Here is a 54,544-nt window from a genome sequence, read left to right as displayed (position 1 = left end):
GGGGGTCGGCGGACGAGATCCGCCAGTGGCGTGGCTCGCTGGCGAGCCTTCCACGCCCCGCCGACACCGCGGCGACCATCGACCGCATCACGGAGCTGGAGAAGCTCAAGAGCGCCGCGTGCGCGGAGCAGGCTCGGCTCTCCGCCGAGCTGGAAGCCATGACCCGGCAGGAGCGCGCCGAAGCCGGGGTCCGCAAGGAGAAGCAGACCGCCGGGGTCGCGGCGCAGGTGGCCCTGGCCAGGCGCGAGTCGCCGCACAAGGGCGGCCGTCTCCTCGGCCTCGCCAAGGCACTGACCAACGAGATGCCCCACACTCTCGCCGCCCTCCAGGCCGGCGTGCTCAACGAGTGGCGCGCCACCCTCGTCGTCCGCGAGACCGCCTGCCTCACCCTGGAGGACCGGCAGACCGTCGACCGCGAGATCGGCGGGGATCTGAAGCGGCTCGCGACGATGGGCGACCACCGGCTCGTCGCGGCCGTCAAGCAGCTGGCCTACCGCCTCGACGCCGAGTCCGTCGCGCGCCGCAGCCGCAAGGCCGAGAGCGAGCGCGCCGTCACCATCCGGCCCGCGCCCGACACGATGACCTACGTGACCGCCCTGCTGCCGGTCGCCCAGGGTGTGGGCGTCTACGCCGCCCTGAAGCGGGCCGCCGACTCCGCCCGCAACGAGGGCGACCCGCGCAACCGCGGCCAGGTCATGGCCGACACGCTGGTCGAGTGCGTCACCGGCTCACCGGCCCGCCAGCCGGTGCCGGTGGACCTCTCCCTGGTGATGACCGACCGGTCCCTGCTCTCCGGCGACGACGAGCCCGCCCTGCTCCTCGGCTACGGCACCATCCCCGCCGACACCGCTCGCCAGCTCGTCGCGGCGGCCGCCGACGCCGGCCTCGCCTGGCTGCGCCGGCTCTACACCTCCCCCCGGGCCGGCGACCTGATCGCCATGGACAGCCGAGCCCGACGCTTCCCCGCCGGCCTCGGCCGGCTGATCACGGTCCGCGACGGCGGCCGCTGCCGCACCCCGTGGTGCGACGCCCCTATCCGCCACCTCGACCATCCTGTGCGGCACGCCGACGGCGGTGACACCAGCGCGCTCAACGGCCAGGGGCTGTGCGAGGCCTGCAACCAGGCCAAGGAGGCCCTCGGGTGGCGGGCGCGACCGCGGCCCGGTCCGCGGCACACGGTCGAGACCACCACCCCCACCGGCCATCGCTACCGCTCCCAGGCGCCACCTCTGCCCGGCGCCTCCAGGCCCGGGCTGACGAGGCTCGAGCTCTACCTCACCGATCTCGTCCTGGCGGTCTGAGTGGCCGCCTTCCCACAACGGACGCCGATCGTCCGGAATGCGTCCTAACCTGAGCGCATGTCCGGCACCGTCATCGCCTCCGACGAGCTCACGATCCGGCCGCTCACGGCCGACACCTGGCCCGCCTTCGCCGACCTGGTCGAGCGGCACGGCGGTGTCTTCGGCGGGTGCTGGTGCACCTGGTTCCACACCCTCTCCCGCGACAAGGACCGCACCTACGAGAGCAACCGCGACCTGAAGCGCTGCCTGGTCGAGGAGGGACGGGCGCACGCCGCGCTGGTCTTCCACGGCGAGGAGGCGGTCGGTTGGGCGGAGTACGGGCCGCCGGCGGAGCTGCCCAACATCCACCACCGCCAGGAGTACGAGGCGGGGATGGTCCGACCGCCGGACTACCGGGTCACCTGCATCTTCGTGGACAAGCGCTACCGGCGGCGCGGGGTGGCGGCCCTGGCCCTGCGCGGCGCCCTCGACCTGATCGCCGAGGCGGGCGGCGGGGTCGTAGAGGGTTACCCCCACGACATGGCGAAGCAGCCGGAGGGCAAGAAGATGTCGTCGTCCTTCCTCTACAACGGCACGCGCCGGATGTACGAGGAGGCCGGCTTCACCTTCGAGCGGGCCAAGGGGCAGAAGAACTGCGTGATGACCCGGACGGTCGCCCCCACCTGACCGTTCTGACCACTCACCCGTCGGCGAGGTAGGGATCCGCCCAGGCGCTGATGATGCGGGCCGCTCGCTTGGCCTGGTTGCGGCCGGTGAGCAGGTGGTCCGCGCCCTCCAGCGACACGAAGCTGCGCGGGTGGCGCGCGGTCCGGAAGATCTCGCTGGCGTTCTCGATGCCCACCATGTTGTCGGTCGGGGAGTGCATCACGAGCAGCGCCCGGTGCAGGGTGCGGATCTGCTCGCGCAGGTCCGCCGCGTGCACGTCCTCGATGAAGTCCCGCCGGAGCGTGAGCGCCTTGCCGCCCATGAGGAACGGCGCCTCGCCGTCGGCGAAGATCCTTTCCATCAGCGCGTCGTAGTGGTGCTCGACGTGGCTGGGTTCGTACGGCGCGCCGATGCTCACCACCGCGCGCACCGAGTCGAGCTCGTGCGCGGCCGCGATGACCGCGGCCCCACCGAAGGAGTGCCCCACCAGCAGCCGCACCTCGCGCCCCGACTCGTTCATGGACCTGACCGCCTGTGCGGTGTCGGCGACCTTGTGGGAGAACGACCCGTCGCCCCAGTCGCCGCCGGAGTCGCCGAGCCCGAGGTTGTCGAAGCGCAGCATGCCGATGCCCTCGCGGGCCAGCTGCTTGCAGATGCGGCTGGCCGCGGGGCTGTCCTTGCCCAGCGTGAACCCGTGGGAGAACACCCCCAGCCGCGGGTCGGCCCCTCGGGAAGGTCGATCAGGCCACCGAGCCTGGGTCCGCTGCTGCTGGGGAACCAGGTTCGCTCGGTCACACGGCCCATCCTCTCACTGGGGGTGCCCCCCTTGGGGTCGACAGCGAGTTGGTCGGCCTATGAGCCTCAGGCTCGAAGTCTTCGGGTCAGGGGACCGACGGAGGCCAGCGATGCCTGCGCCAACCCTCCCAAGTCGCGAATCCTGCCGGCGGGCGATCGAGAGGTTCACTGCCGTCGAGCTCGCCTTGCGTCGGAATGCTGATGAGGGCAGCCCACTCGGCGAGCTCCTCGTCGGACATGTGCCACGTCGTGTGCGGTTCTTCGGCTTGGCGCCGGTCAAGTCGCCTCCGCTGCTCGGCCGGCGGGAGCTCGAAGTAGCGCATCTCCACCGCGGCGCCGAGATCGGCGGCCGCCTGCCGTAGCGCCGAGCGCTCGTCTCGACCCCAGAGGCCGAAGTCGATGACGACGTTGACGCCGAGTTCGAGAGCGCGCAGCCCGATCTCGACGAGCCGTCCTTCGATCACGTCCGAGACCGACGGCGGGTTCGCGAGCCCGTACAGGGCCTTGACCCACTCGTCCTTCGTGAGACGAAGAGCCTCCTCCTCGACCTCGATGCGCCTTGCTTCGGTGGTCTTCCCGGTGCCCGGCAGTCCTACGGTCAGGAACAGAGTCGGTCGCGTGGTCATCGCTTTCCCATCTGAGCGGTCGCGTCATCATTGCTGCTGTGTCCGTGACCCCGCTCCCCCGCGTCCGCATCGTCCGGCTGGATGCCGCCACCCTCGCGGCGTTGGCCGACGGCGATCTCGCGCGCGCCGAGCTCACGTCGCCCGTGCCGCTGGACGGTCTCGAGGTCGTCCTGGAGCTCGACGTGTCTCAGGACCGGTGAGGGAACGCCTCTCCCCCGCCCTTCGCGAGCTCGGTGGCAACGATCGAGGGATGGCGAGGCGGCGCCGTCACCGTCGCGCGGTGACGTAACACGCGACGGCCGTGGCCGCGGCCACGTTCAGCGAGTCGATCCCGGCCTGCATCGGGATGATCGCGCGACGGTCGGCCGCCTGCTGCCAGCGCGCCGAGAGGCCGTGTCCCTCCGAGCCGAGCACCAGCGCGACCCGGTCCAGTCCCGCGACCGCCTCGTCGATCGGGCGCGCGTCGTCGGCCAGGGTCAGCGCCACCGTCGTGAAGCCCGCGGCCGAGAGCTGCGGCAGCGCGTCGTACCAGTCCTCGAGGCGCGCGTAGGGCAGCGAGAACACCGCGCCCATCGCGACCTTGATCGCGCGGCGGTAGAGCGGGTCGGCGCACCGTGGCGCCAGCAGCACCGCGTCGAAGCCGAGCGCGGCGCCGGAGCGGAAGATCGCCCCCACGTTCGTGTGGTCGACGATGTCCTCCAGCACCAGCACCGACCGCGCCCCGGTGAGCACCGAGTCCACCGAGGGCAGCGGACGCCGCTCGAGGGAGGCCAGCGCGCCGCGGTGGACGTGGAAGCCGGTCACCTGCTCGGCCAGCGCCTCGGACACCACGTAGCAGGGCGCGTCGCTGCGGTCGAGCACGTCGCCGAGGCCCTCGAGCCAGCGCGGCGCCATCAGGAACGACCGCGCGGCGTGGCCGCCCTCGACCGCCCGGCGCACGACCTTCTCCCCCTCGGCGAGGAAGAGCCCGTGCTCGGCCTCGAGGTGCTTGCGCAGCTCGACGTCGCGAAGGTCGCGGTAGTCGGCGAGACGGGGGTCGGCGGGGTCGGAGATCTCGATCAGCTGGCTCATCAGGAGAAGTGTCGCGGATGGGCCACCCGCACCACCTCGCCGACCACGATGATCGCCGGGGCGCGCACCTCCTGGGCGACCATGTCCTCCTTCAGCGACCCCAGCGACGAGACGACGGTGCGCTCGGTCGGCATGGTGCCGTCACAGACGATCGCCACCGGCGTGGAGTCCGGCCGCCCGCCGTCGATCAGCGCGGCGGCGATCGCCGGGGCGTTGTGCACCGCCATCATCAGCACGACGGTCCCGCTCATGCCGGCGACCGCCGACCAGTTGACCAGGGACTCGGGATGCCCCGGGGGGAGGTGCCCGGAGACCACCGTGAACTCGTGCGCGACGCCGCGGTGCGTGATCGGGATCCCCGCGACCGCGGGGACCGCCACCGGACTCGTGAGCCCGGGGATCACCGTGACCGGCACCCCCGCCTCGCGGCAGGCGAGCACCTCCTCGTAGCCGCGGCCGAAGACGAAGTTGTCGCCGCCCTTGAAGCGCACCACGCACTTGCCCTCCAGGGCGCGCGCCACGATGATCCGGTTGATCTCCTCCTGCTGGGCCGAGCGGCCTCGCGGCAGCTTGGCCACGTCGACGAGCTCCACGTCGCTCGGCAGCTCGCTGAGCAGCTCGCGGGGTGCCAGCCGGTCGGCGACGACGACGTCGGCCTCCATCAGTGCCTTGCGCCCGGCCACCGACATCAGGTCGGGGTCGCCGGGGCCGCCGCCGACCAGCACCACGCCCGAGGGGCGGTCGCGCTGGTGGCGCGCCACGATGGTGCCCTCGCGCAGCCCCTCGAGGATCTCGTCGCGCACCGCGGCGGACCGGCGCGGCTCGCGGTTGGCCAGCACCGCCACGGTCACCCCGGCGTGCCGGCCCACCGCCGGGGTCCAGGCCGACGCCTGCGTGGCGTCGTCGGAGCGCACGCAGAAGATGCGCCGCTCCTCGGCCGCGGCGCCGACCAGCTCGTTGGCGGCGTGGTCGTCGGTGGCCGCGATCACGTACCACGCGCCGTCGAGGTCGCCGCTCTCGAAGCGCCGACGCACCCACCGCACCTCGCCGCCGCCGACCAGGCCCTCCAGCGCCGGGGTCACCACCGGCGAGACGACCGTGACCAGCGCCCCCACCGCCAGCAGCGCGGGCACCCGCCGCTGGGCCACGTGGCCGCCGCCGACCACGACGACCTCGCGGCCGGCGAGGCGGAGTCCGGCGGGGTACGGCGGGAAGTCGTCCATCCCGCCATGATCGCCACGGGAGGCCGACGGCCCGGTCCGGGTTCACCCACCGGACTAGGTTGGCTGCGGACCGACCCGTCGGCTACACGACGCGAGTGCCGACGTGGACACGACCATTGCCCGACCATTGCCAGATCAGTTCAAGGAGCGACATGAGTCTCGACCGCCCGGTCTCCCCCAACCCCTACGACCTGCTTCCCCAGGTGCCCTCGTTCACCGTCACCAGCGACGACGTCACCGACGGTCGGCCGCTCAAGGACGACCAGGTCGCCGCCAAGGGCGACACCTCCCCCCAGCTCTCCTGGTCCGGGGCGCCCCAGGGCACCAAGAGCTACACGGTGACCTGCTTCGACCCCGACGCCCCGACCCCCAGCGGCTTCTGGCACTGGGTGCTGGTCGACCTTCCGGCCGAGTGCACCTCGCTGCCGGCGGGCATCGGCTCGGAGGCGGCCGACCTGCCCGGCAACGCGTTCATGTGCCGCAACGACGTCGGGACCAAGGCGTTCACGGGCGCCGCGCCCCCGGAGGGGGACCAGGTGCACCGCTACTTCTTCGTGGTGCACGCGGTCACCGAGGACAGCCTCGGTGTCGACTCCGACGCGTCCCCGGCCGTGGTCTCGTTCAACCTCGCGTTCAAGACCGCGGGCCGGGCGATCCTCCAGGGCACCTACCAGCACTGACCCGGAAGCGGGGCCGGCTCAGCCCTGGGAGGCCCTGCGCAGCAGCTCCTCGAACGGCGTCGGATCATCGAGCTCGTCCTCGACGGTCCGGCGCCGTTGCCCGCCGTCCTGGCTGCGGACCTTGCCGACCAGGGCCGCGAGCTCGCCGGCGGCCCGGCTGACCCTTGTGTCCAGGTCGGTGCCCGCGAAGTCGTCGGTCGCGGCGAACACCCCGGTCGGCACCACGACCGCGCGCAGGTAGGCGAACAGCGGTCGCAGGGCGTGCTCGAGCACCAGCGAGTGCCGCGGGGTGCCGGCGGTCGCGGCGACCAGCACCGGCTTGCCGTCGAGCAGCCCGGGGTCCAGCACGTCGAAGAACATCTTGAACAGCCCGGAGTACGACGCGGCGAAGACAGGCGTGACCGCGATCAGACCGTCGGCCCGGCGTACCGCCTCGACGGCCCCGGACAGTGCCGGCCCCGGGAAGCCGGTGAGCAGCCGGTCGGTCAGCTCGTGGGCGAGGTCGCGCAGCTCGACGTGGGTCACCTCGGCCTCCTCCAGCGCCTCGACGGTCGCGGCGGTCAGCCGCCCGGCGAGCAGACGGGTGGAGGACGGGGTCGAGAGGCCGGCGGAGACCACGACGAGCGACGTCATGCGGTCACCGCTTCCTGCTCGCGCGCGGCGGCCACGAGCGAGGCGTGCGTGGGGGCGTCCGGGACGTGCGCCGGTCGGCCCTCGGCGAACCCGGCACGCAGCTCCGGCAGGATCTCGCCGAGCAGGTCGAGCTGCTCCAGCACGGTCTTCAGCGGCAGGCCCGCGTGGTCGACCAGGAAGAGCTGGCGCTGGTAGTCGCCGGCGTAGTCGCGGAACGAGAGCGTGCGCTCGAGCACCTGCTGCGGGGATCCGACGGTCAGCGGGGTCTGCTCGGTGAAGTCCTCCAGGGACGGCCCGTGGCCGTAGACCGGCGCGTTGTCGAAGTACGGGCGGAACTCCTCCCGGGCCTCCTGGCTGTTGCGGCGCATGAAGAACTGACCGCCCAGGCCGACGATCGCGGTGTCGGCGGGCCCGTGGCCGTAGTGCTCGAAGCGGCGCCGGTAGAGGTCGACCATCGCCCTCGTGTGCGACGCCGGCCAGAAGATGTGGTTGTGGAAGAACCCGTCGCCGTAGTAGGCGGCCTGCTCGGCGATCTCGGGGCTGCGGATCGAGCCGTGCCACACGAACGGGGGGACGCCGTCCAGCGGCCGCGGGGTGGAGGTGAAGCCCTGCAGCGGGGTGCGGAAGCGACCCTCCCAGTTCACGACGTCCTCGCGCCACAGCCGGTGCAGCAGCGCGTAGTTCTCGACCGCGAGGTCGAGCCCGTGGCGGATGTCCTTGCCGAACCACGGGTAGACGGGGCCGGTGTTGCCGCGCCCCATCATCAGGTCGACCCGGCCGTCGGTCAGGTGCTGGAGCTTCGCGTAGTCCTCGGCGATCAGCACCGGGTCGGTCGTGGTGATCAGCGTGGTGGCGGTGGACAGGATGATCCGCTCGGTCTGCGCACCGACGTAGGCAAGCGTGGTGGTCGGCGCCGAGGCGATGAACGGCGGGTTGTGGTGCTCACCGGTGGCGAAGACGTCGAGGCCGATCTCCTCGGCCTTCCTGGCGATCGCGACGGTCGCCTTGATCCGCTCGTGCTCGGTCGGCGTCCGGCCCGTCGTGGGGTCGGTGGTGACGTCCCCGACCGTGAAGACGCCGATCTGCATGACCACTCACTTCTTCCGGCTGCTCCGCGGAAACTGGTTGAATCCGCAACTGCCTGCGCAACGTCCGGAGCGTCGTCTCCTATTCCGCCACCGGCGTGGCCACCACCACCACGTTGCTCAGGTAGCGCTCACCGTTCCAGTCCTCGCAGGTGACCAGCACCAGCCGGCCCCGGACCCGCTGGCTGAACAGCCGTCGGGCGTGCTTCGCCACCGCGCCCTTGCTGTAGACCGCGACGCGCTTGACGACGTAGTGGATGCGGCCACGATCGGTGCGCACCAGCACCCGGTCGCCGCGGCGCAGCGTCTCCAGGTCGTCGAGAGCGCCGCCACCGGTGTGCACCGTGTGCCCGGTGACGAGGGCAGTGCCCCGAGCCGCCCCGGGCCGCGCTCCCCCGGCCCACCAGCCGAGCTCCTGCGGGTCGCTGGGCGGCACCAGGATGCCGCCGGGCGCCTTGATCGGGAGCACCGGTGCGTCCACGTGCAGCGCCGGGATCACCACGCGTCGCGGCGCCCCGGGCACCCACGCCGCCGGCGCCGCCTCGGGGGCGGCGCCGGAGGTCGCCGCCCCGGTCGCCCCGGTCGACGCGCTCGACTCCGCCGAACCCGGTCGCTGGGCGGTCGTCCCGGACCCGGGCGCCTGGAGGAACCAGGCGACCAGTCCGCAGATCATGAGGACGGAGCCGGCCGCGGCCAACGCAGCGGTACGGCGGCCGCGGCCGGTCACCTCACTCCTCGATGTCGGCGCGAGCGCCGGAGCGGCGCCGGGTCAGGGCGGCACCCAGCGTCAGCAGGGCACCGACCGCCACGATCGCCAACGGCCAGGGCGAGCGCACGAACTGGCCGATCGCGGAGTGGCCGTGCTCACCGGCGTCGACCGCGGTCGGCACCTGGTCGGACCCGTTGGCCTGGGCCGGGGCGCTCGCCTGCTCGCCGAGCACCTGCACGTCGCCCTGCCCACCGGACTGCTCCCCGAGCACCTCGGTGTCGTTGTCGCTCGTGCTCCCGGAGCCGGTGTGGGTGCCGCCGGAGTGGCCGCCCGAGTGGCTGCTCGTGTCCCCGCCAGTCGACCCGCCGTTGTCGCCGCCGTTGTCCCCGCCGTTGTCCCCGCCGTTGTCCCCGCCGTTGTCCCCGCCGGTGTCGCCGCCGGCGGAGTCACAGGGGGCGACCCAGAAGACCTTGGTCTTGGTGTCGTTGCCGAGCGAGTGCGGGGTGGCCACGGTCAGCCGCACGTGGTACCCCTGCTTGGCCTGCGGGGTGCCGGTGAAAGAGAGCGTGTAGGTCTCGCGACCGTCGAGGCCGGTGGCGGTCCCGGCGCCGGTGGCCGGGTCGCCGCCCACGAAGACGTGGCTCGGGCCGTCGACGGTGATGCCGGCGTCCCGGGTCGGGGCCATGGCGGCGAAGGTGACCGTCGAGACGATGTCCTTGCCCTGGTCGAAGCCGTACCACTCCACCTCGAACGAGCAGCCCGGGTGGGGGGAGTTGTTCGGGATCGAGTCCATCTCGCCGAGCGGCGCGATCTTGACGGTGCCGTTGTTGCCGGGCGTCACGCCGTTGCCGTGGCTGCCGCTGTGGCCGTGCGTGCCACCGCTGTTGCCGTGGCTGCCGCCCTGGCCGTGCGTGCCACCGCTGTTGCCGTGCGTGCTGCCGCTCTGGCCGTGCGTGCCACCGCTGTTGCCGTGGTTGTTGGCATGCGTGGCGCCGCCCTGGCCCTTGTGCTGGCCCTTGTGCTTGCCCTGGTGCTTGCCCTGGTCGTTGTTCGAGCCCGAGCCCGGGTGACTGTGGTGACCCGCGCTGCCGTGGTCGCCACCGTGCCCGTTGCCCGGGTCGGCCAGCGCCGGGGCGGCGCCTGCGCCCCACAGCGTCAGCACGGAGGCGGCGGCCAGCGCGGTCGTCCGTCGGAGGTTCGGTGTTCCAGTCATCGTCTGCAGCTCCAGATGTCGGGCCGGGCGTGCCCGGCGTTCCAGTCGTCTAGCTGCACGGCCCGAGATCCCCCGTGCTGCGGGAGACGTGTCCGGAAGAGTTCGTGTTGAAACACGTTCTCCGACAAAATGTCTAGGCGCCCGCGTGGCGCGTGAGGCAGGACACCGTCCGTTCCCTATGGTCTAGACCGCAAATTCTCTCGGAAGGCAGTACTCGTGAGTCGACGACTGGGCTGCGCCCGCCGACGCCCCCTCCCCGTGCGCTGGTTCGCCGGCCCGGTCACCCTTCTTGTCACGACCCTGGTCACGACCCTGGTCACGACCCTGGTCATCCCGGCGGCCGCCACCTCCGCCGCCGTCGCGCCGGCCGGCGCCGCGTCCTCGGTGTCCCGCCCCGCCGCGACCGGGCAGCGGCAGGCGACGATCGACCTCCATCTGTACGAGTCCCGGGTGCTCGCCCTGGTCAACCGCCGCCGCACCGGGCACGGCCGTCGCCCCGTGCACCGGATCAGCCCGTGCGTGGACCGCCTCTCCGAGCGGTGGGCGGCCCACCTCGCGGAGACCGGCGGCTTCTACCACCGCGACCAGCACGTCGTGCTGCGCCGCTGCCACATGCACTGGGCCGGCGAGGCGCTGGCCCGCGGCACCGCCATGCGGGCCGGGCAGGCGGTCCGCGCGTGGATGGCCTCGCCGGAGCACCGCGCGGTCATCCTCAAGCGGCGGGCGAGACGCGCCGGCCTCGGCGTCCGGCTGGACTCCCAGGGCCGGGTGGTCCTGGTCCTGAACTTCGCCGACCCCCGGGCGTGACCGGCCCGGGGCTGCACGTCGCGATCGCGACCCGGGCGTTCCGCCGCTACTCGACGTACCGGGCCGCCACGCTCGCCGGGATCTTCACCAACTCCGTCTTCGGGGTGATCTACTCCTACGCCTACCTGGCGTTGTGGGACCAGCGGCCGCACGCCGGCGGCTACGACGCCGGCGACGCGGTCACCTACGTGTGGATCGGTCAGGCACTGCTCATGACCGTGGCGGTGTGGGGCGGCGGCACCACCGACGACCTCGCCGAGCGGATCCGCAACGGCGACGTCGCCGTGGACCTCTACCGGCCGGTCGGGCTGTTGGGGTGGTATCTCGCCGGGGACCTCGGGCGGGCCGCCTACCACCTGCTGACCCGCGGCCTGGCGCCCACGGTGATCGGCTGGCTGGTGTTCCACGACCTCTTCCGCTGGCCCGGCTCCCCCGTCGCGGCAGCCGGGGCGATGGCCAGCATCGCGCTCGCGGTGGTGGTCAGCTTCGCGATGCGGTTCCTCTTCGCCAGCACGTCGTTCTGGCTGCTCGACGCGCAGGGCGCGCGGCTGCTCGGCGGCGTGCTCGCGCTGTTCTTCAGCGGCATGATGCTGCCGCTGGTGATCTTCCCGGGCGCGCTCCGGACGGTCGCCCTCGCGCTGCCCTGGGCCTCCTACCTCCAGACGCCGGCGGACATCTGGCTCGGACAGCGCGCCGGCTGGGGGCTGGTCACCGGGCTGGGGCTCCAGCTGCTCTGGGCGCTGGTGCTGCTGGGCTGCTGTCAGCTGGTCCTCGCCGCCGCGACCCGCAAGGTGGTGGTCCAGGGTGGCTGAGCGTGCCCCGTGGCCGGGTGGGCCGCTGGCGGACTACCGCGCGATCGCCGGGATGTGGGTCCGAGCCTCGCTCGCCTACCGCGCCTCGTTCTGGGTGATGACGGTCGGTGGCGCCCTGGTCACCGGCCTCGACTTCGTCGGGCTGTGGCTGATGTTCCACACCATCGACACCCTCGGCGGCTTCACCCTCCCCGAGATCGGCCTGTTGTACGGCGCCACCGGACTCGGCATCGGGGTCGCCGACCTGCTCATCGGAAGCGTCGAGCGGATCGGCGTGCACGTGCGGATGGGCACCCTGGACACGATGATGGTGCGACCCGTGCCGCTGCTGGTGCAGGTCTGCGCCGACCGGTTCCAGCTGCGCCGGCTCTCCCGGATCGTCCAGGCACTGGTGGTGTTCGGGTGGGCCGCATGGTCCGTCGACTGGACGCCGTCGCGCGTGCTGGTGGCGCTGATGATGGTCGTGTGCTCCTCGACGATCTTCTTCTGCCTGTTCGTGGTCTTCTCGTGCGTGCAGTTCTGGACCAGTGATGCCAGCGAGTTCGCCAACGCGTTCACCTACGGGGGCAACACGATCACGCAGTACCCGCTCACCGTCTTCCCGCGCGAGCTGGTGAAGTCGCTGACGTTCGTGCTGCCGCTGGCGTTCGTCAACTGGTACCCCTGTCTCTACCTGCTCGGGCGGCCGGACCCGTTCGGGCTGCCCGACTGGCTGCAGCTCGCCGCCCCCGTGCCCGCGCTCGTCCTGGTCGCGGTCACCGCCCTGGTGTGGCGCACCGGGGTCCGCCACTACACCTCCACCGGGAGCTGACATGTCGCTCATCGAGGTCAAGGACCTGGAGCGCACCTTCACCGTGCGCGCCAAGGGCCCCGGCCGGCGTCGCACGACTCGCGAGGTGCGGGCCGTGCACGACCTGTCGTTCGCGGTGGAGGCGGGCGAGATGGTGGGCTACATCGGCCCGAACGGCGCCGGCAAGTCCACGACGATCAAGATGCTCACCGGGATCCTGGTGCCCACCTCCGGCCACCTGCGCGTCTCCGGGCTCGAGCCGAGCCGGCACCGGACCGAGCTCGCCCGGCGCATCGGGGTGGTCTTCGGGCAGCGCACCACCTTGTGGTGGGACCTGCCGCTGCGCGACTCCTTCGAGCTGCTGCGCAAGATCTACCGGGTCCCCGAGGACCGCCACCGGCGCAACCTCGGCGAGTACCTCGAGCTGCTGGACCTCGGCGACCTGCTCGACACCCCGGTCCGCCAGCTCAGCCTCGGCCAGCGGATGCGCGGAGACATCGTGGCGGCGCTGCTGCACGACCCCGAGATCCTCTACCTCGACGAGCCCACCATCGGGCTGGACGTCGTCAGCAAGGGCCGGCTGCGGGAGTTCCTGCGCACGCTCAACGTCGAGCGCGGCACCACCCTGCTGCTGACCACCCACGACCTGCAGGACATAGAGGCGCTGTGCCGGCGGGTGATCGTGATCGACCACGGCACCGCGGTCTTCGACGGGGACCTGGCCGGGCTGCACCGCGAGGGTGGCTCCACCCGCACCCTCGTGGTCGACCTGGTCGACGAGGCTCCCCCGATCTCGGTGCCGGGGGCGCAGGTGCGCCGGATCGAGGGCCCGCGGCAGTGGCTGTCGTTCGCCACCGACGCCAGCGCGGCGCCGATCGTGGCGGCCGTCGCGGCGTCGTACGACGTCGCCGACCTCTCGATCCAGGAGCCCGACATCGAGGACGTGATCCGCGACCTCTACTCGCGCTAGTCGATCCCCTCCTGGGGGGTTCCTTGATCGGCACCCGGGTACGAGACAGTCTCGAAGGACGTCTATCCGGAGGAGAGACATGCCAGACCTGCCCCAGCCGACCGACGGCACCGCAGCCGCCGCCGCCCCGTCAGAGGAGGCGCGCCTCGGGTCCACGATGGAGAACGGCGCCCCCGCGCCCAGCGACCGCAACTCGCTGACCCTCGGGCCGGACGGGCCGATCCTGCTGCACGACGTGCACTTCTTGAACCAGATGGCGCACTTCAACCGGGAGCGGATCCCGGAGCGCAACGTGCACGCCAAGGGCTCCGGCGCCTTCGGCGTCTTCGAGACCACCGAGGACGTGTCCGCCTACACCAAGGCCGCGCTCTTCCAGCCGGGCGTCACGACCGAGATGCTCGCCCGCTTCTCGACCGTGGCCGGCGAGCAGGGTGCCCCCGACACCTGGCGCGACCCGCGCGGCTTCGCGCTGAAGTTCTACACCTCCGAGGGCAACTACGACCTGGTCGGCAACAACACCCCGATCTTCTTCGTCCGCGACACGATGAAGTTCCCGCACTTCATCCGCAGCCAGAAGCGCCGCGGCGGCTCCGGGCTGCGCGACAACAACATGCAGTGGGACTTCTGGACGCTGAACCCGGAGTCGGCCCACCAGGTGACCTACCTGATGGGCGACCGCGGCATCCCCAGGACGCTCCGGCACATGAACGGCTACGGCTCTCACACCTACCTGTGGATGAACGCTGCCGGGGAGAAGCACTGGGTGAAGTACCACTTCCACAGCGACCAGGGCGTCGAGGGACTCGCCGACGCCGACGCGACCCGGATCGCCGGCGAGGACGCCGACTTCCACCGGCGCGACCTCTACACCGCCATCGCCCGTCAGGAGTTCCCGAGCTGGACCCTCTCGGTGCAGCTGATGCCGTACGACGACGCGAAGACCTACCGGATCAACCCGTTCGACCTGACCAAGGTGTGGCCGCACAGCGACTACCCGCTGGTCAAGGTCGGCACGATGACGCTGAACCGCAACCCGGAGAACTTCTTCGCCGAGATCGAGCAGGCCGCCTTCGAGCCGAGCGCGATCGTGCCGGGCATCGGCTTCAGCCCCGACAAGATGCTGCTCGGTCGCGCGTTCGCCTACGCCGACACCCACCGCTACCGGATCGGCCCGAACTACCACCAGCTCCCGGTGAACCGGCCTCGGGTGCCGGTGAACACCTACACCCAGGACGGGCCGATGGCCTTCGAGCACCGGGCCGACGACCCGGTCTACGCCCCCAACTCCTTCGGCCGCGGGTACGCCGACGAGGTGGGCGTCGCGACCGACGGCTGGGAGGCCGACGGCGCCATGGTCCGCCAGGCCTACACGCTGCGCCCCGACGACGACGACTGGTCACAGGCCGGCAGGCTGGTGCGCGAGGTCTGGAACGACGACCAGCGCGAGCAGTTCGTGCAGACCGCCGCCGGCCACCTGCTGGCCGGGGTGGAGGGCGACGTGCTCGAGCGAGCGTTCGCCTACTGGAGGAACGTCGACGCCGAGACCGGCAAGCGGATCGAGCAGCTCGTGCGGTCGAAGTCCGAGGGAGACATGCCCGGGGGCCAGCCCGACCGGGCGAAGGCCGACGCGGCCGAGCCGGTGGTCGAGTCGCACACCCAGGCCCGCAGCTGACGCCCCTCGTCAGCGCCCATGGGGCCGGTCTCGGCCAGGACCCCGACGGCGACCCGCTCACCGCGCTCGAGCGGGTCGCCGGGCTGGGCGCGGACTTCGTCGAGCTGGACGTACGCCGCTGCCGGGACGGCGCGCTCGTGGTCGCGCACGACCGTGAGCTGCTCGTCGACGGCGGCACCCGGCGGCTGGCGGGGCTGACCGGCGCGGAGGCCCTGGCCGCCGCGCCCGGCCTGCTGCGCTACGAGACCGCGCTCGACGTGCTTCGCGGTCGGGCCCGGGCCCACCTGGACCTGAAGCTCCGCTCCCAGGACTCGGTGCACGAGCTGGCGGCGGTCGAGCGGGCGGTCGAGGCGCTCGGTGCCGATCGCGTCCTGGTCACCACCGGCAACGTGCACACGGTCCAGGCCGTCCGCGCCTGGGCGCGCGGGCGGCATCCGGGCCTGCTGGCGGCGCTGAGCGTCGGCGGCTCGGTGGCCGGGCGGCCGCCGGCGGTCCAGCTGCGCGCCGTCCGCGACCAGCTCCTCCCGGGCCACCTCCTGGCCGAGTCCGGGGCCGACGCCGTGGCGGCCAACCACTGGCTGGCCCTGCTGACGGTGGCGCGGCTGGCGCGCCGGAGACGACTGCCCCTCGCGGTGTGGACCGTCGACCACGACCGGTGGCTCCGCCACTGGCTGCGCCCGGGGCGCGCCTGGCTGGTGGTGACCAACCGGCCGGCGCGGGCGCTGGAGCTCCGCGGCGGTGCCGGTGCCGGTGCCCCCGACGGTGCCCCCGGCGGTGCTAGGTGAGGATGAAGGCGCCGAGCGCCACCACGCCCACCACCACGATGAAGCCGCGCAGCACCGAGGCGGGCAGCCGGCGCCCGACGGTGGCGCCGATCTGGCCGCCGATGACCGAGCCGACCCCGATCAGCACGACGACCTGCCAGTCCACGTGGGCGACCAGGACGAACAACAGCCCCGCGACGCCGTTGACGATCGCGGCCAGCACGTTCTTCACCGCGTTCAGCCGCTGCATCGACTCCTCGACGCCGATGCCGAGCACCGCCATCAGCAGCACGCCCTGGGCGGCGCCGAAGTAGCCGCCGTACACGCCGGTCAGCGCCACCGCCGGCCACACCCACCACGCGCCGTGGTGCGGGAGGCCGCCGTGTGCCTCGTGGCGTCGGGCCACCCACGCGGAGATCCGCGGCTGGAAGACCACCAGCACCAGCCCGAGCAGGATCAGGGCCGGCACGATCGCACCGAACGCGCCGGGGAATCCCAGCAGCAGCAGGCCACCCGCCAGGCCGCCCAGCAGCGAGGCGACGACGAGGCGGAGCACCCGGCCCCGCTGACCGTCCAGCTCGCGGCGGTAGCCGATCGCGCCGGACACCGAGCCGGGCACCAGCCCCACGGTGTTGGAGACGTTCGCGGTCACGGGCGGGATGCCGAACGCCAGCAGGGTCGGGAACGTGATCAGCGTCCCCGACCCCACCAGCGTGTTGATGGCGCCGGCGGCCAGGCCTGCGAGCAGGACGGCCGCGTCCTGGTACGGCGTCACGGTGCGGCCGGTGCCTCCCCGTCATCCGTCGTGTCCCCGGGCGTCGGGAGGCCCGGGTCCTCGACGGCGGGCCGCCGGCTGCGTCCCTCCGCGGCGCTCTCGGCCTCCGCGATCGCCGCCCGGACCGCCTCGTCGGTGGCGCTCATCTCGCTGTCGCGCCCCGGCAGCTGAGGCTCGGTCGGCCCCATGTCCACCCGCTTGGCGGGCCCCGAGGTCTCCTGCGGGATGCCCTGCAGGCTGTTCATGGTCGAGCCAAGCCCCTCCAGCGCCTTGCCGATCTCGGAGGGGACGATCCAGACCTTGTTGGCGTCGCCCTCGGCGATCTTCGGCATCATCTGCAGGTACTGGTAGGCCAGCAGCGACTGGTCCGGGCGCCCGTCGTGGATCGCCTGGAACACCGTCTGGATCGCCTGGCCCTCACCCTGGGCCCGTAGGATCGAGGACTCCCGGTCGGCCTGCGCACGCAGGATCTGCGACTCGCGGGCACCCTCGGCGGTGAGGATCGAGGACTGCTTGGCACCCTCGGCGGTCAGGATCGCGGCCTGCCGCTGTCCCTCGGCGGTGAGGATGACCGCGCGCTTCTCGCGGTCCGCGCGCATCTGCTTCTCCATCGAGTCCTTGATCGACGGCGGCGGGTCGATGCCCTTGAGCTCCACCCGGTTGACCCGGATGCCCCACTTGCCGGTCGCCTCGTCCAGGACGCCGCGCAGGCCGGAGTTGATCTGGTCGCGGCTGGTCAGCGTCTCCTCGAGGTCCATGCCGCCGACGATGTTGCGCAGCGTGGTCATCGTCAGCTGCTCGATGGCCTGGATGTAGTTGGCGATCTCGTAGGTCGCGGCGATCGGGTCGGTCACCTGGAAGTAGATGACGGTGTCGATCGAGACCACCAGGTTGTCCTCGGTGATCACCGGCTGCGGCGGGAAGCTGACCACCTGCTCGCGCAGGTCGATCAGGTAGTGCACCTTGTCCACGAACGGCACCACGACGTTGAGTCCGGCGGGCAGGGTCTGCTTGTACTTGCCGAACCTCTCGACGATGCCGGCCCGGGCCTGCGGCACGATCCGCACGGTCTTGGCGAGCAGCACGATGACGAACAGCAGCAGCAGCGCCACGATGATCAGCAGGGCCGTCATGCCGTCCTCCTCTCATTGGGATGGATACAGGTCCGGGGTGGGGCGCCGTCGGCGCCGGTGTCAGGGCTCCAGGGTCGGAACCGGGTGGACGTACGCCGTGGCGCCACGGATCTCGAAGACCTCGACCGTCTCCCCCGGTTCGATGGTGAGGTGCTCGTCGTAGGGCGCCGCGGACCAGATCTCCCCGGCCAGCCGGACCCGGCCCGGCTCGATCGCGGTGATCCGCTCGGTCACCAGCGCGCGCTGGCCGAGCAGCTTGCGCTGCCCCAGCACCAGCTCGGGACCGGCGTGCAGCCGACGCACGACGCTGGGCCGCACCAGCGCCAGCATCGCCACCGAGGCGGCCGCCGCGACCAGCGCCTGGGCGATGAGCGGCGCGCCGAGCAGCGCGGCGACCAGACCGGCCGTCGAGCCGACCGCAAGCATGATCAGGACCAGGTCCAGGCTGAACATCTCGGCCACACCCAGCGCGATGGCCAGCGTCAGCCAGCCCGCCCACTGGTTGTCCCCGAGCCAGTCCATGCCATGACCCTACCGGTGCCGCACGCGTCGACGGGCCGCGAAACGGCCGTCCTCACGACTCAACACCAGCGGCATGCCGAATGTCGCCGAGAGGTTCTCCTCGGTGATGACGTGGTCGAGCAGACCGGCGGCCACGACCCCGCCCTGGCGCAGCAGCAGCGCGTGGGTGAAGCCCGGCGGGATCTCCTCCACGTGGTGGGAGACCAACACGGTCGCCGGCGAGTCCGGATCCATGGCCAGCACCGACAGGGTGGAGACCAGGTCCTCGCGGCCACCGAGGTCCAGGCCGGCGGCGGGCTCGTCCAGCAGCAGCAGCTCGGGGTCGGCCATCAGCGCCCGGGCGATCTGGACGCGCTTGCGCTCCCCCTCGCTGAGGGTGCCGAAGGTGCGGTCGGCCAGGTGGGCGGCCCCGACCTCGGTGAGCAGGTCGAGGGCCCGGTCGTGGTCGAGGCCGTCGTACTCCTCGCGCCAGCGGCCGACCACGGCGTAGGAGGCGGACACGACGACGTCGCGCACCCGCTCGCTGCGCGGGATCCGCTCGGCCAGGGCCGCGCTGGCCAACCCGATGCGGGGGCGGAGCTCGAACACGTCGACCGTGCCGAGCACCTCCTCGAGGATGCCGGCGACGCCGGTGGTCGGGTGCAGCTGCGCCGAGGCGACCTGCAGCAGCGTGGTCTTGCCGGCGCCGTTGGGGCCGAGGATCACCCAGCGCTCGTCCTCCTCGACGGTCCACGAGACGGCGTCGAGCAGCGTGGCCTGGCCGCGCCGGACGGTGACGTCTGCGAACTCCAGGACGGCGGTCATGGCGGTCACCCTATCCGGCGTACCGTCGGGCCTCGTGACAGCGCCCTCGGCCAGCCTGCCCGCGTCGTGCCGCCTCGCCTGGTGGGGCACGGCGTGGTTGCGCGGGCACGTCGTGACCGACTTCCTCGTCGACGCCGTGCTCGGCGAGGACGCCACCCACGCGGTGGCCGGCCTGCCCGGCAGCGACGTCACCGAGACGCTGGTGGGCGCGCTGGGGCGGCTGCGCAGCGCGGGCGCGACGGCGTTCGGCGCCGCACTGCCCGCCGAGGGGGACCCTGTGGGCCTCGGCGGCCCCCGCGACTTCAACACCGCCGCGCTGGAGGCCGGCGAGGCGGTCGTCGTGACGGGCACCGGCCTGGGCCTGGTGCCCCAGCGGGTCGGTGCCGCGGTGGCCTGGGTGGTGCTGCCCGCCCAGCGCCGCCAGCTGCCCGACGTGGGCGAGGCCGACCGGACGCTGCGGGCCACGCTTCTGGAGGCGGCGGACGGGCTGGCTCGCCTCGACGTGGCCCGCTGGCGGCCCGAGGTCGCCGACCGGCTGATGAACCTGCGGCGGCGGGCGGCCGTCGACGCGCCCGCGGGCGTGCCGGCCCGCTGCGTGGAGCTGGCGGCACGAGGCGTGCAGGCGATGGAGATCGCCGACCTGGCGCTGGAGGACGACGGCGGCGCGGTGTCGGCCTACGACATCGAGGCGCGCCGCGCCACGCTGCAGCCGCTGGCCCGCGCCGGGCGGCACGCCCTGGTGGCCGCCTGCTCGCCCGAGGTGTGGCCGCCGGGGTGAGACGGTCCGGCGGTGCCATGGGCGCGCGGGCGATAGCCTCGGCGGCGATGCCCCAGACGTCGCCCCGCACCCCCGAGACCCTGCTCATCACGCTGACCGGCAAGGACCGGCCGGGTGTGACGTCCACGCTGCTCGGCACCCTGGCCCACGTGGGCGTCGACGTCATCGACATCGAGCAGATCGTGCTGCGGGGGCGGCTGATCCTCGGGGTGCTGGTCACCACGCCGCGCGACTGGCGCCGGCTGCAGTCCGCGGTCGAGGACACCGCGCGCGACCTCGGCATGGCCGTGGACGTCGACCGTGGTGTCGGCGACACCAGGAACCGGGGCGGCGGCCGCGCCCACGTGACGGTCATCGGCATGCCGCTGCGGGCCGCCGCGATGGCCGCGGTGGCCGGCCGGATCGCCGACAGCGGCGCGAACATCGACCGGATGGAGCGGATGGCGCGCTACCCGGTCACCGCGATCGACCTGCACGTCTCGGGCACCGACCCCGACGCGCTGCGCGGCGTGCTCGCGGCCGAGGCGGCCCGGCAGGGCATCGACATCGCGGTGCAGCCCGCCAACCTGCTGCGCCGCGGCATGCGGCTGATCGTGATGGACGTCGACTCCACGCTCGTGCAGGGCGAGGTGATCGAGATGCTGGCCGCGCACGCCGGCTGCGAACGCGAGGTGGCCGCGGTGACCGAGTCGGCGATGCGCGGCGAGGTGGACTTCGAGGAGTCGCTGCGGCGCCGGGTCGCCCTGCTCGAGGGCGTCCCGGCGTCCGCGCTCGACGAGGTCTACGACGCGATCGAGCTCGCGCCCGGCGCCCGCACGATGGTGCGGACCCTGCGTCGCCTGGGCTACCGGTTCGCGATCGTCTCGGGCGGCTTCAGCCAGATCACCGACCGCCTGGCCGCCGACCTCGGCATCCACTTCTCCCGCGCCAACGAGCTCGAGATCGTCGACGGGCGGCTCACCGGCCGGATCGTGGGCGAGGTGGTGGACCGGGCCGGCAAGGCCGCGGCGCTGCGCCAGTTCGCCGCCGAGGTCGGGGTGCCGGAGGCGGCCGTGATCGCGATCGGCGACGGCGCCAACGACCTCGACATGCTGGCCGCCGCCGGGCTCGGCATCGCCTACAACGCCAAGCCGGTGGTGCAGGACGCGGCCGACACCTCGGTCAACGTGCCCTACCTCGACGCGATCGTCTACCTGCTGGGGATCTCCCGCGAGGAGATCGAGCAGGCCGACGCGGAGGCCGGCATCGTCACGCCGTCGCCGCCGGTGTGACGGAGGCGAGGAACGCGCGCACCCGTTCCCTCAGCAGCGCCGACGCCTCCGGGTCGTAGGCGTCGAGCGAGGAGTCGGCGAAGAGGTGCTGGTCGCCGGGGTAGACGAACAGCTCCGCGGCCGCCGCGGACCCGGCGAGCTCACGTGCGGCCGGCAGGTCCTCCTCGAAGAACTCGTCGCCCTCCTTGCCGTGGATCTGCACCGGCACCGCCTCCGGCCACGCCTCCCCGAACTCCGCGACCGGGAGGCAGGAGTGGAGGAGCAGTGCCCCGCGGGCGCCGGGCCGGGTCTGGGCGAGCCGTTGCGCGATCGTCACGCCGAAGGAGAATCCGGCGTAGACGAGCCCGGCACCGAGCTCCTCGGCCGCGGCGGCGCCCCGCTCCCGGATCGCGTCGAACCCCGTCTCCCGTGCGAATCCGAAACCCTCCTCGATGCTGCCGAACGTGCGGCCGCCGAACAGGTCGGGCGTGTGCACGGTGTGCCCGGCAGTCCGCAGGTCGTCGGCGAAGGCCCGCACTCCGTCGGTCAGGCCCTGGATGTGGTGGTAGAGCAGCACCTCGGCCATGTCAGCGATCTCCCTCACCCAATGAACGGCTTTTTTGGAACATTCCGCGATGCTAGTCTGTTCGGCCATGGCCGACAACCCACCCGACTACGAGCTGGCCGATCGGATGGCGCTGACCATGCCGGCCCAGGTGAAGGCGGTCGGCCACCCGCTGCGCACCACGATCCTGCAGCTCCTCCACGAACGCGCCGCCACCGTCACCGAGCTCGCGGCTGCGGTCGGGCGCCCCAAGAGCACGGTCGCGCACCACGTGGACGTGCTCACCCGCAACGGCCTGCTGCAGGTGGTGCGCACCCGGAAGGTGCGGGCGGTCGAGGAGCGCTACTACGGGCGCACCGCGCGCATGTTCCACGTGGCAGCGGAGCCATCAGCCGAGGGCGGCGAGCTGCCCGGCGACTTCAACGACTTCGAGGTGGCCGCCCGCGAGTCCGCGGCCGCGTTCGAGCAGGGGAGGCTCTGGGGATTCATCCGGCATGCGCGCATCTCCGAGGACCAGGCCTCCCGGTTCTGGGGCCGGCTGGCCGAGCTGGTCGAGGAGTTCGATCGGATGCCGAGGTCCGGCGACACCGTGTACGGGTTCGCGATCGGCATCTACCCGACCGACCACCCGACCCTGCCGACGACCCCGCCGACCCAGTGAGGCGGCCCGGTCGCGCGCGCCGGCTCACCCCCGGGCGACGTGGAACGCCAGGACCGTCGCGGTCGCCGGGGCGAGGTCGGCCCAGTCCCCGCCGAAGCCGAAGAGCGTGACCGCACCGGTCGGGTAGCCGCCGGCCATCGCGGTCGCCGCCTCGACGTCGCCCTCGCCGTCGTCGAGCAGGTGCGCGAGGTAGGCGACGGTCGGGTTGTGGCCGATCACCACCAGGGTGCGCGCCTCCCCCGGGGTGAGCCGGATCAGGTCCATGGCGGTCTCCGGCCCGGCGCCGTAGAACCCGCGGTCGAGGTCGGGCACGACGTCCCACCCCGCGGCGCGGGCCATCGCCTCCCAGGTCTGCCGGGTCCGGGTGGCGGCCGACACCAGTGCGTGGTCGGCGCCCACCCCCTGCCCGGCGAGCCACCGCCCGGCGGCCGCGGCGTCGGCGCGGCCGCGATCCTCGAGCTCTCGCTCGGCGTCGGTCGGCCCGTCCTGGCGGGCCTTGGCGTGGCGAACGAGCACGATCCGTCGTGACAGGGGCTGCACGGAAGAACTGTACGACCGTCGATGCCCTAGCCTCCCTTCCATGCCCAGCGGACCCCTCATGATCATCGGCGGTGCCGAGGACAAGCTCCGGCGGCGGACGATCCTCACGGACTTCGTCGCCGCCAGCGGCGGGGAGCAGGCCCGTATCGCGGTCATCCCCACCGCCTCCTCCCTCGGGCAGGAGGTCGTCGAGGTCTATGACGCGCTGTTCCGCAAGCTCGGGGCCGCCGACGTCGTCGCCGTCCGGCCCGAGAGCCGGGAGGACGCGCACGACCCGGCGCTGGTGGCCCGGCTCGAGGCCGCGACCGGGATCTTCATGACCGGCGGCAACCAGCTGAAGCTCTCCGCGCTGGTCTGCGGCACCCCGCTGGCCGACGCGATCCGAGCCGCCCACCAGCGTGGCGTGGTCGTGGCCGGCACGTCCGCCGGCGCCAGCATCCAGTCCTCCCACATGGTCGCCTTCGGCGGCCCGGGCGCCACCCCCAAGCAGCGGATGACCCAGGTGGCGGCCGGGCTGGGCCTGCTGGACTCCACGGTGATCGACCAGCACTTCGACCAGCGCAACCGGTACGGTCGGCTGCTGATGATCGTGGCCCAGTCGCCCCAGCTGCTGGGTATCGGTGTCGACGAGGACACCGCCGCCGTGGTCGAGCACGTCGACGGCCACGACGTGATGCAGGTCGTGGGCCGCGGCGCGGTCACGGTGCTGGACCCCTCACGGATCGTCACCAACGCCTACGACGCGAGCCGGTCGACCACCCTGCTCGCCAGCGGCGTCGTGCTGCACGTGCTCCCCGACGGGTCGCGGTTCGACCTGACCACCCGCACGCTGCTGCCCGAGCCCGGCCTTGTCGACCTCGCCGAGGCCGCCGACCTGGCCGAGGCGGGACAGGACCTGCGCAACCTCGCCCGCGACATCGCCGCCGCCGACAAGTCCCCCACCGCGCTGCGCCGGCGGCTCGCCCGTCGTCGTCCCCCCGCCGGGGCGAGCCCGGACACCACCCCCCAGCAGGACCCCCGGCAGGACCCCCAGCAGGATGGAGCCTTCTGATGTCCCAGCGCCCCACCGCCGACCTCGCGATCCTCGAGACCCGGGTCTACCGCGGTCCGAACATCTGGTCCTACGACCGCGCCATCCACCTCGTGGTCGACCTGGGCACCCTGGAGCAGTTCCCCAGCAACACCGTCCCGGGGTTCACCGACACGCTGCTGCAGCTGCTGCCAGGCCTGCGCGAGCACTCCTGCTCCCGCGGCCGGCGCGGCGGCTTCGTCGAGCGGTTGAACGAGGGGACCTGGTTGGGCCACGTCGCCGAGCACTGCGCGCTGGCGTTGCAGCAGGTCGTCGGCCACGACGTGCGCCGCGGCAAGACCCGCTCGGTGAAGGGCCAGCCGGGCCAGTACCACGTCGTCTACGCCTTCATCGACGAGCAGGTCGGCCTCGCGGCCGGGCGGCTCGCCGTACGCCTGGTCAACCACCTGGTCGAGGCCGACCCGGAGTTCGACTGGGAGCACGAGCTCGAGTCGTTCATCCTGCGCGCCGAGCGGACCGCGTTCGGTCCCTCCACCCAGGCCATCCTCGATGAGGCCGGCTCCCGCGACATCCCCTGGATCCGGCTCAACCAGCACTCCCTGGTCCAGCTCGGCCAGGGCGTGCACGCCAAGCGGATCCGCGCGACGATGACCTCGGCCACGAGCGCGATCGCGGTGGACATCGCCTCCGACAAGGACCTGACGACCCGGCTGCTCGGCGCCGCCGGTCTGCCGGTGCCGAAGCAGGAGTCGGTGCGCACCGGTGACCAGGCGGTGCGGGTCGCCGAGCGGATCGGCTACCCGGTGGTGCTCAAGCCGCTGGATGGCAACCACGGCCGCGGCGTGTGCCTGGACCTGCAGGACGCGGAGGAGGTCCGGGCCGCCTTCCCGGTCGCCCGCGACCAGTCCCGTCGTGGCGTCGTGGTGGTGGAGTCCTTCGTGACCGGCAAGGACTACCGCTGCCTGATCATCGACGGCAGGGTCGCCGCGATCGCCGAGCGGGTCCCCGCCTCGGTCACCGGCGACGGCACCAGCACGGTCGAGCAGCTGGTCGACACCGCCAACGCCGACCCCCGGCGCGGGGTCGGGCACGAGAAGGTGCTGACCCGGATCAGGGTCGACGACGCAGCGGTGGCGCTGGTCCGCGAGCAGGGCTTCGAGATGACCGACGTCCCCGCCGAGGGCACCATGGTCAAGCTCGCGCTGACCGGCAACATGTCGACCGGAGGCATCTCGATCGACCGGACCTTCGAGGCGCACCCGGAGAACGTGGAGATCGCCGAGGAGGCGGCCCGGATGATCGGGCTGGACATCGCCGGCATCGACTTCATCTGCCCCGACATCACCGAGCCGGTCCGCGAGACCGGCGGCGCGATCTGCGAGGTCAACGCCGCACCCGGCTTCCGGATGCACACCCACCCGACGATCGGCGAGCCGCAGTTCATCGCCAAGCCGGTGGTCGACATGCTCTTCCCGCCCGGCACCGCCTCGCGGATCCCGATCGTCGCCGTGACCGGCACCAACGGGAAGACGACCACCGCCCGGATGATCTCCCACATCTTCAAGGGCATGGGCCGCAAGGTCGGGATGACCTCCACCGACGGTGTGGTCATCGACGAGCGCCTGGTGATCCGTAGCGACGCGTCCGGCCCGCGCTCGGCCCGGATGGTGCTGCAGAACCCGCGGGTCGACTTCGCGGTCTTCGAGGTCGCGCGCGGCGGCATCCTGCGCGAGGGCCTGGGCTATGAGCGCAACGACGTGGCCGTGGTGCTCAACGTGCAGCCCGACCATCTCGGGCTGCGCGGCATCGACACCGTCGAGCAGCTCGCCGACGTCAAGGGCGTGCTGGTCGAGGCGGTGCCGCGCGACGGGCACGCCGTGCTCAACGCCGACGACCCGCTGGTGCGCGAGATGCGCCGCCGGTGCTCCGGCGAGGTCGTGTGGTTCTCGATGGAGGAGCCGGGCTCCGAGGCGCGGGAGATGATCGACGCGCACTGCCGGCGCGGCGGCAAGGCGCTGGTCCTCGAGCCCTCCGACCGCGGCGAGATGATCGTGGTCCGGCACGGCCGCCGGGAGATGCAGCTGGCCTGGACCCACCTGCTGCCGGCGACCTTCGCCGGGCGCGCCCGGATGAACGTGCAGAACACCCTCGCGGCCGCCGCCGCGGCGTTCGCGGCCGGGGCACCGCTGCACGACATCCGGCAGGGCCTGCGCAGCTTCTCGACGAACTACTACCTCTCCCCCGGCCGGCTCAACGAGGTCGACGTCAACGGCGTGAACGTCATCGTCGACTACTGCCACAACGCGCCGGGCATGAAGATGCTGGGCGACTTCGTCGACCGGGTCGGTGACTCGCTGGAGTCCAGCCACGACCTCGCCCGCCCCTCCCGCATCGGCATCATCGCCACCGCCGGCGACCGGCGCGACGAGGACATGCGCGAGCTCGGCCACGTGGCGGCCCAGCACTTCGACGTGGTCATCGTGCGCGAGGACGTCGCGCTGCGCGGCCGCCAGCGCGGCGAGACCGCCGGGCTCGTCATCGAGGGCGTCCGCGCCGCGATGGCCGACGGCTCCCGGTGCAAGCAGGTCGAGCAGGTCCTCGACGAGATCGACGCGGTCCGGCACGGGCTGACCCGGTCCAACGCCGGCGACCTGGTCGTGGTGTGCGTCGACAAGCACGCCGCGGTCATGGGCGAGCTCGAGACGTGGTCCAACCAGGCGCAGGCGGGGGCGACGGCGAACCCGGAGACGCCCGCGGCGGATCCCGACTACGCCGCGCGGACGCCCGTGGTCAGCTGACCCCGGCGGCGGCCCGCACCTTGTCCCGGAGGGTCTCCGGGCCGTCGGGCGTGCCGCCGTGCGCGGCGATCCAGTCGTAGACCGCGGCCCGCTCGGCGTGGCACATCAGCGCCACCACGTCGCCGGGCTGCGCCCGCTCCACCAGCGCCGCGAGGCCCGCCACCTCGGTCGGGTACGACGTCACGCCGCTGACCCCGACCCGCTCGGCACCGGTCCGCAGGAGCTCGTCGAGCTCCTCGACCGACCGGCCGCGCAGGTAGTGCGCCTTGTGGGCGATCACCATCAGGTCGCTGTCGCGCGCGCCGATCTCGGCCAGCTTCTCGATCAGGTCGTCCTGCCGGTCCCCGACCACCCCGAGCGCCAGCAGCAGCCGCGCGCCGGGGCGGCGTACGCCGCTCGCGACCTCCAGCAGCGCCTCGAGCCCGGCCTCGTTGTGCGCGAGGTCCACGACGACGGAGACCTCGCCGAGGGAGAACAGGTTCATCCGCCCGGGGTTGTGCTCGGAGTCGGGCAGGAACGTGCGCAGCCCCTCGACCACGACCTCGCGCGGGATGCCGAGCGCGAGCGCCGCGGAGGCGGCCGCCAGCGTGTTCTCGACGTTGAAGCGGGACAGCCCGGCCAGCGTCATCGGCACGTCCACGAGCGCGACCAGCGGGTCGGGGTCGGCCCCGGGCACGAACACGGCCACCTGGCCGTCGATGACGCTCGTGGCCCGGCCGCCCCCGGTGAGGGTCTCGCGGATGGCCGGGCTGTCGGGGTCGCGGGAGAACACCCACGGCCGCGCCTTGACCACGTGGCGCATCGCGAGCACTCGCGGGTCGTCGGCGTTGAGCACCGACCAGCCGTCCTTGCGGGTGATCTGCGCGACCACGGACTTGACCTCGGCGAGCTGGTCCACGGTGTCGATGCCGTGCAGGCCGAGGTGGTCCGCGGAGACGTTGGTGACCACCGAGACGTCGTTGCGGGTCAGGCCGATGCCCTTGAGCAGGATGCCGCCCCGGGCGGTCTCGGTCACGGCCAGCTCGACCGCCTCGTGGGCCAGCACGCGCCCCGCACCGCTGGGCCCGGAGTAGTCGCCGGCCTCGACCAGCTCACCGTTGACGTAGATCCCGTCGGTGCTCGACCAGCCCACGCCCAGGCCGTGGGTGCGCCCGATGTGGGCGATCATCCGCGAGGTGGTGGTCTTGCCGTTGGTGCCGGTGACGGCCACCACCGGGACCCGGGGCGTCAGCGTCTGCGGCGCGGGCCCCGCCTCGGCGGCGGCGACCGCCGCGGCGGCCCGCCCGACCGCCGCCTCGACGTCGGACGCCGGGAGCGCGTCGAGCACCTCCGCCACGGACCGGGCCAGCACCTCCGCCCGGGTCCGGTGCCGCCACGGGTAGGCGACCACCAGGCGGTGCGGGTCCACGGTCGGCCGGACACGTACGGCGAGCCGGGTGGTGCCGGACTCCGCCGCAACGGCCCGGACCAGGCGAGCCACCGCCCGGGCCGCGAACCGTTGCCGGAAGCCGGTCTCCGGGTCACCCGGCCGGGCCGAGGCCAGCCCGATCCGGCGGGCCAGCCGGGCCACGCCCTCGGTCTCCGCGGCGGCCAGCCCGGTGATGTCCAGCGTCAGCTTGACCGCCGCGCGTGGGAAGTACAGGTTGGGGCCCTCCAGGACCCGGACCTCGACCAGCGCGCCCGGAGAGTGCTGCGTCACCCGCGGCCTCAGGCACCCATCGCGTGGAAGCCGCCGTCGACGTGGACGATCTCACCGGTGGTCGCCGGGAAGAAGTCCGAGAGCAGCGCGCAGACCGCCTTCGCGGTCGGCGTCTGGTCCCTCTCGTCCCAGCCGAGCGGCGCGCGGGTGCTCCACATCGACTCCAGCTCCTCGAAGCCGGGGATCGCCTTGGCCGCGAGCGTCTTCAGCGGCCCCGCGGAGACCAGGTTGACCCGGATGCCGTCGGGGCCAAGGTCGCGGGCGAGGTAGCGCGAGCAGGACTCCAGGCCGGCCTTGGCCACGCCCATCCAGTCGTAGGCCGGCCAGGCCACCGTGGCGTCGAAGGTGAGCCCGACGACCGAGCCCCCCTCACCCATCAGCGGACGGCAGGCCTGCGTCAGCGACATCAGCGAGTACGCCGAGACCCGGACCGCCTGGGCGACGTCCTCCCAGGGACCCTGGAGGAACTTGCCGCCGAGCAGCGTCTCGGGGTTGCCGTAGGCGATGGAGTGGACCACGCCGTCGAGGCCGTCGACGTGCTCGCCGACCAGGCCGGGCAGCCGCTCGAGGTGCTCGGGGTCGGTGACGTCCAGCTCGAGCACGGGAGGCTCGACCGGCAGCCGCTTGGCGATCCGCCGGGTGATTCCCAGCGCCCGCCCGAAGTTGGAGATGAGCACGGTCGCGCCCTGCTCCTGCGCCACCTTCGCGGTCGCGAAGCCGATGGAGGAGTCCATCGTGACGCCCGCGACCAGGATCCGCTTGCCGTCCAGAATGCCCATGTTCAGTGCCCCATTCCCAGTCCACCGTCGACCGGGATGACGGCCCCGGTTACGTAAGCCGCGCCGTCGCCGGCGAGCCAGGTGACGGCCGAGGCGACCTCGTCGGGCGAGGCGTACCTCCCCAGCGGCACCTGGGCCTTGATCGTTGCCTTCTGCTCCTCGGTGAGCACCGCGGTCATGTCGGTCTCCACGAAGCCGGGAGCGACCACGTTGGTGGTGATCGAGCGGGAGCCGAGCTCCCGGGCCAGGGACCGGGCCATGCCGACCAGCCCGGCCTTCGAGGCGGCGTAGTTGACCTGCCCGGCCGAGCCGAGCAGCCCCACCACCGAGGAGATGAAGACGATCCGGCCCCGGCGCAGCCGCAGCATCCCCTTGGCCGCCCGCTTGGCCAGCCGGAAGGAGCCGGTCAGGTTGGTGTCGATCACCGAGGCCCAGTCGTCCTCCGACATCCGCAGCAGCAGCGTGTCCGCGGTGATCCCGGCGTTGGCCACCAGCACCTCGACCGGGCCGTGCGCGGCCTCGATCTCGGCGAAGGCGGCGTCAACGGCCGCGGGGTCGGTGATGTCGCACCGGACGTCGAGGGTGCCCTCGGGGGCGCCGCCGCTGCGGGTGGTGACCGCGACGCGGTCGCCCTGGGCGACGAACGCCTCGGCGATGGCGCGGCCGATGCCGCGGTTGCCGCCGGTGACCAGGACCGAGCGGCCGGCCGGTTCGGGATTGACTTCGCTCACGGCGACGACGCTAGCGATTACCGAGGCGTAGGACTAAACAGGCCCGGCGGCTCACTCGTCCTCGAGCCGGAAACCGACCTTCAGGCCGACCTGGAAGTGCTCGACGGTCCCGTCCTTGACCTGGCCCCGGACCTGGGTGACCTCGAACCAGTCGAGGTGGCGCAGCGTCCTGCTGGCGCGCTCGACGGCGTTGCGGATGGCCTGGTCGATCCCGTCGGGCGAGGTGCCGACGATCTCGCTGACGCGGTAGGTGCGGTTGGTCATGGTGCCTCCAGAGCGGTCGTGGGTTGGTCAGGCTAGCGACGTACGATGGAGCGTATGGCCAGAGACTCGATCCGACACCAGGACGAGCCGATCCGGATCACCACCGCAGCCACTAGCCTCGCCGAGGACATCGCGACCCGACAGAAGCGCTACCTGCTGTCGATGAGCATCCGGTCGGCGTGCTTCGTCGGCGCCGTCGTGGCGTTCATCGCCGGGGTGTCCTGGCTGTGGCCGATCCTGATCGCCGGCGCGCTGGTCCTCCCCTACGTCGCGGTGGTGCTGGCGAACAGCAGCGCGTCGAGATCCGACGCATTCGAGCTTCGCGACGAGGCGTACGGCCGCCCGCAGCTGCCACCGGGCCGGAATCGGTGAGGACTCGCCACGCCCGGAGATATTTGACATCGGCGTCCGCCATGACAGAATCGGGCGAACGAGCCGGGTCTCCCCCGTCCCGGCTCGCCAAGCGGTGCCGGACGGCTTCCCCCGTGGCTGTCCGGCACCGTCATGTTTCGGCAGGGACGTGCGCGCGATGACCCCCACCTGTTCGGCCAAGGGCTGTCATGCCCCCGCGGTATGGGCGCTGCTCTGGAACAACCCCAAGCTGCACACGCCCGACCGGCGCAAGACCTGGCTGGCCTGCGACCAGCATCGCAGCACGCTGGGAGACTTCCTCGGCGCGCGCGGGTTCCTGAAGGACGTGGTCCCGGCCTCACAGGTCGACTAGCCGGTCGACTGGGGCCGATCGACTGGGCGGGTCCCGCGCGTCCGCGCTACCCCCCGATGGCGGACATCGGACGGTCGGGCTGCAGGAACGTCGGGTCGTCGATGCCGTGGCCGGCACGCTTGCCCGCCATCGCGACGACCCACCTTTCCGCGAGCTCCTCGTCGGTGGCGCCGCCGCGCAACGCGGCCCGCAGGTCGGACTCCTCGCGCGCGAAGAGGCAGTTGCGGACCTGGCCGTCGGCGGTCAGCCGGACCCGGTCGCAGTCACCGCAGAACGGCCGCGTCACCGACGCGATCACCCCGACGGTGGCCGGGCCGCCGTCGACGCGGAACAGCTCGGCCGGTGCGCTCCCCCGCGGCTCGGCGGCCGGGGTGAGCACGAACTCGCGCTCGAGCCGCTCGAAGATCTCCTCGGCGGTGACCATGCCGTCACGGCTCCACCCGTGCTGGGCGTCCAGCGGCATCTGCTCGATGAACCGCAGCTCGTAGCCCTCCGCGATCGCCCAGCGCAGCAGCTCGGGCGCCTGGTCGTCGTTGACCCCGCGCAGCAGCACCGCGTTGATCTTGATCGGGCCCAGGCCCGCGTCCCGCGCCGCCTCCAGGCCGGCGATGACGTCCTGGAACCGGTCGCGCCGGGTGATCTGGTGGAACGTGTCGGAGCGCACGGTGTCCAGGCTGACGTTGATCCGGTCCAGGCCCGCCCCGGCCAGCGCCCGGGCGGCGCGGGAGAGGCCCAGCGCGTTGGTGGTCAGCGAGGTCTCCACGCCGAGCGCGTGGGTGCGGCCGACGATGTCGACCAGGCCGCGCCGCACCAGCGGCTCACCGCCCGTGAAGCGCACCTCCCGGATGCCGAGCAGCTCGACGCCGACCCGGACCAGCCGGACCACCTCGTCGTCGGTGAGCACCTGCTCGCTCGGCAGCCAGTCGAGGCCTTCCGCGGGCATGCAGTAGGAGCAGCGCAGGTTGCACCGGTCGGTCAGCGAGACGCGCAGGTCGGTGGCTACCCGACCGAAGCGGTCCGCGAGCTTGCGTGCTGTCACGTCCGCCACTCTACGTGCCCCACCCGACAGTGCCCGACAATCGGGCCCGGCGACCCTCCGGCTAGCCTCGAGGAGTGCGTTCGTGGCGGTTCCTCCTCTCCCGACGGTGGCTGGGTTTCCTGCTCGTCGTCGTCCTCCTCGCCTACGCGTGCTGGTGGCTCGGCACCTGGCAGTTCCACCGGTTGGCCGAGCGCAAGCAGTCCAATGCCGTGATCCGCACCAACGAGGCGCGCGACCCGGCGCCGGTCGGTGACGTGCTGGCTCCCGGCCGCGCGGTCGGGCCCGACCAGGAGTGGCGCCTGGTCAAGGCGACCGGCACCTACGACACCGCCGACACCGTGGTGGTCCGCTACCGGACCAGGGACGGCGACTCGGGCATCGACGTGGTGGTCCCCCTGGTCACCGGCGACGGGACCGCCCTGCTGGTGGACCGTGGCTGGATGGCCTCGCAGAACCAGGGCGCGGCCGCCAGCGACCTGCCGGCTCCCCCGACCGGCCGGGTGACGGTCACCGGCTGGGTCCGGGTGAACGCGACCGACGGCACCGACGTCACCGACCACTCCACGCGCGCGATCTCCAGCGCGGCGATCGCCCCGACGCTGGAGCATCCCGTCTACGGCGGTTTCATCGACCTGAAGGCCGAGGACCCGGCGCCGGCCACCGCGCTCCTGCCGGTCGAGCTGCCGGAGCTCGACAACGGCCCGCACTTCTTCTACGGCCTGCAGTGGTGGTTCTTCGGGGTGCTGGCGGTCTTCGGCTTCCTCTACCTCATGTACGACGAGTGGCGGGCCGCGCAGCGCGACGAGCCGACCGTGCGCGAGGAGGTGCTCGAGGAGCGCAAGCGCAAGCGCGCGGCGAAGTCCGCGCACAAGCAGGCGGTGCGGGCCGCCTACGAGCGCGAGCGGGCCAAGGAGCGCACCGGCCGCTGACCCGCCCCGTCAGGCGACGGTGGCGTCCTCGACGAACTGCGTGCGGTAGAGGTCGGCGTACAGCCCGCCCTGGGCGAGCAGCTGGGCGTGCGTGCCGGACTGCACGATCCGCCCACCGTCGAGCACCAGGATCGTGTCGGCGTTGCGCACCGTCGAGAGCCGGTGCGCGATGACCAGTGACGTCCGGCCCTCCAGCGCGGCGTCCAGCGCGCGCTGGACGGCGGCCTCGGACTCGCTGTCGAGGTGGGCGGTGGCCTCGTCGAGCACGACGACCGCGGGCGCCTTGAGCAGCAGCCTTGCGATCGCCAGGCGCTGGCGCTCGCCGCCGGAGAGCCGGTACCCCCGGTCCCCCACGACCGTGTCGAGGCCGTCGGGCAGGTCCCGGACCAGGGTCGCGACCTGGGCCGCCTCCAGCGACTCCCACACCTCGGCGTCGGTGGCCCCCGGCCGCGCGTAGAGCAGGTTCGCGCGGATGGTGTCGTGGAACATGTGGGCGTCCTGGGTGACGTAGCCGACGACGTCCTCCAGCGACTGCAGGGTCACCTCGCGTACGTCGTGGCCGCCGACCCGGACGGTCCCGGACTCGACGTCGTAGAGCCGGGCGACCAGGTGGGTGACCGTGGTCTTCCCGGCGCCCGAGGGCCCGACCAGAGCCACCATCTGGCCGGGCTCGGCGGTGAAGGTGATGTCGGAGAGCACCTGCCCGGTGTCGCGCGAGTCGGTGCGCGCGACCCCCTCGAGGGAGGCCAGCGAGATCCGGTCCGCCCGGGGGTAGCTGAACGCCACCTGGTCGAACTCCAGGCGCGCGGCGTCCGGCGCCAGGCTGATCGCCTCGGGCTTCTCCTCGATCAGCGAGGGCAGGTCCAGGACCTCGAAGACCCGGTCGAAGCTGACCAGCGCCGTCATCACGTCGATCCGCACGTTGGACAGCCCCTGCAACGGGCCGAGCAGCCGCACCAGCAGGGTCGCCAGCGCGGTCAGGGTGCCGATGGTGAGGGCGCCGGAGGCGGCCAGGTGGCCGCCCACGCCGTACACGAGGGCGGTGGCGAGCGCCGGGACCGCGAGCATCGCCGCGACGAAGACCCGCTGGATCAGCGAGATGCGCACCCCGAGGTCGCGCACCACCGCAGCCTTGCCCTGGAAGTGCGCGTCCTCCTCCTCGCGGCGGCCGAAGAGCTTGAGCAGCATCGCGCCGCCGACGTTGAACCGCTCGGTCATCGCGTTGCCGAGGTCTGCGTTGCCGTCCATCTGCTGCCGGGTCAGCCCGGCCAGCCGGCCACCGACCCACCGCGAGGTGAAGAAGAGGATCGGGAAGAGCAGCAGGCACAACAAGGTGACCTGCCACGACAGGGCCACCATCGCGACACCGACCACGATCACCGAGACCAGGTTGGACACGATGCCGCCCAGGCTGGAGGTGAAGGCGCGCTGGGCGCCGATCACGTCGTTGTTGAGCCGCGAGACCAGCGCGCCGGTCTGGGTGCGGGTGAAGAAGGCCAGCGACTGGCGCTGCACGTGGGCGAAGACCCGGGCCCGCAGGTCGAAGATCAGCCCCTCGCCGATCCGCGAGGACAGGTAGCCGGAGAGCACGGTGAACAGCGCGTCGACCAGGGCCGCTCCGGCCATCGCCAGGGCCAGCCAGGTGACCAGCGCGGTGCGGTGCTGGAGGATGCCGACGTCGATGATCGTCTTGGCCAGCAGCGGCGTGACCACCACCAGCCCCGCGTCGAGGACCGTGACCAGCAGGAACAGCGCGATCTGGGCCCGGAACGGCTTGGCGAACGCCAGCACCCGGCGCACCGTGTCCTTGCCGAGCTTCTGGTTGGCGACGCCCCGGTCGGTCCGCAGGTTGCGGAAGGCCGGTCCCATGCCGTGCATGCCTGCCAAGTGCTACTCCTTCTCGGGCCCCATCAGGGCGGCCAGCTCTCGGAACCTGCGGATCTGCGCCTCGCGCTCCAGGCGGCGCTGCTCGTCGAGGTCCCGCTGGGCCGCCCCGAGCAGCAGCGCCTTGGTCTCCCGGACCACGCCGGCCATCGGCTCGGTCAGGGCGCCCACGAGGTCGGCCACGGTGCCGTCGAGGTCGGCGGCCGGCACGGCGGCGAGCGCGAGCCCGATCTCCACCGCCTCGATCGCACCGACCATCCGCGCCGTGGCACAGATCTCGAGCGCCCTGGCGTAGCCAACGCACTCGACCAGCGGCTTTGTTCCCGTGAGGTCGGGGACGAGGCCCAGCGCGGACTCCTTCATGCACAGCTGGGCGTCCTCGGCCACCACCCGCAGGTCGCAGGAGAGGGCCAGCTGGAACCCGGCGCCGATGGCGTAGCCCTGGACCGCGGCGATGGAGACGAACCGCGGGTCGCGCAGGAACGTGAAGCCCCGCTGGTAGTCGTCGATGGCGGCCGAGACCTCGTCGTCGCTGCGCCCGAGCAGGTCGGCCACGGTCTCCGCACCGTCCGCGTTGCGGGTCGGGTCCAGCATCGCGCGGTCCAGCCCCGCCGAGAAGCTCTGGCCGCTCCCGCGGACGACCACGACCCGGGTCTCCTCCGGCAGCCTGGCCCCGATCGCCGCCAGCTCGCGCCACATCGCGGGGGTCTGGGCGTTGCGCACCTCGGGCCGGTCCAGGGTGATCGTCGCGACCGGGCCGGTCTGCTCGTAGCGCAGGCCGACGGCGGCCAGGGGGTCTGGGGTCATGCGCGGAGTCTAGGTCGTGGGCCCCCCAGGCCCGGCCGGAGCACTTCTCGCGAGGAGCGGCGAGGGCCGGTAGCCCCTGATCGCGAGGTAGAGCCCGAGCGCCGCCTCCCAGACGATCTCGACGGCCGTGAGGGCGAACAGCCCCGCGCTCGGGTCGTCGAGGGCGCCGAACAGGACCAGCACCCCGCCCAGGAACGCCAACGGCCCCCCGACCAGGCCGAGCAGGGCCATCCGGGGCGGCACCAGCCTCGACCGGTACATCAGGTAGCCGAGCAGCAGCCCGTTCCCGAACCCCGCGCAGAACTGCGGGCCGAGCAGGAACGTCCAGTCGTGGAGGTCGACCAGCGCCTGCCCGGTGAGGCGGAGCGCCGACGGGTCGGCGCCCGCGGAGTCGTCGCGCAGCGTCACCACGGTCATCAGGGACATCAGCCCGGTGACGATGATCGCCGACTCCATGATCCGCAGGGCGACGTAGCCGAGCGCCACGGCCTCGTCGACCCACTTCAGCACCGGGAAGAAGACGACGGCCGTCGCGATGTTGGAGATGACCAGGAAGACCTCCAGCAGGGCACCCAGCGCGACCCGTGTCTCCGAGCCCCGGCCGAGGATGAAGTCGGTGTGGTTCAGCACCGGGTCGTAGAGCAGGAGCGCCGGGATCGAGAACACGAACGTGGCGATGAACCACAGCCCCGCGATCCGGCCGGGCTTGCGCAGGGTCTCCACCGCTGCCCCCTACCGGTCGGACAGGCGCCGCACGGTGTGCACGACACCGCGGACGCTACGCCGGGCGGCGGGGTGGCGCCGTCACGGTCCGAGGAGTCCCCCTGATTGCGGTAGGACCGCCGGCCGGCCTACGCCAGCGACACCAGGTCGGCGTACTCGTCGTTCCAGAGGTCCTCGTCCCCGTCGGGCAGCAGCAGCACCCGGTCCGGCTCCAGGGCGTGCACCGCGCCCTCGTCGTGGGTGACCAGCACGATCGCGCCCTCGTAGCTGCGGATCGCGGCCAGCACCTCCTCGCGGGAGGCGGGGTCGAGGTTGTTGGTGGGCTCGTCGAGGAGCAGCACGTTGGCGCTGGAGACGACGAGGCTGGCCAGCGCGAGCCGGGTCTTCTCCCCGCCGGAGAGCACGGCCGCGGGCTTGTTGGCGTCGTCGCCCGAGAAGAGGAACGAGCCGAGCACGCTGCGGGCCTCGGTGTCGGTGAGCTGGGGCGCGGCGCTCTGCAGGTTCTCCAGCACGGTCCGCCCGGTGTCCAGGGTCTCGTGCTCCTGGGCGTAGTAGCCGATCTTCAGCCCGTGCCCGGGCACCACCCGGCCGGTGTCGGCCCGGTCCACGCCGGCGAGGATCCGCAGCATGGTGGTCTTGCCGGCACCGTTGAGCCCGAGGATGACGACCCGGGACCCCTTGTCGATCGCGAGGTCGACGTCGGTGAAGACCTCCAGCGAGCCGTAGGACTTCGACAGCTCCGCCGCCGTGAGCGGGGTCTTGCCGCACGGCGCCGGCTTCGGGAAGACGATGTGGGCGACCTTGTCGGCCCGCCGCTCCCCCTCGACGCCGGCCAGCAGCTTCTCGGCGCGCTTGAGCATCGACTGCGCGGCCTGCGCCTTGGTGGCCTTGGCGCGCATCTTGTTCGCCTGGTCGGTGAGCGTCTTCGCCTTGTTCTCGGCGTTCATCCGCTCCCGCTTGCGCCGCTTCTCGTCGGTCTCACGCTGGGTGAGGTAGGCCTTCCAGCCCATGTTGTAGACGTCCATCACCGCACGGTTCGCGTCGAGGTGCAGCACCTTGTTGACGGTGGCCTCGAGCAGCCCGTTGTCGTGGCTGATCACGATGAAGCCGCCCGAGTGCGCCTTGAGGAAGTCGCGCAGCCACACGATCGAGTCGGCGTCGAGGTGGTTGGTGGGCTCGTCGAGGATCAGGATCTCCGCGCCGGAGAAGAGGATCCGGGCCAGCTCGACGCGGCGGCGCTGGCCGCCCGAGAGGGTCTTCAGCGGCTGGGCGAGGATCCGGTCCTCGATGCCGAGGCTGTGCGCGATCGTGGCGGCCTCCGACTCGGCCGCGTACCCACCGCCGGCGTGCAGCTCGGCGTCGGCGCGCGTGTAGCGCCTCATGGCGCGCTCGCGGACCTCGGGATCGTCGCTGCCCATCTCGGTCTCGGCCGTCCGCATCCGGCGTACGACGTCGTCGAGGCCGCGCGCGGACAGGATCCGGTCGCGCGCGAGCACCTCGGGATCGCCGGACCGGGGGTCCTGGGGCAGGTAGCCGACCTCGCCGGTGCTCTGCACCGACCCCGAGGCGGGCAGCGCCTCCCCCGAGAGGATCTTGGTCAAGGTGGTCTTCCCGGCGCCGTTGCGCCCCACGAGACCGACCTTGTCACCGGCGGCGACCCGGAAGCTGACGTCCTCCATGAGGAGCCGCGCGCCGGCACGGACTTCGAGCTGGTGGGCGGTGATCATGAGGCTGGCTAGTCTAGGCGCCGCCCGCCGCGACAGCCGAAACCCGGGAGCCCCCCATGCGCTTCAACCCCAAGGCACGCCTGGACACCAGCCGCGTCCGGGATCGCGGACGAGGACGCGGGGGCGGCCCGCGGGGTGGCGGCCTCGGCTCGGGCGGCGGCCTCCCGATCCCGGGCGGCCTCGGCGTCGGCGGCGGCATCGGTGGCGTGATCATCGTGGTGCTCCTCCTGGTGCTCACCCAGTGCGTCGGCGGCGGTAGCGGCTCGCTGCCGGCCGGCGGTGGCGGCCTCGACGCCAGCCGGATGGGCAGCACCGACCGCTACGCCTCCTGCAGGACCGGCGCCGACGCCAACGACAGCGCCGACTGCGCACGGGTCGCGGTCGAGAACTCGCTCTACGACTACTGGAAGCACACGCTCGGCGACCGGTTCCACGCCGAGCACGAGGTCGACACGTTCACCGGCGCCACCAGCACCGGCTGCGGCCGGGCGAGCGCCGACATGGGCCCGTTCTACTGCCCCGTCGACCAGACGATCTATCTCGACACGACCTTCTTCGAGGACATCCTGCAGCGCCGGCTCGGGGGTCCGGACGGCGCCTTCGTCGAGCCCTACGTGATCGCCCACGAGTACGGCCACCACATCCAGAACCTGCTGGGCACCATGAGCAAGGTGAAGACCCAGCAGGGTGCCACCAGCGACTCGGTCCGCCTGGAGCTGCAGGCCGACTGCTACGCCGGCATGTGGACGAGGTCCGCGACCACCACCGACGACGCGACCGGCCAGGCGCTGTTCGCCGAGCTCACCGACGCCGACATCCGGCAGGCGATCCAGGCCGCGACGGCGGTAGGGGACGACCGGATCCAGCAGCGCAGCGGCGGCCAGGTGAACCCGGATCAGTGGACCCACGGCTCGGCCGAGGAGCGGGTCCGCTGGTTCCGCACCGGCTACGACCAGGGCGCGCTGTCCGCCTGCGACACCTTCTCGGCGAACCGGCTCTGACCCGCCCGGCGCCGCGGTCGCGGGTCAGGCGCCGAGCAGCTCCTCGATCTGCGGGAACTGCCGCTGCAGGGAGCGGAGGTACGGCGCCACCGCGGGGTGCCGGTACTTCGCGCCGAGCGCGCCCTCTCCGACCGCGACCCGCGCCAGCGCCCACTCCGCCCGGCTCAGCGCGGTGTAGACCGCGGTGACCCGGGCCCCCAGCGCCGCCTGCTCGCGCGAGGCCAGCCCCTCGGGCAGGCCCATCAGGTAGGCGTCCAGCAGCGGCTCGGCCCCCTCGCGCGCCGAGAGCTGGAAGTAGCCGAGGTCGGCGCCCACCGGCCCGTGGCCGAGCGTGGCCCAGTCCACCGCCACCACCTCGTCGAGCTCGCGCCCCGGCAGGTTGGCGGGTGTCGGGTCGCCGTGCTGCGCCACCCGGGGGAGCCGGTCGAGCTCGGCCAGCCACCGCTCCCGGTGGTGCCAGAGGTGGTGGGCGACGTCGGCGACCGTGGTCCGGGCCAGCGTCGGCCAGCCGCCGCGGCGTGCCACGCGCTCCATCCGGGTGCGGAGCTGGTCGCGGGCCAGCCACCGGGCGTCGCCGAGGTCGGCGCCGGCGAACCGCCCCAGCGCGTGGGCGCAGAACAGCCCGCTGCTGGCGGCGTCCTCGACCCAGTCCTGGACCAGGGTGATCCCGTCGGCGTCCTCCTCGACCTGGGTCCGCGGGGCGCGCAGCCCCGGCGTGGTGTCGACCACGCCGCTGAGCGCCACGTCCGCGGCGCGGCGCCAGTAGGCGAAGTGCCGGCGGTCGCCGAGCTCGGCCGGGTCCCCGACGCCGGGGGCCGCGAGGCGCTTGACCACCACGGGCTGGTCCCCGATCACGGCGCGCCACACGCCGAGCGTCGACGGCCCCATGCCGCCGGGCAACGGGTGCCACGCCTGGTCGGGCTGCCACATGTGGCCATCCTGACACCGCCGCGCCCTGAATCAGCGCAGGTCGCGGCGGCGGAAGGCCACCAGCCCGGTGGTCCAGACGAGCGTGGCCAGCACGCACAGCACCACGAACGGCCACCAGCGCATCTCCTGCGCCGGGACCAGCGCGAGGTGCTCGAAGGGCGAGAGGTCCTGCAGCCACTGCGGCAGCCGCAGCAGGTCGCCGAAGAACATCACGACCACGGCCAGCACCAGCGGCAGCCAGCCGAGCGCCGCGAGCCGCGGGGACACGCCGTACAGCAGGTGCGTGAGCGCCGCCAGCAGCAGCACCGCCGGCAGGTAGGACACCAGCGGCAGCCCGAGTCGCAGCACCGCGCCGGCGTCCCCGGTCACCAGCAGGTAGCCCCCGCCCAGCCCGAGGCCGGCGCCGGCCAGCACCGCGACCGCGCCCAGGGCGGTGACCAGCGCGTGACCACCGAACCAGTGGGTGCGCGGCAGCGCCGTGGCGACCAGCGCCTCGACCCGGCCGTCGTCCTCCTCGCTGCGGGGCCGGAGCGCCGAGGCGATCGCGAAGCCGCACGCCAGCAGCGCCAGCATCAGCGCCGCAGTGGCGTAGAAGGCGTCGACCAGGTCGCCGCCGCCCTGCGCGAACAGCTCGCGGGACGCCCTGGAGTCCCCCACCAGGGTGCCGACGTCGTTGCCGATCGCGCCGTAGGCGAGCGCGGTGAACGCGACGCCGAGGAGCCAGCCCACGACCGTGCCGCGCTGCAGCCGCCAGGCCAGGCCGAGGCCGCTGCGCAGGCCCGGTGGCGCCCGGTCCGGGCCGGGGCGGACCGCCAGCAGCCCGGCCCCGAGGTCGCGACGGCCGAAGAGCGCGTACGCCGTGGCCGTGGCCGCGACCGCGGCTGCCAGGGGCAGCAGCACCGGCCACCAGCGCAGCCCCGAGAACGCGTGCATCGCCTGGTACCAGCCGATCGGCGAGAGCCAGCTGAGCACGTGGTTGCCCACGTCACCGACGGCGCGCAGGGCGTAGGACAGCCCGAGGACCGACCCCGCCAGGCCGTACATGCCCCGCGTGCTCCCGGCCAGCTGCGCCGCGACCAGCGCGGTGCCGGTGAAGCACCAGCCGATCGCGGTCAGGCCGAGCCCCAGCGCCCAGGAGTCGGCGCCGGCGAGAGGGTAGGCCCACAGGCTGAGCGCGACCAGGACGCCGAGCAGCAGGTTGGCCAGCAGGGCGGTCCCCAGCGCCGCCGTCAGCGAGGCGTAGCGGCCGACCGCGGTGCCCCGCAGCAGCTCGTCGCGGCCGCTCTCCTCCTCCGCCCGGGTGTGCCGGCCGACGAGGAACATGCTCATCAGGCCGGCCACGACCGCGCCGAACGCCGTCGCCTGCCAGGTGACCTGGCCGCCGAGCGTGTTCAGCGCGCGGGGCGGGCCCGCCATCGCGACGAAGGCCGCGTTGCCGCCCATGCTCGACGCGGCCCGGTCGAACTCCACCTGGGTGGTGTAGAGCCCGTCCACGCTGTAGGCCTGGCTCCAGTACAGCAGCACCGCGCCGGCCGCCCAGGCCAGCACCGTCCACCGGTCGCGGCGCAGGAACATCCGCAGGAACAGCGACGCCCCCGTCACGGCGTCGCCTCGTCGCCGTAGTGGCGCAGGAAGAGCTCCTCCAGGGTCGGCGGCTGACTCGTGAGCGAGCGGACGCCGTAGCGCAGCAGCGCCGCGAGCGCATGGTCCAGCTCGGCGGTGTCCACCTCGAACCGGGCCCGGGTGCCGTCGACGGCCAGGTCGTGGATGCCGGGCAGCTCGGCCAGCCCGGAGGGCGGCATCGACAGCTCCGCCGCCACCGACGTGCGGGTCAGGTGGCGCAGGTCGGCCAGCGTCCCGGTCTCGACCGTGCTGCCGGCCCGGATGATGCTGACCCGGTCGCACAGCTCCTCCACCTCGGCGAGGATGTGGCTGGAGAGCAGCACGGTGTGCCCCGAGTCGCGGAACGCGTCGACATGTTCCTGGAACACCGACTCCATGATCGGGTCGAGGCCGGAGGTCGGCTCGTCGAGCACGAGCAGCTCCACGTCGGAGGCCAGCGCCGCGACCAGCGCGACCTTCTGCCGGTTGCCCTTGGAGTAGCTTCGCCCCTTCTTGGTCGGGTCCAGCTCGAACCGCTCGACGAGCTCGGTCCGTCGCCGCTCGTCGAGCCCGCCGCGCAGCCGTCCGAGGAGGTCGATGACCTCGCCGCCGGTCAGGTTGGGCCACAGCGTCACGTCCCCGGGGACGTACGCCAGCCGCCGGTGCAGCTCCGCGGCGTCGCGCCACGGGTCCCGCCCGAACAGGCGCACCTCGCCGGCGTCGCTGCGCAGCATGCCCAGCAGCACCCGGATCGTGGTCGACTTCCCGGAGCCGTTCGGCCCGAGGAAGCCGTGGATCTCTCCCTGCGCGACGCTCAGGTCGAGTCCGTCCAGGGCGCGGGTGTTGCCGAAGGACTTGACCAGTCCGGCGATCTCGATCGGGTGGGTCACGGACCCAAACTAGGCGCTCGGCGACTTCGTTCCAGGCATCTCGTTCCAGGCATCCGGTGGTGAGGGTTGGTGGCGGTCACAGCGGGTAGGAGCACCGGCAGGCCCCCGGCACCCGACCACCAGCGAGGCACCCATGGCGCAGTCCTCCCCCACGCCCGGCTCCCCCGCTCCCGGCTCGCCCGCTCCCGGCCTCCGCCGCGGCCTCAAGCAGCGGCACCTGACGATGATCGCGATCGGCGGCGTCATCGGCGCCGGCCTGTTCGTCGGCTCCGGCGTGGTCATCAACCAGACCGGACCGGCCGCCTTCCTCAGCTACCTGGTCACCGGGGTGCTGATCGTGCTCGTGATGCGGATGCTGGGCGAGATGGCCACCGCGAACCCTTCTACGGGCTCGTTCGCCGACTACGCCCGCACCGCCCTCGGCAGCTGGGCGGGCTTCTCGGTCGCGTGGCTCTACTGGTACTTCTGGGTGATCGTCGTTGGCTTCGAGGCGGTCGCCGGCGCCAAGATCCTCACGTTCTGGATCGACGCCCCGCTGTGGGTGCTCTCCCTGGCGCTGATGGTCCTGATGACCGCCACCAACCTGTTCTCGGTGGGGTCCTACGGCGAGTTCGAGTACTGGTTCGCCGGGATCAAGGTGTTCGCGATCGTGGTGTTCCTGGTGCTCGGCACGCTCTTCGTCGTGGGGCTGTGGCCCGGCCACTCCTTCGACGTCAGCAACCTGACGAGTCACGGGGGCTTCCTGCCGCACGGGTTCGGGGCGATCTTCTCGAGCATCGTGGTCGTGGTCTTCTCGATGGTCGGGGCCGAGATCGCCACCGTCGCGGCCGCCGAGTCCTCGGACCCCGAGCGGGCGATCGCCCGGGCGACCCAGTCGGTGATCCTGCGGGTGGCCACGTTCTTCGTCGGCTCGATGATCCTGCTGGTCTGCATCGTCCCGTGGAACGACAACGAGCTCGGCGCCTCGCCGTACGTCGCGGCCTTCCAGCGGATGGGCATCCCCTACGCCGACCAGCTGATGAACGCCGTGGTGCTGACCGCCGTGCTCTCGTGCCTCAACTCCGGTCTCTACACCGCCTCCCGGATGCTCTTCGTGCTCGCCGAGCGCAAGGAGGCACCCAAGGGCCTGGTCCGGGTGAACCGACGCGGTGTCCCGGCCTGGGCGATCCTCAGCTCCACGGTGATCGGCTTCCTGAGCGTGATCGCGGCCTACACCTCTCCCGACACGGTCTTCCTGTTCCTGCTGAACTCCTCGGGCGCGGTGATCCTCTTCGTCTACCTGCTGATCGCGGTCTCCCAGCTGGTGCTGCGCAGGCGCACGCCCGACGACCAGCTCGTCGTACGGATGTGGCTCTTCCCGTTCCTCACCATCGTCACGATCGCCGGCGTCCTGGCGGTGCTGGTCCAGCTGGGGGCCAGTGCGGACACCCGGTCGCAGCTGCTGCTGGGCCTGGCGTCCTGGGCCGTCGCCCTCGTCGCGTGGGCCGTCACCCGGGCGATGGGCGGCTCGGTCGCCCCGACCCGGGTCGCGACCGGGGAGCAGCAGCCCGCCACGGGCTCCTGACTCAGGCCCGGTCGCTGGCCTCGTCGCCGCCGGCGTCGGCGTTGGTCACGTCGACGCGCAGCGCGACGGCATGGCCGATCGCCTCGTCCAGCACCGCTCGCCGGGGGTCCGGCACCGGCAGCCACGGCTCGACCGGCCGGAGCCGGGCCAGCCGGGGGTCGTCGAGCACCTCGTGCACCGCGCCGCGGTCCCCGCCGGCCACCAGGGGGCCGCGCAGGTCGCCGAGGAGGCGCGCCGCGTGGTCGGCCGCGGCCTCGTAGGCCTGCCGCGCCTGGTTGTCGCGGCGCCGGGCGAAGCGCTGCTGGCTCTGGCCGCCCGCCTTGGTCCGCCCCTGCACGTGCCGCTGGCCGACCTTGGAGCCGGCCACCCGCTCGCCGGCCATCCGGGCCACCGCGAAGCCGCCCTTGCGGACCAGCAGCACGCCCCAGTCCGTCGGCAGCTCACCCGCCGCGGCCGCGAAGCCTGCGACGTCGGGGAGCCCGGCGTACCGCCCGGCCAGAGGCAGGTGGGCCACGAACGTCGAACCGTCGGCCGCTGCGCCGGTCAGCGCCCCGCCGTCCACCGCGAGCGCCGTGGTCCCGTGCCGGCCGTCGAAGTTGCGGACCCAGCGCTCGAGCCGGGACGCGGGCACGAGGACGGTGGGCACCCGGTCACGCTAGCCGAGTCGTCGCAGCAGAGCCGGGGCGGCGGCCGCCTCAGCTCCTGGTGCCGACCGCCAGGATCGCGGTCGTCGGCAGCACCAGCTCACCGGCGTGCGTCAAGGACCGGACGCAGCGGTCGTGCTCGAGCTTCATCCGCGCGCGCACCGCGGCGGTCTGCGCGCGCAGCGTCGTCCCGATGCCGCCGATGCCGGCGTCCGCGCCGCGCCACAGGGCGTCCGGCGTGGTCCGATGGGTCCACCGCAGCGTCCCCGAGGCGACCTGCCTCAGGCCCGCACCCTTCAGCAGCCCGCTGAGACCGTCGACGGTGCGGGGGAAGTCGAGGGCGGCGGGGAGCCGGGTGGCGGGCACGTCGCGAGCGCCGCTCGCCTCGAGCACCTCCGCCCACAAGCGGGACTGGGTGTTGTGGCCCGAGGGCCAGATCGTCACGACGACCCGGCCGCCGCGGCGCGTGACGCGAGCGAGCTCGCGCAGGCCGGCCCGGGGATCGGCCACGTGGTTGACGACGAAGTTGGCGACCGTCACGTCGAAGCTGGCGGCGGCGTACGGCAGGTGCGGTAGCGCCGCCCGGCCCAACTGCGCGTCGGGCGCGGTCTCGGCCGCCAGCGCCAGCATCGCCTCGTCGGGGTCCACGGCGCTCACCGCGGCCCCGGTGGACAGCAGCGCCGCCGTGAGCCTGCCGGTGCCGGCGCCCGCGTCGAGGACGCGCGCCCGGCGGGCGTCCTCGCCACGCAGGGCAGCGGCCCGCAGCACGGCCGGGATCGTCCCGGCGCACAGCGGCGCGAACGTGTCCCGATAGGCCTCGGCCACCGCGGTCCAGCCGGCGCCCCCGGTCCTCGCCGTCGCTGCCGTCGTCGCGTGGGTCACCCGGGCAACCTAGCCGAGGGCTGCCGCGGCGTCATGACCCGGTACAGACCGACCGCCGGTCCCGCGGCGTCCCTCAGACGTTGAAGCCGAGGGCGCGCAGCTGCTCGCGGCCGTCGTCGGTGATCTTGTCGGGGCCCCACGGGGGCATCCAGACCCAGTTGATCGCGACGTCGTTGACCATGCCCTCCAGCGCCGCGACGGTCTGGTCCTGGATCACGTCAGTGAGCGGGCAGGCCGCCGAGGTCAGCGTCATGTCGAGCACCACGTTGGAGCTCTCGTCGAGGTGCACGTCGTAGACCAGGCCCAGGTCGACGACGTTGATGCCGAGCTCGGGGTCGACGACGTCCTTCATCGCCTCGGTGACGTCGTCCACGCTCACGGTGGAGGTGCCGGCACCCCCGCCGGCAACGGCCTCGGGAACCTCGGGCAGGTCGGTGTGGTCAGGCATTGTTCTCCTCCATGACTCGAGCGGTGGCGTCCTTCCAGGCCATCCACGACAGCAGTGCGCACTTCACGCGGGCCGGGAACTTCGCGACGCCGGCGAACGCGATGCCGTCCTCCAGCACCTCCTCGTCCGGCTCGACGGTGCCGCGGCCCTGCATCAGCTCCAGGAACCTCTCGTGCACGGCGAGCGCCTCGTCGACCGACTTCCCGATCAGCAGGTCGGTCATCACCGAGGCCGACGCCTGCGAGATCGAGCAGCCCACCGAGTCGTAGGAGACGTCGCCGACCACGTCGCCGTCGAGGTGGACCCGCAGGGTCACCTCGTCGCCGCAGGTGGGGTTGACGTGGTGCACCTCGGACTCGTACGGCTCCCGCAGGCCCTTGTGGTGCGGGAACTTGTAATGGTCGAGGATGATCTCCTGGTACAGGGCATCCAGATCCTGGCTCATGCTTCCTCCGGGCTCCCCGCGAGAAGCGAGCGGAGCGAGTCTCTTCGTGGGGTGGTCATCCTCATCCCAACTTGAAGTACGAACGGGTGTATTCCAGCCCGGCGACCAGCGCGTCGATCTCCGCCGGCGTGGTGTAGAGGTACGACGACATCCGCGTCGAGCTCTGCACGCCGAAGCGGGCGTGGGCCGGCTTCGCGCAGTGGTGGCCGGCCCGCACGGCGATGCCGCGGGAGTCCAGCACCTGCGCCACGTCGTGGGGGTGCACGCCCTCCAGCTCGAACGAGATCGCCCCGCCCCGCTGGCGGGCGTCCAGCGGCCCGAGCACGGTCAGGCCGGGCACGGTGGCCAGGCCCTCGAGCGCGTAGCCGGTGATCGCCTGCTCGTGGGCGTGGATCGCCTCCATCCCGACGGCGCTGAGGTAGTCGACCGCGGCGCCGAGACCGACGGCCTCGACGATCGGCGGCGTGCCGGCCTCGAACTTGTGCGGCACCGGCGCGAAGGTGGAGCGCTCCATGCGGACGGTCTCGATCATCTCGCCGCCGCCGAGGAACGGCGGCAGCTGGTCGAGCACCGCGCGCCGGCCCCAGAGCACGCCGATGCCGGTCGGGCCGACGACCTTGTGGCCGGTGAAGGCGACGAAGTCGACGCCGTCGGCGGCCAGGCCAGCGACGTCGACCGGCAGCTGCGGCGCCGCCTGGGAGGCGTCGACCACCACGAGCGCGCCGACCTCGTGGGCCTTGCGCGCGATCTCGGCGACCGGGTTGATCGTGCCCAGCATGTTCGAGACCCAGGTGAGAGCGACGACCCTGGTCCGCTCGTTGATCAGCTCCTCGATGTTCGAGGTGTCCAGCCGGCCGTCCTCCGTGAGCCCGAACCAGCGCAGGGTGGCGCCCTTGCGCTCGGTGAGCAGCTGCCACGGGACGATGTTGGAGTGGTGCTCCATCTCGGTGATGACGACCTCGTCGCCCTCACCGATCGCGCCCACCCCGTCGCTCCAGTCGCCCCGGGCCCAGGCCAGCGTGTTCGCGACCAGGTTGAGCGCCTCGGAGGCGTTCTTGGTGAAGATCACCTCGTCGCGGCTGGGCGCCTTGATGAACGCCGCCACCTTGTCGCGGGCCCCCTCGAACGCCTCCGACGCCTCGGCGCCGAGCTGGTGCATGGCGCGGGCGACGTTGGCGTTGTGCCGCTCGAGGTGGTCGACCATCGTGTCGATGACCACCTGCGGCTTCTGGGAGGTGTTGGCGCTGTCGAGGTAGACCAGCGGGTGGCCGCCCGCGAGCGTGCGCCCGAGGATCGGGAAGTCCTTGCGGATGACTTCCAGCTCGGGAAGCAGGCCTTCCATCAGGTCTCCTTTCACAGACATGGGTACGACGGGCTCAGACCGCCGCGGCCTTGACGTACTTGTCGTAGCCCTCGGCTTCCAGCTGGTCGGCCAGCTCGGGGCCGCCCTGCTCGGCGATCCGGCCGTCGACGAACACGTGCACCTGGTCGGGCTGGATGTAGCGCAGGATGCGGGTGTAGTGGGTGATCAGCAGAACACCCTTGCCCTCCTGCTCGCGGAACCGGTTCACGCCCTCGGAGACGACCTTGAGCGCGTCGATGTCGAGGCCGGAGTCGGTCTCGTCGAGGATCGCGACCTTGGGGTCGAGCAGCTCGAGCTGGGCGATCTCGTGGCGCTTCTTCTCGCCGCCGGAGAAGCCCTCGTTGACCGAGCGCTGCGAGAAGGTCGCGTCGAGGTCGAGCCGCTCGAGGGCACCGTTGACGTCCTTGACCCAGGTGCGCAGCTTCGGGGCCTCGCCGTCGATGGCGGTCTTGGCGGTGCGCAGGAAGTTCGCGACCGAGACACCGGGCACCTCGACGGGGTACTGCATGGCGAGGAACAGGCCGGCGCGGGCCCGCTCGTCGACCGACATGGTCAGCACGTCCGCACCGTCGAGGGTGACCGTGCCGCCGGTGACGGTGTACTTGGGGTGGCCGGCCAGCGAGTAGGCCAGCGTGGACTTGCCCGACCCGTTCGGCCCCATGATCGCGTGCGTCTCGCCGTCACCGATGGTCAGCGTGACGCCCTTCAGGATCTCCTTGGCGCCGTCCTCGGTCTCGACCGTGACGTGCAGGTCCTTGATCTCCAGCGTGCTCATTGGTCTCGTCTCTTCCTTGTGTCTGAGTCTGGTTGGCGTCTGGTGGGTCAGGACGGCTCGACGCCGTTGAGGGTCTCGGCCACGTCGACGTAGACGCCGTCCGCGCGGACCTCGACCGGGAACGTCGAGACCGGCTCGGTGGCCGGCAGCCCGGTGGGCTTGCCACTGCGCAAGTCGAAGCGGGAGCCGTGCAGCCAGCACTCGATCTGGCACTCTCCCCCGGCGTCGACCGAGACCTCCCCCTCGCTCAACGCCACCGCGGCGTGGGAGCAGAGGTCCTGCACCGCGTAGAAGTCGTCACCGGCCCGGGCGACAGCCACCTCGAGGTCGCCCACGGTGGCCGCGAAGGCCTCGTCCGGGCGCACCTCGTCGACGCCGCACACGCGCTCGAAGGCCATCAGGCGTCCTCCCCCGCGGCGACCGGGAACGCCTTGAGGACGTTCTTGGCCAGCTCGGCCTCGACGGTCCGGGTGAGCTGCTCCTCGATCTGCGGGACCGCGATCCGGCGGATCAGGTCGTTGAAGAACCCGTGGACGACCAGGCGGCGCGCCTCGTCCTCCTCGATCCCGCGCGAGCGCAGGTAGAACAGCTGCTCGTCGTCGAAGCGGCCGGTGGCCGAGGCGTGGCCGGCGCCGGCGATCTCGCCGGTCTCGATCTCCAGGTTCGGCACCGAGTCCGCCTGGCAGCCGTCGGTGAGCACGAGGTTGCGGTTCTCCTCGTAGGTCTCGATGCCCTCGGCGACCTTGCGGATCAGCACGTTGCCGATCCACACCGTGTGCGCCCCCTCCCCCTGCAGCGCGCCCTTGTAGACGACGTTGCTGCGGGTGTTGGGCGCGGCGTGGTCGACGAACAGCCGGTGCTCGATGTGCTGGCCGCGGCCCTCCTCGCCGTCGGCGAAGTAGAGGCCGAGCATCTCCACCGAGCCGCCGGGGCCGGAGTACTCGGCGGTGGAGTCGTGGCGCAGCACGTCGCCGCCGAAGGAGACGTCGACGTGCTTGAACGTCGCGTCCCGGCCGACCCGGACGTGCCGGTGGCCCAGCCGCACCGCGTCGTCGGCCCAGTCGTCGATGCTGACCACGGTCAGCTGGGCTCCGTCGCCGACGACGACCTCGGTGAGGTCGGCCAGCGTGGCCGAACCGGTGAACCGGAAGACCACGGTCGCCTTCGAGAACGGCTCGGCGGTGACCACGACGTGGCTCGAGGCCGCCCCCTGCGTGCCGGTGCCGGTGACGTCGACGAAGACCGGCGCGTCGAGCTCGGTCTCCTTCGGCACGGTCACGGCGTACCGCTCGGTCGCCTGGTGCCAGACCCGGGCGCTGACCCGGTCGACCGGGACGAAGCCGGAGCTGCCCAGCCGCGGGTCGCCGACCTCGAGCTGCTCGATGGTGACGCCCTCGGGCGCCTGCACCTCGGTGACGATGGTGTCCGCGGACAGGTCGGCGTCGGCGTGCAGGTCTCGCAGCCGCTTGAGCGGCGTGAACCGCCAGATCTCCTCGCGCCCGGTGGGCACCGGGTGCTCGGCGACGTCGAAGGAGCCCTCGGGGTGGAGGTGGGACTCCACCTTCGACAGCTCCAGGGCGGACTCCACGCTCTCACGCGCAGCGTCGGTCACAGTCACAGGTCCTGCTCTCTCTTTCGGGGACGGTCGGGTCGGCAGCGTCACAGGCGCCTCCGGTGGGGGCAGGTCAGCCGACCGCGCCCTCCATCTGCAGCTCGATCAGGCGGTTGAGCTCGAGGGCGTACTCCATCGGCAGCTCCTTGGCGATCGGCTCGACGAAGCCGCGGACGATCATCGCCATCGCCTCGTCCTGCTCCATGCCGCGCGACATCAGGTAGAAGAGCTGGTCGTCGGAGACCTTCGAGACCGACGCCTCGTGGCCCATCGACACGTCGTCCTCGCGGATGTCGACGTAGGGGTAGGTGTCCGAGCGGCTGATCTGGTCGACCAGCAGCGCGTCGCAGAGCACGTTGGACTTCGAGCCGTAAGCGCCCTCGTTGACCTGGATCAGGCCGCGGTAGGACGTGCGGCCACCGCCGCGCGCCACCGACTTGGACAGGATCGAGGACGAGGTGTGCGGCGCGGCGTGCACCATCTTCGCGCCGGCGTCCTGGTGCTGGCCCTCGCCGGCGAACGCGATCGACAGCGTCTCCCCGCGGGCGTGCTCGCCCATCAGGTAGACGGCCGGGTACTTCATCGTGACCTTGGAGCCGATGTTGCCGTCCACCCACTCCATGGTGGCGCCGGCCTCGCAGGTGGCGCGCTTGGTCACCAGGTTGTAGACGTTGTTCGACCAGTTCTGGATGGTCGTGTAGCGGCACCGGCCGCCCTTCTTCACGATGATCTCGACGACCGCGGAGTGCAGCGAGTCCGACTTGTAGATCGGCGCGGTGCAGCCCTCGACGTAGTGCACGTAGGCACCCTCGTCGACGATGATCAGGGTCCGCTCGAACTGGCCCATGTTCTCGGTGTTGATCCGGAAGTAGGCCTGCAGCGGGATGTCGACGTGCACGCCCTTGGGGACGTAGATGAACGAGCCGCCGGACCACACCGAGGTGTTCAGGGCCGCGAACTTGTTGTCACCGACCGGGATGACGGTGCCGAAGTACTCCCGGAACAGGTCCTCGTGCTCCCTCAGCGCGGTGTCGGTGTCGAGGAAGATGACGCCCTGCTCCTCCAGGTCCTCGCGGATCTGGTGGTAGACGACCTCCGACTCGTACTGCGCGGCGACGCCCGCGACCAGGCGCTGCTTCTCCGCCTCCGGGATGCCGAGCCGGTCGTAGGTGTTCTTGATGTCCTCGGGGAGCTCCTCCCACGAGGTCGCCTGCTTCTCGGTGGAGCGGACGAAGTACTTGATGTTGTCGAAGTCGATCGTCGACAGGTCCGAGCCCCAGGTCGGCATCGGCTTGCGACCGAAGAGCTTGAGGCCCTTCAGGCGCAGGTCGAGCATCCACTGCGGCTCGTTCTTCTTGCCGGAGATGTCGCGCACGACCGCGTCGTTGAGACCGCGCTGCGCGGAGGAACCGGCGACGTCGGGGTCGCTCCAACCGAACTCGTAGCGGCCGATGCCCTCGAGCTCGGGGTTGCGCTCGTCGATGGTCGTCATGTGGTGACCTGCTCCTTCGTCTTGCCGGTGGATGGAGACGTGTGGGGGATGCATGTGGTGCAGACCCCGTCGCCGTGGGCGATCGTGGCCAGTCGCTGCACGTGGCGGCCGAGCACCCGGCTGAACGCCTCGGTCTCGGCCTCGCACAGCTGGGGGAACTCGTGGGCGACGTGGGCGACCGGGCAGTGCTGCTGGCACAGCTGCTCCCCCACCGCGATCTCCCGCACGCCCGCGGCGTACCCCTCGTCGGTGAGGACCCGGGCCAGCACCTCGGCCGGGGTCAGCGTCGGGTCCGCCTCGGCCACGACGTCGAAGCGCTCCTCGATGAACGCCACGCGACGGCGGGCGAACTCCCGGACGACGTCCTCGCCCCCGGTCTCGTCGAGGAACCGCAGCGCCTGCGCCGCCAGGTCGTCGTACTTCTGGTCGAAGCCGTCGCGACCGGCCTCGGTCAGGGCGAACACCTTGGCGGGGCGGCCGCGACCGCGGGCGGCCCGGGTGCGCGGCTCGCGCGCCTCGATCGTGCCCTCCTCGAGCAGCTGGTCGAGGTGCCGGCGGACGGCCGCGGGCGTCAGGTCGAGGCGCTCGGCGAGGGCGACGGCGGTGGAGGGACCGTCGACCAGGATCGACCGGGCCACACGCTGGCGCGTGGGCTGGTCGGGCGTCGCGTCGACGCGCTTCTGGTCGAATTCCACAACATCAGTGTGCCGTTAATGACCGGGGTCGTTCAAGTAAGGCCTCCCTTACCCCATTCGGACCCGGGTCGATGGCCCTTCGGCGCCCCTGCGTACCCCATTCAGGGCACGCAGTTGGGGGTGGCCCGAGGTTTTGCTTCACTCGATAGCGGGTAGGTGTCAAGAAGACACCGGTCCTCGTTCCCGGCGTCCTCCGGAAGGCCCCGATGCACCAGCTCCGCACCCTCCTCCACCGCGTGGTCCACTCCCGCATCACGCTCGTTCTCGGTGTGCTGATCAGCATCCTCGTCCCCGCGCTGACCCTGCCCTCGCTACCGGCGGTCAGCCCCTGGCCGGTGCTGATCGGGCTGCTGCCCTGGATCATCGGCAAGTACGTCCTCTGCCCGCTGCGCTGGCGCGCACTCACCGACGCCGACCTCGGCCGCCGCTGGCACCTGCGGGCGTACGCCGAGTCCGAGCTGCTCGGCCTGCTCACGCCGGGCCACGTGGGGGCCGACGTGTGGCGGATCCACCGGCTCACCCGGGCCGGGCTGGCTCGCGGCGACGCGCTGATGAGCGTCGGAGCCGACCGGCTGGTCGGGGCGATCGGGCTCGCGGCCTTCGTGGCGTTCGCCGGCACCGCGCTGCCGACCCGGCTGCTGCTGGGCGCGGCGGGGCTGGGCGCGGCCGTCCTGCTCACCCTGCTGGTGGTGCGCCGGGTCCGCCCGGACCTGCTCCCCCGGCGCCCGCTGCCCCCGCCGCGACAGCTCGCGCACGGGCTGCTGCTCTCGGCCGGCTACCAGCTCTCCATCGCCGCGCTGCTCCTCGGCACCCTCGACGCGACCGGGCACGTCCTCTCCCCGCTGGCCGTCCTCGGCGCGTTCGGGGCCAGCCAGATCGCCGGGGCGATCCCGGGGCCGAACGGCGCCAGCCCCCGCGACGGGGCACTGGTCGTCGCCCTGGTCGCCCTGGGCGTGCCGTGGACCGCGGCGGTCGCGGCCGTCGCGATCAAGGCCGCGGTGGCGTGGGCCCCCGCCCTGCTGCTCGGCGGGGTCAGCCTGGGGCTGGCCCGGTGGGCGGCCCGGCGAGGCGCGGCGGCGGTCCCCGCCCTGGCGTGACCGCCTGACGGTCACCTCCGGCCACCTTCGGCCACCTTCGGCCACCTTCGGCCACATGGTGTGCCGTCAGGGGACCTTCGCCTCCCGAACCCCGGCCCGCCGGCCGAGAGCATGGCCGCATGGACCTCTCGCGGGCGTCCCCGTGGGCCCGCAACCGCTTGCCATGGGTCCTCGAGCAGGCGGCGATCGTGCTGTTGGGCGCGTTCGTCTACTTCCGGGTGCGCGGCCTCACCGACTCCTCCACCCGGCTCGCCCTGGAGCACGCCCGCGACCTCTTCCACGTCGAGCGCCTGCTCGGGATCGACGTCGAGGCGAGCCTGCAGGCCCCGCTGGACGGCTCGGCGCTGCTGGAGACGCTGAGCAACTGGGTCTACATCTGGGGCCACTGGCCGGTCATCATCCTCACCATGACGTGGCTGGCGCTGCGCCACGGGGAGGTGTTCTTGAGGCTGCGCGATGCGATGCTGGTCTCCGGCGCGCTGGGGATGCTGGTCTTCGTGTCCTACCCGGTCGCGCCCCCGCGCCTGGCCCACCTGGGACTGGTCGACACGATCACCCAGAGCTCCGACTCCTACCGCTACCTGCAGCCCCCGGCGTTCGTGAACCAGTACGCCGCCCTCCCGAGCCTGCACGTGGGCTGGGACCTCCTGGTCGGGATGGCGATCTTCTCGGCCACCACCAACCTCGCGCTCCGGGTGATCGGCTGCCTGATGCCGCTCGCGATGGCCTACGCCGTGATCGCGACCGCCAACCACTTCGTCCTCGACGTGCTCGCCGGCATCGTCCTGGTGCTGATCGGGCACGCGACCGCGCTGTGGCTGCAGCGCCGGCGCGCCAGACGCAGGGAGCAGGAGGCCGCGTGACACCCCTGGCCATCGCCCACCGGGCCGGCAACTCGCTGGCCGGGCTGCACGCCGCCAACGACCTCGGGGTGGACGTCATCGAGTGCGACGTGCACCAGCACCGCGGTCGGCTGGAGGTGCGGCACCTCAAGACCGCCGGGCCGCTGCCGTTCCTGTGGGACCGGTGGGAGCTCGCCTCGGCCTCCGCGCCGCGCCTGGGGCTCCGCGAGCTGCTCGAGGCCGACGAGAAGGGCACGACCTTCATGCTCGACCTCAAGGGCCGCCGGATCGGTACGGCGCGAGC

General features: G+C 72.5%; 59 protein-coding genes (2 of these 59 running past the window's edge). 23 read left to right on the top strand and 36 right to left on the bottom strand.

The window, feature by feature from the left end:
- Together BJZ21_RS09390 and BJZ21_RS09385 are read left to right on the top strand one after the other, a co-directional pair.
- Positions 1-1,301 carry the 3' portion of an HNH endonuclease gene (locus BJZ21_RS09390; RefSeq protein ID WP_179663489.1) on the top strand. The gene continues 10 nt to the left of window position 1, outside the view, so 1,301 of the gene's 1,311 nt are visible here — the last part of the coding sequence; the start codon falls outside the window, past its left edge; its stop codon occupies positions 1,299-1,301.
- 57 nt (positions 1,302-1,358) lie between these two features.
- Entirely contained in the window at positions 1,359-1,967 is a 609-nt protein-coding gene (locus BJZ21_RS09385) for a GNAT family N-acetyltransferase (RefSeq protein ID WP_179663488.1), read from the top strand.
- A gap of 13 nt (positions 1,968-1,980) precedes the next feature.
- Here BJZ21_RS09385 and BJZ21_RS09380 read toward each other — a convergent pair whose 3' ends face one another.
- Together BJZ21_RS09380 and BJZ21_RS09375 are read right to left on the bottom strand one after the other, a co-directional pair.
- Positions 1,981-2,652 carry an alpha/beta hydrolase family protein gene (locus BJZ21_RS09380; RefSeq protein WP_343052070.1) on the bottom strand — a complete coding sequence of 224 codons (672 nt, stop codon included), beginning with the start codon at positions 2,650-2,652 and terminating at the stop codon, positions 1,981-1,983.
- Positions 2,653-2,827: 175 nt separating this feature from the next.
- Positions 2,828-3,367 (bottom strand): P-loop nucleotide/nucleoside kinase family protein, encoded by a 540-nt coding sequence (locus BJZ21_RS09375; RefSeq protein WP_179663487.1) that lies wholly within the window; start codon positions 3,365-3,367, stop codon positions 2,828-2,830.
- Positions 3,368-3,405: 38 nt separating this feature from the next.
- On the opposite strand from BJZ21_RS09375, the gene BJZ21_RS09370 reads away from it, so the two are divergent.
- The gene (locus BJZ21_RS09370) at positions 3,406-3,567 is read left to right on the top strand and encodes a hypothetical protein (protein ID WP_179663486.1); all 162 of its coding nucleotides are present in this window, start codon (positions 3,406-3,408) and stop codon (positions 3,565-3,567) included.
- Positions 3,568-3,634: 67 nt separating this feature from the next.
- Here the strand turns inward: BJZ21_RS09370 and BJZ21_RS09365 are convergent, their stop codons facing one another.
- Positions 3,635-4,438, bottom strand: a complete 804-nt coding sequence (locus tag BJZ21_RS09365) for a TrmH family RNA methyltransferase (protein WP_179663485.1) — start codon at positions 4,436-4,438, stop codon at positions 3,635-3,637.
- Positions 4,438-5,661: a uroporphyrinogen-III C-methyltransferase gene (gene cobA, locus BJZ21_RS09360; protein ID WP_179663484.1), complete on the bottom strand. Its 1,224-nt coding sequence runs from the start codon at positions 5,659-5,661 to the stop codon at positions 4,438-4,440. Before cobA ends, BJZ21_RS09365 begins: the two co-directional genes overlap by 1 nt.
- Positions 5,662-5,813: 152 nt before the next feature.
- On the opposite strand from cobA, the gene BJZ21_RS09355 reads away from it, so the two are divergent.
- Complete coding sequence (locus BJZ21_RS09355; RefSeq protein ID WP_179663483.1) at positions 5,814-6,341, top strand: YbhB/YbcL family Raf kinase inhibitor-like protein; 528 nt, start codon at positions 5,814-5,816, stop codon at positions 6,339-6,341.
- A gap of 18 nt (positions 6,342-6,359) precedes the next feature.
- On the opposite strand, the gene BJZ21_RS09350 is transcribed toward BJZ21_RS09355, so the two are convergent.
- The 4 genes from BJZ21_RS09350 to BJZ21_RS09335 form a co-directional block, all read right to left on the bottom strand.
- Positions 6,360-6,974 (bottom strand): FMN reductase, encoded by a 615-nt coding sequence (locus tag BJZ21_RS09350; RefSeq protein ID WP_179663482.1) that lies wholly within the window; start codon positions 6,972-6,974, stop codon positions 6,360-6,362.
- On the bottom strand, positions 6,971-8,062 hold the full coding sequence (locus BJZ21_RS09345) for an LLM class flavin-dependent oxidoreductase (RefSeq protein ID WP_179663481.1): 1,092 nt from the start codon (positions 8,060-8,062) through the stop codon (positions 6,971-6,973). The genes BJZ21_RS09350 and BJZ21_RS09345 overlap by 4 nt, the downstream gene beginning before the upstream one ends.
- A gap of 79 nt (positions 8,063-8,141) precedes the next feature.
- The gene (locus BJZ21_RS09340; protein ID WP_343052069.1) at positions 8,142-8,786 is read right to left on the bottom strand and encodes a class F sortase; all 645 of its coding nucleotides are present in this window, start codon (positions 8,784-8,786) and stop codon (positions 8,142-8,144) included.
- 1 nt (position 8,787) lies between these two features.
- Positions 8,788-9,981 carry a hypothetical protein gene (locus BJZ21_RS09335; protein WP_179663480.1) on the bottom strand — a complete coding sequence of 398 codons (1,194 nt, stop codon included), beginning with the start codon at positions 9,979-9,981 and terminating at the stop codon, positions 8,788-8,790.
- 216 nt (positions 9,982-10,197) lie between these two features.
- On the opposite strand from BJZ21_RS09335, the gene BJZ21_RS21715 reads away from it, so the two are divergent.
- The 6 genes from BJZ21_RS21715 to BJZ21_RS09305 all read left to right on the top strand — a co-directional run bounded on the left by BJZ21_RS21715 (position 10,198) and on the right by BJZ21_RS09305 (position 15,817).
- Positions 10,198-10,788, top strand: a complete 591-nt coding sequence (locus BJZ21_RS21715; protein WP_179663479.1) for a CAP domain-containing protein — start codon at positions 10,198-10,200, stop codon at positions 10,786-10,788.
- A complete protein-coding gene (locus BJZ21_RS09325) occupies positions 10,785-11,600 on the top strand; it encodes an ABC transporter permease (protein ID WP_343052068.1) in 816 nt (271 codons plus the stop codon). Before BJZ21_RS21715 ends, BJZ21_RS09325 begins: the two co-directional genes overlap by 4 nt.
- The gene (locus tag BJZ21_RS09320) at positions 11,593-12,411 is read left to right on the top strand and encodes an ABC transporter permease (protein ID WP_343052067.1); all 819 of its coding nucleotides are present in this window, start codon (positions 11,593-11,595) and stop codon (positions 12,409-12,411) included. The genes BJZ21_RS09325 and BJZ21_RS09320 overlap by 8 nt, the downstream gene beginning before the upstream one ends.
- A 1-nt stretch (position 12,412) precedes the next feature.
- Complete coding sequence (locus BJZ21_RS09315) at positions 12,413-13,360, top strand: ABC transporter ATP-binding protein (RefSeq protein WP_179663478.1); 948 nt, start codon at positions 12,413-12,415, stop codon at positions 13,358-13,360.
- A 157-nt stretch (positions 13,361-13,517) separates the two neighbouring features.
- The gene (locus tag BJZ21_RS09310) at positions 13,518-15,032 is read left to right on the top strand and encodes a catalase (protein ID WP_246299123.1); all 1,515 of its coding nucleotides are present in this window, start codon (positions 13,518-13,520) and stop codon (positions 15,030-15,032) included.
- Entirely contained in the window at positions 15,029-15,817 is a 789-nt protein-coding gene (locus BJZ21_RS09305) for a glycerophosphodiester phosphodiesterase (RefSeq protein ID WP_179665614.1), read from the top strand. Before BJZ21_RS09310 ends, BJZ21_RS09305 begins: the two co-directional genes overlap by 4 nt.
- On the opposite strand, the gene BJZ21_RS09300 is transcribed toward BJZ21_RS09305, so the two are convergent.
- Genes BJZ21_RS09300 through BJZ21_RS09285 form a run of 4 tightly spaced genes read right to left on the bottom strand, consistent with a single transcriptional unit; the run spans position 15,810 to position 19,030 of the window.
- A complete protein-coding gene (locus BJZ21_RS09300) occupies positions 15,810-16,571 on the bottom strand; it encodes a TSUP family transporter (RefSeq protein WP_179663476.1) in 762 nt (253 codons plus the stop codon). The genes BJZ21_RS09305 and BJZ21_RS09300 overlap by 8 nt on opposite strands.
- Positions 16,568-17,704 carry an SPFH domain-containing protein gene (locus tag BJZ21_RS09295; RefSeq protein ID WP_246298479.1) on the bottom strand — a complete coding sequence of 379 codons (1,137 nt, stop codon included), beginning with the start codon at positions 17,702-17,704 and terminating at the stop codon, positions 16,568-16,570. The genes BJZ21_RS09300 and BJZ21_RS09295 overlap by 4 nt, the downstream gene beginning before the upstream one ends.
- 60 nt (positions 17,705-17,764) lie before the next feature.
- On the bottom strand, positions 17,765-18,226 hold the full coding sequence (locus BJZ21_RS09290; protein WP_179663475.1) for an NfeD family protein: 462 nt from the start codon (positions 18,224-18,226) through the stop codon (positions 17,765-17,767).
- A 9-nt stretch (positions 18,227-18,235) separates the two neighbouring features.
- Positions 18,236-19,030, bottom strand: a complete 795-nt coding sequence (locus BJZ21_RS09285) for an ABC transporter ATP-binding protein (RefSeq protein WP_179663474.1) — start codon at positions 19,028-19,030, stop codon at positions 18,236-18,238.
- A 34-nt stretch (positions 19,031-19,064) separates the two neighbouring features.
- Here BJZ21_RS09285 and BJZ21_RS09280 point away from each other — a divergent pair, with 34 nt between their 5' ends.
- Together BJZ21_RS09280 and serB are read left to right on the top strand one after the other, a co-directional pair.
- A complete protein-coding gene (locus BJZ21_RS09280) occupies positions 19,065-19,808 on the top strand; it encodes a hypothetical protein (RefSeq protein ID WP_343052066.1) in 744 nt (247 codons plus the stop codon).
- A 47-nt stretch (positions 19,809-19,855) separates the two neighbouring features.
- Complete coding sequence (serB, locus tag BJZ21_RS09275; protein ID WP_179663472.1) at positions 19,856-21,079, top strand: phosphoserine phosphatase SerB; 1,224 nt, start codon at positions 19,856-19,858, stop codon at positions 21,077-21,079.
- Here serB and BJZ21_RS09270 read toward each other — a convergent pair.
- Positions 21,057-21,662, bottom strand: coding sequence for a dienelactone hydrolase family protein (locus BJZ21_RS09270; RefSeq protein WP_343052065.1), 606 nt, complete (start codon positions 21,660-21,662; stop codon positions 21,057-21,059). The genes serB and BJZ21_RS09270 overlap by 23 nt on opposite strands.
- Before the next feature lie 49 nt (positions 21,663-21,711).
- On the opposite strand from BJZ21_RS09270, the gene BJZ21_RS09265 reads away from it, so the two are divergent.
- Positions 21,712-22,284, top strand: coding sequence for an ArsR/SmtB family transcription factor (locus BJZ21_RS09265; RefSeq protein ID WP_179663471.1), 573 nt, complete (start codon positions 21,712-21,714; stop codon positions 22,282-22,284).
- A gap of 24 nt (positions 22,285-22,308) precedes the next feature.
- Here BJZ21_RS09265 and BJZ21_RS09260 read toward each other — a convergent pair whose 3' ends face one another.
- A complete protein-coding gene (locus BJZ21_RS09260; protein WP_343052064.1) occupies positions 22,309-22,824 on the bottom strand; it encodes a SixA phosphatase family protein in 516 nt (171 codons plus the stop codon).
- Between the two features lie 40 nt (positions 22,825-22,864).
- On the opposite strand from BJZ21_RS09260, the gene BJZ21_RS09255 reads away from it, so the two are divergent.
- Complete coding sequence (locus BJZ21_RS09255; protein ID WP_179663469.1) at positions 22,865-23,875, top strand: cyanophycinase; 1,011 nt, start codon at positions 22,865-22,867, stop codon at positions 23,873-23,875.
- A complete protein-coding gene (cphA, locus tag BJZ21_RS09250) occupies positions 23,875-26,652 on the top strand; it encodes a cyanophycin synthetase (RefSeq protein ID WP_179663468.1) in 2,778 nt (925 codons plus the stop codon). The genes BJZ21_RS09255 and cphA overlap by 1 nt, the downstream gene beginning before the upstream one ends.
- Here the strand turns inward: cphA and BJZ21_RS09245 are convergent.
- Genes BJZ21_RS09245 through BJZ21_RS09230 form a run of 4 tightly spaced genes read right to left on the bottom strand, consistent with a single transcriptional unit; the run spans position 26,645 to position 30,125 of the window.
- Positions 26,645-28,351 (bottom strand): Mur ligase family protein, encoded by a 1,707-nt coding sequence (locus BJZ21_RS09245; protein ID WP_179663467.1) that lies wholly within the window; start codon positions 28,349-28,351, stop codon positions 26,645-26,647. The two genes, cphA and BJZ21_RS09245, sit on opposite strands and share 8 nt — an antisense overlap.
- 8 nt (positions 28,352-28,359) lie before the next feature.
- Entirely contained in the window at positions 28,360-29,130 is a 771-nt protein-coding gene (fabI, locus tag BJZ21_RS09240; RefSeq protein ID WP_179663466.1) for an enoyl-ACP reductase FabI, read from the bottom strand.
- Between the two features lie 2 nt (positions 29,131-29,132).
- Positions 29,133-29,861 (bottom strand): 3-oxoacyl-ACP reductase FabG, encoded by a 729-nt coding sequence (locus BJZ21_RS09235; protein ID WP_179663465.1) that lies wholly within the window; start codon positions 29,859-29,861, stop codon positions 29,133-29,135.
- A gap of 51 nt (positions 29,862-29,912) precedes the next feature.
- Positions 29,913-30,125, bottom strand: coding sequence for a dodecin (locus tag BJZ21_RS09230; RefSeq protein ID WP_179663464.1), 213 nt, complete (start codon positions 30,123-30,125; stop codon positions 29,913-29,915).
- Between the two features lie 54 nt (positions 30,126-30,179).
- Between BJZ21_RS09230 and BJZ21_RS09225 the strand changes: the two genes are divergently transcribed.
- Together BJZ21_RS09225 and BJZ21_RS09220 are read left to right on the top strand one after the other, a co-directional pair.
- Entirely contained in the window at positions 30,180-30,497 is a 318-nt protein-coding gene (locus BJZ21_RS09225; RefSeq protein ID WP_179663463.1) for a DUF3099 domain-containing protein, read from the top strand.
- A 157-nt stretch (positions 30,498-30,654) separates the two neighbouring features.
- The gene (locus BJZ21_RS09220) at positions 30,655-30,849 is read left to right on the top strand and encodes a hypothetical protein (RefSeq protein ID WP_179663462.1); all 195 of its coding nucleotides are present in this window, start codon (positions 30,655-30,657) and stop codon (positions 30,847-30,849) included.
- A gap of 46 nt (positions 30,850-30,895) precedes the next feature.
- On the opposite strand, the gene moaA is transcribed toward BJZ21_RS09220, so the two are convergent.
- Entirely contained in the window at positions 30,896-31,888 is a 993-nt protein-coding gene (gene moaA, locus BJZ21_RS09215; protein WP_179663461.1) for a GTP 3',8-cyclase MoaA, read from the bottom strand.
- Between the two features lie 74 nt (positions 31,889-31,962).
- Here moaA and BJZ21_RS09210 point away from each other — a divergent pair, with 74 nt between their 5' ends.
- On the top strand, positions 31,963-32,817 hold the full coding sequence (locus BJZ21_RS09210; protein ID WP_179663460.1) for an SURF1 family cytochrome oxidase biogenesis protein: 855 nt from the start codon (positions 31,963-31,965) through the stop codon (positions 32,815-32,817).
- A 9-nt stretch (positions 32,818-32,826) separates the two neighbouring features.
- On the opposite strand, the gene BJZ21_RS09205 is transcribed toward BJZ21_RS09210, so the two are convergent.
- From BJZ21_RS09205 to BJZ21_RS09190, 4 genes are all read right to left on the bottom strand, one after another.
- Entirely contained in the window at positions 32,827-34,695 is a 1,869-nt protein-coding gene (locus BJZ21_RS09205; protein WP_179665612.1) for an ABC transporter ATP-binding protein, read from the bottom strand.
- 12 nt (positions 34,696-34,707) lie between these two features.
- Positions 34,708-35,508, bottom strand: a complete 801-nt coding sequence (locus tag BJZ21_RS09200) for an enoyl-CoA hydratase/isomerase family protein (protein WP_179663459.1) — start codon at positions 35,506-35,508, stop codon at positions 34,708-34,710.
- A gap of 9 nt (positions 35,509-35,517) precedes the next feature.
- A complete protein-coding gene (locus tag BJZ21_RS09195; protein ID WP_179663458.1) occupies positions 35,518-36,231 on the bottom strand; it encodes a DUF4386 family protein in 714 nt (237 codons plus the stop codon).
- Between the two features lie 128 nt (positions 36,232-36,359).
- Entirely contained in the window at positions 36,360-37,958 is a 1,599-nt protein-coding gene (locus tag BJZ21_RS09190; protein WP_179663457.1) for an ABC-F family ATP-binding cassette domain-containing protein, read from the bottom strand.
- Between the two features lie 56 nt (positions 37,959-38,014).
- On the opposite strand from BJZ21_RS09190, the gene ypfJ reads away from it, so the two are divergent.
- Positions 38,015-38,959 (top strand): KPN_02809 family neutral zinc metallopeptidase, encoded by a 945-nt coding sequence (ypfJ, locus tag BJZ21_RS09185; RefSeq protein WP_179663456.1) that lies wholly within the window; start codon positions 38,015-38,017, stop codon positions 38,957-38,959.
- Positions 38,960-38,983: 24 nt separating this feature from the next.
- Here ypfJ and BJZ21_RS09180 read toward each other — a convergent pair whose 3' ends face one another.
- From BJZ21_RS09180 to BJZ21_RS09170, 3 genes are read right to left on the bottom strand one after another with little or no spacing between them, the layout of a single operon-like run.
- Positions 38,984-39,889 (bottom strand): protein kinase family protein, encoded by a 906-nt coding sequence (locus BJZ21_RS09180; protein ID WP_179663455.1) that lies wholly within the window; start codon positions 39,887-39,889, stop codon positions 38,984-38,986.
- A 30-nt stretch (positions 39,890-39,919) separates the two neighbouring features.
- Entirely contained in the window at positions 39,920-41,491 is a 1,572-nt protein-coding gene (locus BJZ21_RS09175) for an ABC transporter permease (protein WP_179663454.1), read from the bottom strand.
- Positions 41,488-42,381: an ATP-binding cassette domain-containing protein gene (locus BJZ21_RS09170; protein ID WP_179663453.1), complete on the bottom strand. Its 894-nt coding sequence runs from the start codon at positions 42,379-42,381 to the stop codon at positions 41,488-41,490. Before BJZ21_RS09170 ends, BJZ21_RS09175 begins: the two co-directional genes overlap by 4 nt.
- 133 nt (positions 42,382-42,514) lie before the next feature.
- Here BJZ21_RS09170 and BJZ21_RS09165 point away from each other — a divergent pair, with 133 nt between their 5' ends.
- Positions 42,515-43,945, top strand: a complete 1,431-nt coding sequence (locus tag BJZ21_RS09165) for an amino acid permease (RefSeq protein WP_179663452.1) — start codon at positions 42,515-42,517, stop codon at positions 43,943-43,945.
- Position 43,946: 1 nt separating this feature from the next.
- On the opposite strand, the gene BJZ21_RS20920 is transcribed toward BJZ21_RS09165, so the two are convergent.
- The 10 genes from BJZ21_RS20920 to BJZ21_RS09115 all read right to left on the bottom strand — a co-directional run bounded on the left by BJZ21_RS20920 (position 43,947) and on the right by BJZ21_RS09115 (position 52,301).
- Positions 43,947-44,591, bottom strand: coding sequence for an acVLRF1 family peptidyl-tRNA hydrolase (locus BJZ21_RS20920; protein ID WP_179663451.1), 645 nt, complete (start codon positions 44,589-44,591; stop codon positions 43,947-43,949).
- 49 nt (positions 44,592-44,640) lie between these two features.
- Positions 44,641-45,471 (bottom strand): methyltransferase domain-containing protein, encoded by an 831-nt coding sequence (locus BJZ21_RS09155; RefSeq protein ID WP_179663450.1) that lies wholly within the window; start codon positions 45,469-45,471, stop codon positions 44,641-44,643.
- Between the two features lie 73 nt (positions 45,472-45,544).
- Complete coding sequence (locus BJZ21_RS09150) at positions 45,545-45,919, bottom strand: metal-sulfur cluster assembly factor (RefSeq protein ID WP_179663449.1); 375 nt, start codon at positions 45,917-45,919, stop codon at positions 45,545-45,547.
- The gene (gene sufU / locus BJZ21_RS09145; RefSeq protein ID WP_179663448.1) at positions 45,912-46,364 is read right to left on the bottom strand and encodes a Fe-S cluster assembly sulfur transfer protein SufU; all 453 of its coding nucleotides are present in this window, start codon (positions 46,362-46,364) and stop codon (positions 45,912-45,914) included. Before sufU ends, BJZ21_RS09150 begins: the two co-directional genes overlap by 8 nt.
- A gap of 61 nt (positions 46,365-46,425) precedes the next feature.
- A complete protein-coding gene (locus BJZ21_RS09140) occupies positions 46,426-47,706 on the bottom strand; it encodes a cysteine desulfurase (protein ID WP_179663447.1) in 1,281 nt (426 codons plus the stop codon).
- 34 nt (positions 47,707-47,740) lie between these two features.
- The gene (sufC, locus tag BJZ21_RS09135) at positions 47,741-48,502 is read right to left on the bottom strand and encodes a Fe-S cluster assembly ATPase SufC (protein WP_179663446.1); all 762 of its coding nucleotides are present in this window, start codon (positions 48,500-48,502) and stop codon (positions 47,741-47,743) included.
- Between the two features lie 47 nt (positions 48,503-48,549).
- Positions 48,550-48,900, bottom strand: a complete 351-nt coding sequence (locus tag BJZ21_RS09130) for a non-heme iron oxygenase ferredoxin subunit (RefSeq protein WP_179663445.1) — start codon at positions 48,898-48,900, stop codon at positions 48,550-48,552.
- Complete coding sequence (gene sufD / locus BJZ21_RS09125; RefSeq protein ID WP_179663444.1) at positions 48,900-50,120, bottom strand: Fe-S cluster assembly protein SufD; 1,221 nt, start codon at positions 50,118-50,120, stop codon at positions 48,900-48,902. The genes BJZ21_RS09130 and sufD overlap by 1 nt, the downstream gene beginning before the upstream one ends.
- Positions 50,121-50,187: 67 nt before the next feature.
- Positions 50,188-51,606, bottom strand: a complete 1,419-nt coding sequence (gene sufB, locus BJZ21_RS09120; protein ID WP_179663443.1) for a Fe-S cluster assembly protein SufB — start codon at positions 51,604-51,606, stop codon at positions 50,188-50,190.
- The gene (locus BJZ21_RS09115) at positions 51,603-52,301 is read right to left on the bottom strand and encodes a helix-turn-helix domain-containing protein (RefSeq protein WP_179663442.1); all 699 of its coding nucleotides are present in this window, start codon (positions 52,299-52,301) and stop codon (positions 51,603-51,605) included. The genes sufB and BJZ21_RS09115 overlap by 4 nt, the downstream gene beginning before the upstream one ends.
- A 206-nt stretch (positions 52,302-52,507) precedes the next feature.
- Between BJZ21_RS09115 and BJZ21_RS09110 the strand changes: the two genes are divergently transcribed.
- The 3 genes from BJZ21_RS09110 to BJZ21_RS09100 form a co-directional block, all read left to right on the top strand.
- Positions 52,508-53,398, top strand: a complete 891-nt coding sequence (locus tag BJZ21_RS09110) for a lysylphosphatidylglycerol synthase domain-containing protein (RefSeq protein WP_179663441.1) — start codon at positions 52,508-52,510, stop codon at positions 53,396-53,398.
- Positions 53,399-53,517: 119 nt separating this feature from the next.
- Positions 53,518-54,261, top strand: coding sequence for a phosphatase PAP2 family protein (locus BJZ21_RS09105; protein ID WP_179663440.1), 744 nt, complete (start codon positions 53,518-53,520; stop codon positions 54,259-54,261).
- Positions 54,258-54,544: the 5' end (the start) of a glycerophosphodiester phosphodiesterase gene (locus BJZ21_RS09100; RefSeq protein WP_179663439.1), read on the top strand. Its footprint extends 367 nt past the window's final position; only the first 287 of its 654 coding nucleotides appear in the window; the start codon lies at positions 54,258-54,260; its stop codon lies beyond the right edge, outside the window. Before BJZ21_RS09105 ends, BJZ21_RS09100 begins: the two co-directional genes overlap by 4 nt.

Source organism: Nocardioides panaciterrulae, from assembly GCF_013409645.1.
GTDB classification, from domain to species: Bacteria; Actinomycetota; Actinomycetes; order Propionibacteriales; family Nocardioidaceae; genus Nocardioides; species Nocardioides panaciterrulae.
The sequence above is the reverse complement of the archived record's forward strand: the minus strand, read 5'-3'. Positions and strand labels throughout refer to the sequence as shown.

Coding starts and splice junctions, on each gene's coding strand:
- sufC (WP_179663446.1), bottom strand. CDS start 48,502: ATGAGCACGCTGGAGATCAAGGACCTGCACGTCACGGTCGAGACCGAG.
- cobA (WP_179663484.1), bottom strand. CDS start 5,661: ATGGACGACTTCCCGCCGTACCCCGCCGGACTCCGCCTCGCCGGCCGC.
- BJZ21_RS09205 (WP_179665612.1), bottom strand. CDS start 34,695: ATGCACGGCATGGGACCGGCCTTCCGCAACCTGCGGACCGACCGGGGC.
- ypfJ (WP_179663456.1), top strand. CDS start 38,015: ATGCGCTTCAACCCCAAGGCACGCCTGGACACCAGCCGCGTCCGGGAT.
- BJZ21_RS09130 (WP_179663445.1), bottom strand. CDS start 48,900: ATGGCCTTCGAGCGCGTGTGCGGCGTCGACGAGGTGCGCCCGGACGAG.
- BJZ21_RS09200 (WP_179663459.1), bottom strand. CDS start 35,508: ATGACCCCAGACCCCCTGGCCGCCGTCGGCCTGCGCTACGAGCAGACC.
- BJZ21_RS09190 (WP_179663457.1), bottom strand. CDS start 37,958: ATGATCACCGCCCACCAGCTCGAAGTCCGTGCCGGCGCGCGGCTCCTC.
- BJZ21_RS09350 (WP_179663482.1), bottom strand. CDS start 6,974: ATGACGTCGCTCGTCGTGGTCTCCGCCGGCCTCTCGACCCCGTCCTCC.
- BJZ21_RS09110 (WP_179663441.1), top strand. CDS start 52,508: ATGCACCAGCTCCGCACCCTCCTCCACCGCGTGGTCCACTCCCGCATC.
- BJZ21_RS09255 (WP_179663469.1), top strand. CDS start 22,865: ATGCCCAGCGGACCCCTCATGATCATCGGCGGTGCCGAGGACAAGCTC.
- BJZ21_RS09285 (WP_179663474.1), bottom strand. CDS start 19,030: ATGACCGCCGTCCTGGAGTTCGCAGACGTCACCGTCCGGCGCGGCCAG.
- BJZ21_RS09225 (WP_179663463.1), top strand. CDS start 30,180: ATGGCCAGAGACTCGATCCGACACCAGGACGAGCCGATCCGGATCACC.
- BJZ21_RS09105 (WP_179663440.1), top strand. CDS start 53,518: ATGGACCTCTCGCGGGCGTCCCCGTGGGCCCGCAACCGCTTGCCATGG.
- BJZ21_RS09290 (WP_179663475.1), bottom strand. CDS start 18,226: ATGGACTGGCTCGGGGACAACCAGTGGGCGGGCTGGCTGACGCTGGCC.
- BJZ21_RS09140 (WP_179663447.1), bottom strand. CDS start 47,706: ATGGAAGGCCTGCTTCCCGAGCTGGAAGTCATCCGCAAGGACTTCCCG.
- BJZ21_RS09150 (WP_179663449.1), bottom strand. CDS start 45,919: ATGCCTGACCACACCGACCTGCCCGAGGTTCCCGAGGCCGTTGCCGGC.
- BJZ21_RS09335 (WP_179663480.1), bottom strand. CDS start 9,981: ATGACTGGAACACCGAACCTCCGACGGACGACCGCGCTGGCCGCCGCC.
- BJZ21_RS09180 (WP_179663455.1), bottom strand. CDS start 39,889: ATGTGGCAGCCCGACCAGGCGTGGCACCCGTTGCCCGGCGGCATGGGG.
- BJZ21_RS09375 (WP_179663487.1), bottom strand. CDS start 3,367: ATGACCACGCGACCGACTCTGTTCCTGACCGTAGGACTGCCGGGCACC.
- BJZ21_RS09345 (WP_179663481.1), bottom strand. CDS start 8,062: ATGCAGATCGGCGTCTTCACGGTCGGGGACGTCACCACCGACCCCACG.
- serB (WP_179663472.1), top strand. CDS start 19,856: ATGCCCCAGACGTCGCCCCGCACCCCCGAGACCCTGCTCATCACGCTG.
- BJZ21_RS09295 (WP_246298479.1), bottom strand. CDS start 17,704: ATGACGGCCCTGCTGATCATCGTGGCGCTGCTGCTGCTGTTCGTCATC.
- BJZ21_RS09230 (WP_179663464.1), bottom strand. CDS start 30,125: ATGACCAACCGCACCTACCGCGTCAGCGAGATCGTCGGCACCTCGCCC.
- BJZ21_RS09165 (WP_179663452.1), top strand. CDS start 42,515: ATGGCGCAGTCCTCCCCCACGCCCGGCTCCCCCGCTCCCGGCTCGCCC.
- sufB (WP_179663443.1), bottom strand. CDS start 51,606: ATGACGACCATCGACGAGCGCAACCCCGAGCTCGAGGGCATCGGCCGC.
- cphA (WP_179663468.1), top strand. CDS start 23,875: ATGTCCCAGCGCCCCACCGCCGACCTCGCGATCCTCGAGACCCGGGTC.
- BJZ21_RS09355 (WP_179663483.1), top strand. CDS start 5,814: ATGAGTCTCGACCGCCCGGTCTCCCCCAACCCCTACGACCTGCTTCCC.
- BJZ21_RS09310 (WP_246299123.1), top strand. CDS start 13,518: ATGGAGAACGGCGCCCCCGCGCCCAGCGACCGCAACTCGCTGACCCTC.
- BJZ21_RS09220 (WP_179663462.1), top strand. CDS start 30,655: ATGACCCCCACCTGTTCGGCCAAGGGCTGTCATGCCCCCGCGGTATGG.
- sufU (WP_179663448.1), bottom strand. CDS start 46,364: ATGAGCCAGGATCTGGATGCCCTGTACCAGGAGATCATCCTCGACCAT.
- fabI (WP_179663466.1), bottom strand. CDS start 29,130: ATGGGCATTCTGGACGGCAAGCGGATCCTGGTCGCGGGCGTCACGATG.
- BJZ21_RS09385 (WP_179663488.1), top strand. CDS start 1,359: ATGTCCGGCACCGTCATCGCCTCCGACGAGCTCACGATCCGGCCGCTC.
- BJZ21_RS09315 (WP_179663478.1), top strand. CDS start 12,413: ATGTCGCTCATCGAGGTCAAGGACCTGGAGCGCACCTTCACCGTGCGC.
- BJZ21_RS09365 (WP_179663485.1), bottom strand. CDS start 4,438: ATGAGCCAGCTGATCGAGATCTCCGACCCCGCCGACCCCCGTCTCGCC.
- BJZ21_RS09265 (WP_179663471.1), top strand. CDS start 21,712: ATGGCCGACAACCCACCCGACTACGAGCTGGCCGATCGGATGGCGCTG.